Here is a 56,783-nt window from a genome sequence, read left to right on the forward strand (position 1 = left end):
CTGGGGGCGGACCACCGAGGCGCTGAAGTGCAGCAGCTGGGCGTCGCTGGCGATGAAGCAGAGCTCCTCCTCGCCGGTGGTCAGCTCGACCGCGCCGACGACCTGGTCGCCGTCGGCGAGCCGGATGACCTCCCAGGAGTCGCGGTTGCTCAGGTGGTCGGGGACGATCCGCTTGACCACGCCGGTCGCCGTACCGACGGCAAGGCCGACGGACTCGGGGTCCATCGTGGTCAGCGCGAGCGCGCGCTCACCGGGCTCGAGCTCGACGAACTCGGCGATCGGGGCGCCGCCCTGCAGGTTCGGTGCGCTGGCGGTCGTCGGTACGGCGGGGAGGTCGAGCGACTCCATCCGGATCAGCCGGCCGGTGCTGGTGACCAGGCCGTACTGCCCGCGGGCGGTGCTCTTGATCGCGGACACGATCGCGTCGTGCTTGGCCCGGCTGTCACCTTCGCCGAACGGCTCGGCGCCGTTGGTCCGGGCCAGCAGACCGGTCGAGCTCATCAGCACCCAGCACGGGTCGTCGGTGACCTCGAGCGGTACGGCGGCGGTCTTGGCCGCGCCGGACGACTCCAGCAGCACCGTCCGGCGGGGAGTGCCGTAGGTCTTGGCGATGTCGGCGAGCTCGTCGCCGACGATCTTCTTCAGCAGCGGCTCGTTCTCGAGGATCGCGGTCAGCTTCTCGATCGTCGCTTCGAGCTCGGCCTTCTCGGTGTCCAGCTCGAGCTTGGAGAACTTGGTCAGCCGGCGCAGCGGCATGTCGAGGATGTAGTTGGTCTGCACCTCGGACAGGTCGTAGATCTCCATCAGCCGGGCCCGCGCGGCGGCCGCGTCGTCGCTGGTCCGGATGATCTGGATGACCTCGTCGATGTCGAGGATCGCGACCAGCAGACCGTCGACGATGTGCAGGCGGTCCTCCGCCTTCTTCTTGCGGAACTCGCTGCGCCGCCGGGTCACCTCGGCGCGGTGCTTGAGGTAGACCTCGAGCAGCTCCTTCAGGCCGAGCGTGCGCGGCTGGCCGTCGACCAGGCAGACCGCGTTGATCGAGAACGAGTCCTCGAGCGGGGTCAGCTTGTACAGCTGCTCCAGCACCGCCTCGGGGACGAAGCCGTTCTTGATCTCGATCACCAGCTGGGTGCCGTGGGACCGGTCGGTGAGGTCCTTGACGTCGGCGATGCCCTGCAGCTTCTTGGCCTGGACCAGGGTCTTGATCTTCTCGATCACCTTCTCCGGGCCGACCGTGTACGGCAGCTCGGTGACCACGATGCCCTTGCGGCGCGGGGTGACGTTCTCGATCCGGGCGGTGGCGCGCATCTTGAAGCTGCCGCGGCCGGTCGCGTAGGCGTCCTTGATGCCCTCCAGGCCGACGATCTTGCCGCCGGTCGGCAGGTCGGGCCCGGGGATGAACCGCATCAGGTCGTCGAGGTCGGCGCCGGGGGTCTTGATCAGGTGCCGGAGCGCCTGGATGACCTCGATCAGGTTGTGCGGCGCCATGTTGGTCGCCATTCCGACCGCGATCCCGGCCGCGCCGTTGACCAGCAGGTTCGGGAAGGCGGCCGGCAGCACCGACGGCTCTTCCTCGCGGCCGTCGTAGTTCGGCTTGAAGTCGACGACGTTCTCGTCGAGGCCGTCGGTCATCGCCAGCGAGGGCGGTGCCATCCGGCACTCGGTGTACCGCATCGCGGCGGGGCCGTCGTCGAGCGAGCCGAAGTTTCCGTGGCCGTCGATCAGCGGGACCCGCATCGACCAGGGCTGCGCCGTCCGGACCAGGGCGTCGTAGATCGCGCCGTCGCCGTGCGGGTGGTACTTACCCATCACTTCACCGACGACGCGGGCGCTCTTCACGTGGCCGCGGTCGGGGCGGATGTTGTTCTCCGCCATCGAGAACAGGATCCGCCGCTGCACCGGCTTGAGGCCGTCCCGGGCGTCGGGCAGCGCCCGGGAGTAGATCACCGAGTAGGCGTACTCCAGGAAGCTGGTGCGCATCTCGTCGGAGACGTCGACGTCGAGGATGCGCTCCTCGAAGTCCTCGGGTTCGGCGGTGGTGCTGGTACGGCGTGCCATGCGGGTCTGTGTACTCCTCGGTGGTGCCGGCTGTTACGCGCCGCGGCGGTCCGGCGGCAGCGCCATTGTCCCCGGTCACCCCCGCGATCCACGGCAGCGACCCGGCCCAATCGCGCCAACCCTACGACGCCCCACGGACAACCGGCGCCGCCCGCCCGGAACTGCTCCGGACCGTCCGGCTGCGGACAGTTCGGTGACGCCTTGTTTCACGACTGACGCGGTACATCGCGGCAGTCGTCAAACAAGGGATCAGCCGTCGTATTCGGAGCTAGTCGCCGGGGCCGGCCGGGCGGTGGGCTACTCGGTGGCTGCCGAGGGGTGGGAGTGGCGCAGGATGAAGGCGGTCGGAGCGAGGGCCGAGCCCGCGGTGAGGACCAGGCAGATCGTGCCGATGCCGAGCAGGGTTCCCCAGGGAACCGTCGTCGGGACGTCGGTGAGGCCTTCGCTCATCGCGTGGCGGATGAGGGCGCCGACGGTGACGGTGATGACGGTGCCCAGCGTGAGGGCGACCGCGCCGACCAGCGTGGACTCCCACAGCACCATTCGGCGGATCTGCGCGGGAGTGGCCCCGAGCAGGCGCGAGGTGACGAACTCACGGCCGCGCTGGAGGCTGCCCATCAGCAGCGTGTTGACGATCGCGATCGCGCTGTAGAGGGCGGCGGGTCCGAGCAGCAGGATCAGGCCGAGCTGATTGCCGTCGCGGACGCCCTGGCCCTGCTCGGTTTCCCAGGTGGTGGCCGGTACGGCGTGCGCGCCGGGAATCGTGTTGATCGCGTCGACCAGCCGGCCGCTGTCGGCGCCGGGCTCGGGGAGCACGAACCACCGGGTCGGCTGGGCCTTCGGGGCGTGGGTCCGCGCGAACTCCTGCGAGACGAGCATCGAGGCGTTGACCTCGAGCGCCGTACGGACGATGGCGACGACCTTCAGCTGGGTCGAGGTGCCGTCGACGAAGGTCACCGGGACGTCGGAGCCGACCTTGTAGCCCTCGAAGCCCGCGAGCTCCTTGCTGATGGCAACAGTGTTCGGGCCGGAGAGACCGGAGAGACTGCCGGAGAGCGCTTCCAGGCGGCGCGCGTGAGGAGCGACCGCTGTGTCGATGCCCTCGGCGTCCTCGAGGTCGGCGGAGTCTGCGTCGGTGCGGATGACGGTGAGTGGGATCGCTCCGTCGACCGAGGAAACGCCAGGAGTACCGCCGATGTCCTTGCTGAGGTCCTCAGTGCCGGTCACGACGATCGGCGCGAGCAGCGTGTCCCGAATGCTCGCGGTCGACGCGTCGGCGGCGAAACTGAGGGTGAGCACCATGGAGCCGGCGATCGCGGAGATCGCGAGGATCGGAGCCGCGAGCGACGCCGTACGGCGAGGAGCCGCGACGACGTTGCTCCGGGCGAGGCGGCCGGAGACCTTGGTCCAGGCGACGAGCGGGACGGCGAGCAGCCGCCCGACGGTGGGGACGACCAACGGTGCGAGCAGCGTGAGCGCGACGACGAGCAGCATCGGCGTGAACATCGCCAGCGGGATCACACCTTCCCCTGTCCCCGGCCGGATCAGCGCCAGCAGCACGATCGAGCCGGCCAGGACCAGGACGCCGAAGATCACGCGCACCGGGCCGATGCGCGGCGGCTCCAGCGACGCCTCGCGCAGCGCGTCGACCGCGCCGATCCGGCCGGCCCGTCGCGCGGCCGACCGGGCGCCGAGCATCGCGACGACGAGCCCGATCCCCATCGCGATCGCGAGCGCGATCCACGGACTGGCCGGTTCGAGCTTCACCGGGGCGAGCTCGGTGTACGACGCCTTCGCGAGCAGGAGCGGCGTGGCCAGCTGGGCCAGTACGGCGCCGGTGACGCAGGCGGCGAGCGCGACGACGAGGGCCTCGCCGAGGATCATCCGGCGGATCTGTTTCGGCGTCGCGCCGACGAGGCGGAGCAGCCCGATCTCGCGGCGGCGGGAGGCGACGGCGAAGGCGAACGTGCTGGCGATGACGAAGATCGTGATGAACCCGCTGAGCGTGCCGACCATGCTGAGCACGACCTGCAGGCCGGAGGCGTCCTCGCCGGTCGGGTTGACGTGCACGGTCTGCGGGGCCGTGCCGTCGCCGCCGGGGAGGTGGACGGCGATCGTGCTGCCGGGCGGTGCGTCGTACGCGATGGTGGCGGCGGTGGCGGTCGCGGCGAGGCCGAGCAGAAAGACGCCGACGGCGAGCGCGACGAACGAACCGGCGTACAGGGAACGGTGCCGGCTGACGGTCTGGCGGCTGAGGAAGAACATCAGCGCTCCAGGTCGCTCATCGCGGCGGCGATCTGCTGCGGGGTTCCGCGGTCGAGCGAGCCCGCGACGAGACCGTCGGACAGGAACAGCACCCGGTCGGCGTACGCGGCGGCGACCGGGTCGTGGGTGACCATGACGACGGTCTGGCCGCTGCCGTCGGTTGCCGCGCGCAACAGTTCGAGGACCTGGCGGCTGGTGGTGCTGTCGAGGGCGCCGGTCGGTTCGTCGGCGAAGAAGACGGCCGGCTGGGTGATCAGGGCGCGGGCGATCGCGACGCGCTGCTGCTGGCCGCCGGAGAGCTCGGCCGGGCGGCGCTTGGCCTTGTCCTCCAGTCCGACCTGCTGGAGGACGTCGTGGACGTCGGTACGCCGGGGGCGCTTGCCGGTGAGGCGGAGCGGGAGGGCGACGTTGTCGTAGACGGTCAGCGAGGGGAGCAGGTTGTAGGCCTGGAACACGAAGCCCATCTGCTCGCGCCGCAGCTTGGTGAGCGCGACCTCGTTGAGCCCGTGCAGCGGGATGCCGTTGAGCACCACCGCGCCCGTGGTCGGCTTGTCCAGGCCGGCCGCGCACTGCAGCAGCGTCGACTTGCCGGAGCCGGACGGGCCCATCACCGCGGTGTAGGAGCTGCGCTGGAAGTGGTAGGTCACGCCCCGCAGCGCCTCCACCGCGCCGGCCTTGGACTTGTAGGTCTTGGTGATGCCGTCCAGCAGCAGGGCAGGGGGATGGTGGGGGTGGGGGCCGCCCTGGAGCCCTGGCGGCTGCGCCGCCGGGCGGTGGGTGCCCGCAGCGGTGGCATGCTGGGTGATCGCCGGTTGGGGGTGCGGAGGCACGGTCCTGGTCATGGTTCTAGCGAACCGCCGGCCGGCGCTCGGCGCGCTGGCTTGCAGGGGACTTCGGAGGTAGCGCGTGAGCTACCGTGCGACGGCCTCGGTGCCACCTAGGGTTGCTGGTGTGCAGCGACCACGTTCGGCTTGGGCGGCCCTCGCGACGCGCGGGTACCTCGTGTCGTCGTGGCCCTGGCGCAGCTATGCCTACCTGCTGACCTCGGTGCCGGTGGGGCTGCTGACGATCGGTCTGCTGTTCGCCGCCGTGGGACTCGGTGCGTTGCTCAGCCCGATCCTGATCGGCGTACTGCTGCTGACCAGGATCCCGATGATCGGGGTGCTCATCGGGAGCTTCGAGCGGTGGCGGGCCCGGCTGATGATTCCGGAGGGGATCCGCAGCCCGCACGCGGCCATGCCGGCCGGGATCAGCCGGCGGGAGCGGCTCAAGTTCCGCCGGGGTGAGCAGGCCTCGCTGAGGGCTCTCGGGTACGGCGTACTGCTCGGCACGGTCGTCTGGCTGATCAGCGCGGCGATCGGTGGGGTGAGCGCGATGACCATCGTGCTCACACTGGCGGCCCCGGTGATCGCGACGCACGAGAACATGGGGATGGGCCCGTGGAACCTGAACACGACCGGTGAAGGCCTGCTGTTCCTGGTCGCGTTCGGGCCGTGCTTCTACGTCGTGTCGTCGTACCTGGTCGGTGCACTCGCCGCTGCCGAGGCCTCGCTGGCCAAGGCCTTGCTGGGGCCCCGGGAGGAGGAGCTGCGTCGGAACCTCGCAGAGCTGCGACGGTCCCGGCTGGACCTCGTCGACGCGTTCGAGACCGAGCGGGCCCGGATCGAGCGGCACCTGCACGACGGCGTACAGCAGCGCCTGGTCGGACTCACCATGACGCTCGGCCTGGCCGAGCTGGACCTGCCGGAGGGTGAGAGCAAGCGGCTGGTCGTCAAGGCACACGGTGAGGCGGAGGCGGCGCTGGCTGATCTGCGGGAGGCTGTGCGCGGTATTCACCCGCGGGTGCTGGTCGACTTGGGGCTGGAGGCCGCCGTACGGGAGGTGGCGGACCGGATGCCGCTGCCGGTCGCCGTACAGGTGTCGCTGCCGGGCCGCCTGCCGGCGCCGATCGAGGCTGCGGCGTACTTCTTCGTCAGCGAGGCGCTGGGGAACGTTGCCAAGCACGCTGAGGCAACCAACTGTCATGTCCAGGCCTGGGTCAACCGGGACCGGTTGGTGGTGACAGTGACCGACGACGGCCGTGGCGGCGCTGACCCGGCGCAGGGGACCGGCCTGACCGGGCTGGTGACGCGGCTGGACGCTCTGGGCGGCACACTCGACCTGTCCAGCCCACCCGGTGGGCCCACCCGACTGCGGATGGAGTGCCCGTGCCGGCTCGACAACTGAGCATCGTGCTCGCCGAGGACTCGATGCTGCTGCGCGAGGGGCTGGCCAGCATCCTCGACCGCGCCGGGCACGAGGTGCGCGACGCCGTGGGGGACGGGGAGACGCTGCTGGCCGTCGTACGGAAGGATCCGCCGGACGTGGTGATCACGGACGTGCGGATGCCGCCTGGGCACAGCGACGAAGGGCTACGTGCTGCTGCTGCGATCCGGGCCGAGCTGCCGGCGATCGGGATCCTGGTGCTGTCGCAGTACGTCGCTGATGCCTACCTGTCATCGTTGCTGGAGACAACGACTGGTGGGATCGGGTACCTGCTGAAGGATCGGGTCGGGCATGTGACGGAGTTCTTGGCGTCGCTCGATCGGGTCGCCGAGGGTGGGACGGTGGTTGATCCGGAGGTCGTGCGTCAGCTGCTGGCCCGGCGGAGGGACGACGGGCCGCTGGCGGCGCTGACGCCTCGGGAGCTGGAGGTGCTCGCGCTGATGGCCGAGGGGCGGGTCAACGCTTCGATCGCCGCTGAGCTGGTGGTGAGCGAGGCGGCGGTGCGGAAGCACGTGGGGAACATCTTCGCGAAGCTGCGGCTCGAGGACGGGCTGGATCGGCGGGTGTCGGCTGTGCTGACCTACCTGCGTCGGCAGGCGTGAGGTTTGGTGGCTGAGGGAGGATTTGGGTATGGCTGACGAGAGCGATATCCGGAAGATCCTCGCGGACTGCGAGACGTGGGCCGTGGTCGGGCTGTCGAACAACACCGGCCGGGCGGCGTACGGGGTGGCGCGGTTCCTGCAGCTGCACGGGAAGCGGATCGTGCCGGTGCATCCTTCGGCGGAGACCGTGCACGGGGAACAGGGGTACGCGTCGCTGGCGGAGATCCCGTTCCCGGTGGACTGCGTGGACGTGTTCGTGCGGTCGGAGCTCGCCGGGGCGGTCGCGGACGAGGCGGTGGGAATCAACGCCCGCGCGGTGTGGTTCCAGCTGGATGTGGAGGACCCGGACGCCTACACCCGGACGACGGCCGCGGGACTGACGATGGTGATGAACCGCTGCCCGGCGATCGAGTGGGGACGCCTGGGCCCGAACTGACCGGTCCGTTCATCGACGAGGGGTTCACATGTTCACGATCGACACGTCCACGGAGTTCGGCGCGCGGATCGAGAAGCAGCTCGCGGGGGAGCAGGTGATCTGGCTGACCACTGTCGGCAAGTCCGGGACGCCGGCGCCGAACCCGGTGTGGTTCCACTGGAACGGCTCCGAGCTGCTGGTCTTCTCGCAGGCCGCGACGGCGAAGGTGCACAACATCAAGGGGCAGCCGCGGGTGGCACTGCACTTCAACGCGACGTTCAGCGGCGGTGAGGTGGGGGTGATCGCCGGGTCGGCTGTCGTCGATCCGGCGGGGCCTTCGGCCGAGGAGAAGGCGGTGTACGACGCCAAGTACGCCGAGGGGCTCGCGGAGCTGAGCATGACACCGGAGAGCTTCCACCGGGACTACCCGGTGCTGATCCGGGTCACGCCGGACAAGCTGCGGGGCTTCTGAGGCTGGTCATGCGGCCGAGAAGGTCGCTTGTGGCTGAGGCCGCACCGGCCGGAAAGCAGTAGGGCGAGTAGGAAGCCGCCGGGAGGTCGGTCGGTGGGGGAGGCTGCGGCGGGTCGCCAGGCGGCTGCGGCCGGTCGGTGGGGCGGGATGCTGTGACGGTCGCTGGGCGGGGTGGCTGCGGCCGGTCGGTGGGCGCGGGAGGTCGGTCGGTGGGGGAGGCTGCGGCCGGTCGGTGGGGCGGGATGCTGCGACGGTCGCTGGGCGGGGTGGCTGCGGCCGGTCGGTGGGCGCGGGTGGTCGGCGGGCGGGACGCTGCGGCCAGACGTGGGCGGGCTGGGCTCACGCTCTTAGCTGTTTCCGGCCGGGGCGGCCTTGGCCACCGGCTACCTCATCGGCCGCATGGTCGCTTCAGAAGCCCAAGAACGAACCCGGCGGCGCTTCCAGGGGGTGATGAGCACCGGGGAAGCGCCGCTTGCTGTTGCTAGTTGAGGTAGCCCTCGACCGTGTCGGGGGAGCGGGGGGTGGCGTTGTCGGGGTTGTCGCCGTACTCGCGCTTGGCGCGGCGTTGGCGCAGGAGGTCCCAGCACTGGTCCAGCTCGACCTCGAGGGCGCGCAGGCGGGTCTTCTCGTCGGCGTCGTCGACCTGGCCGGCGGCGTGCTTGGTGCGCAGGTCGTGCTCCTCGGCAACCAGGCCGTTGATGCGGTGGAGGATGCTGTTGTCGTCGGTCATGAGGAAACGGTACGCCCGTCCGGCAGCGCGGCGCGGGCAAGGAGCTCCGTGGTGACCAGGATGGCGAGCGCCTCGGCGGCGATCAGGCCGAGCAGGACCACCAGCTGAAGCGCCGCGGCGGCGGTCGGTGACGCTCCGCCGAGGACCATGCCGACGAAGGCGCCGGGCAGCGTGACCAGGCCGACCGTCCGGGTCTGGTCGAGCGCCGGCAGCAGCGCGTCGCCCGCCGTGGGGCCGGCGACGAGCTTGAACGCGTCCGCCGGCATCAGCCCGATCGACAGCCCCGCCTCGTACTCGCCGAAGCGCGCGCCGTACTCGTGCAGCAACCGCCGCCCGGCGAGCGTGGTCGCGTTCATCGAGCCGCCGATGATGATGCCGCCCATCGGCAGGATCGTCTCGGGGTTGCGAGGGACGACGCCGGGGAGGATGAGCAGGAGCAGGACGAAGCACGCGCTGCCGCCGATCGCGAGCGCGCAGTACGCGAGCTGACGGGGGACGACCGCGGTGGAGCGGAGCCGTCTCGTGCTGGTGATGGTCGCGACGGTCAACATCACCGCGACGAAGGCGAGCGCACCCCAGATCGTCTGCAGCGCGAACCCGACGACCGCGCCGACCAGGGCGAGCTGCAGCACGGCGCGGATGGCCGCGGTGACGATGCCTTTGTCGTGCCGCAACTGCGCGAACCGCGAGGCGACGACGGCGATCGCCACGAGCAACGGCAGGACTACGAGGGCGGCAACTCCCAGGCCGGTGTCGGTCGACATCCGGTCATTTCACCACCTTCTGTGGCGAGGTCGGCGGCAAATGCGGCCGATGAGGTCGTCATGGGCTGAGGCCGCACCGGCCGGTAAGAGGAGTGGAAGGGGCCGGCATCAGTCCCGGGTGGTTAGGGCAGTGGGAGGGGCCGGCATCAGCCCCGGGTCAGGGCTGCTTGAAATCTGCTTCGTCGTAGGCGTGTTCGGGAGTGTTGCCCGCGGCGACCTTTTCGGCTTCGTCGGTGCGGAGCTCGACGCGGCGGATCTTGCCGGAGATCGTTTTCGGGAGCTCGGCGAACTCGATCCTCCGGATCCGCTTGTACGGCGCCAGGTGCTCGCGGCAGAACTGCAGGATCTCCGCGGCCAGCTCGCGCGACGGCTCCCGCCCGGCGGCCAGTACGACGTACGCCTTCGGCACCGACAGCCGCACCGGGTCCGGCGACGGCACGACGGCGGCCTCGGCGACGGCCGGGTGCTCGATCAGCACCGACTCGAGCTCGAACGGCGAGATCCGGTAGTCGCTGGCCTTGAACACGTCGTCCGAGCGCCCGACGTACGTGATGTAGCCGTCCTCGTCGCGGCTCGCGACGTCGCCGGTGTGGTAGAAACCGCCGCGCATCACGTCGTCGGTGAGCGCCTTGGCGTCGCGGTAGCCGCGCATCAGCGGCACCGGCGGCGGCGCGAGCTCGATGCAGATCTCGCCGTCGTCGCCGATCGCGTCCGTGGTCGCGTCGATCAGCGCGATCGAGTAGCCGGGCAGCGGCCGGCCCATCGAGCCGAGCTTGACCGGCTGGCCGGGCGGGTTCCCGATCTGCGCGGTCGTCTCGGTCTGGCCGTACCCGTCGCGGATGGTGATGTCCCAGGCGTTGCGGACCTGCTCGATCACCTCCGGGTTGAGCGGTTCACCGGCCGAGATGCACTCGCGGATCGCCACCTCGACCGCCGACAGGTCGGCCTGGATCAGCATCCGCCAGACCGTCGGCGGCGCGCAGAACGTCGTCACGCCGTACGTCTGCAGGACCTGGAGCATCTTCTCGGCGTCGAAGCGCACGTAGTTGTAGAGGAAGACCGTCGCGCCGGCGTTCCAGGGCGCGAAGACGTTGCTCCAGGAGTGCTTGGCCCAGCCGGGTGACGAGACGTTGAGGTGCACGTCGCCGGGCTGCAGACCGATCCAGTACATGGTCGACAGGTGGCCGACCGGGTAGCTGACCTGGGTGTGCTCGACGAGCTTCGGCTCGCTGGTCGTGCCCGAGGTGAAGTAGAGCAGCAGCGAGTCGTCGGCGGCGGTGTCGACCTCCGGCACCGGGCCGTCGTACGAGCGGGTGTCCTCGTAGTCGAGCCAGCCGTCGACCGGCTCGCCGATCGCGACGCGCAGGCAGTGATCGGCGACACCGTCGTACCGGGTCGCGTCGGCGCTGGCGGTCACCACAGCCCGTACGCCGCCGCGCGTGATCCGGTCGGCCAGGTCGGCGTCGGTCAGCAGCGTCGTCGCCGGGATCATCACCGCGCCCGCCCGGATGCAGCCGAGCATGACCTCCCACAGCGGCACGGTGTTGCCGAGCACGATCAGCACCCGGTCACCCGGCTGCAGCCCGTGCTGCGTGAGCCAGCCCGCCACCTGGCGCGACCGCTCGGCCATCTCGGCGTAGGTCAGCGAGTTGACCTCGCCGTCCTCCTCGACGATGGTCAGCGCCGGCACCTCGGGCTGCTCGACCGCGAGCGCGTCGAACCAGTCCCGCGCCCAGTTGAACCGGTCGAAGGCCGGCCAGGTGAAGTCCCGGTACGCCGTGTCGTAGTCGTCGCGGTGCGCGATCAGGAAGTCGCGGGCGGCACGGAAGGTCCGGGTGCTCTCCGCGGTGCTCTGTTCCTCGCTCATGGACCGCACTCTTCCCGACGCCGGTGCTGACGGCAATCCAGCCGCGCGGCGAGCACCACCACCGGTACGACGGTCAGGGCCAGGACACCGCCGCCCACAGCCAGCAGGGGATAGCCGGCCTCGGCGACGACCACGCCGGAGGCCAGGCCGCCGAAGGCGCCGGCGATCGCGATGCAGACGTCGACCAGCCCTTGGGTGCTTGCGCGGGTCGCTGCTCGGGTGGCGCCGGCGACGATCGCCGTGCCGCTGACGAGGCCCAGGTTCCAGCCTAGGCCCAGCAGGGCCAGCGCGACCGCCAGTGGGGCGACGTCGCTGGCACTGGCCGCGACGACACCAGCGGCCAGCAGCGTGAGGCCGGAGGCGACAGCGATCGCGACGGGGTTGTAGCGGTCGACGAGCCAGCCGGTCAGCGGAGAGGGCAGGTACATCGCAGCGAGGTGGATCGCGATGACCACGCCCGAGGCCGCCGTGCCGTGGCCGTGGTGCTGCAGGTGGACGGGCGTCATCGTCATGATCGCGACCATCACCAGCTGGGTGATCACCATGATCAGCGTGCCAACCGTCACACCCGTACGGCGCTGCTCCGGCCGAGCGCTTGGCTCGTCCGGTCCGAGGTCCACAGTGCGGGCCAGCAGCAACGGGTCGGGGCGCAGCCAGACGGCCAGGACCAGTGCGGCGATTGCGTAGGCGGCTCCGGAGAGCAGGAACGGTCCGGCGAGGTAGGGGATACCCAGACCGGCCGAGAGGTCTCCGGTTGGCGCGGCCAGGAGGGGGCCGGCCACGCCGCCCACGGTCGTGGCGACGAGCACAGTGGACACAGCCCGAGCTCGGTGCGCGGGAGAGGCCAGGTCCGCTCCGGCGTAGCGGGCTTGCAGGTTGGTCGACGTGCCGGCGCCGTAGACGAACAGGCCGGTGAAGAAGAGGGCTGGGCTGTCGGCGGCTGCGCCCGCGATGACGCCGACGCTGCCGAGCGCACCGAGCAGGTAACCGGTGGCGAGGCCGGGGCGGCGGCCGCGGGACTGGGAGATGCGCGCGACGATCGCTGCCGCCAGTACTGAGCCCGCAGTACCGAGCGCGCTGGGCAGTCCGGCGAGGCTGGTTGAGCTGAGCAGCTCCTGCGCGAGCAGCGACCCCACCGTCACGCCGGCTGCGAGTCCTGCGCCGCTGAGGATCTGGGCGGTGACCAGGACGATGAGCGTACGGCGCTGGGCCGCGGGCAGGTCCGCTACAGCGCGCGGGGGTCGGGTCCCGGACGTCGCTACCGGACGCGCCGGCCGGGACTCGGCCGCCGGTGTCACTGCGGGAGGCCGAGGTCCAGGCGGTCGGCCAGCCCGGCGGCGGTGAACGCGGCGACGAGCTCGTCGCGGCCCTCGGAGAAGTGGGACCAGCTGTCGTAGTGGACGGGGACCACCCGGCGTGCGTCGAGCAGGCGGGCCGCCTCGGCCGCCTGGGCGCTGTCGAGGACGAGCGGGATGCCGTCGAACAGGGCGGGGATGCGCGGGGCGCCGGCGAACAGGAGCGCCGTGTCGATCGGACCGAACCGGTCGGCGATCTCCTGGACCGCGGCGAGCGAGGCGTTGTCGCCGCTGACGTAGACGGTCGGCAGGTCTTCGCCGGTGAGGACGAAGCCGACTACCTGGCCGGTGATGGGTTCGACGTCCTCGCGAGCGCCCGGGCCGTGCACCGCGGGGACGCCCGTCACGGTGATCGTGCCGCTGCCGCTGCCGCTGCCGCTGCCGCTGCGGCTGTCCGTGCCGGTGTCCGTGCCTGTGCCGCTGGCCGTGCTGCCGGCGGTCGTCGGGCGGGCCAGCTGGATCGGCTCCCAGTCGGCCAGCCCCTTCGCGTTGCCGCCAAGCCGCTGGGCTCCGCCGGGTGTGGTGAGCGTCAGCGGCACCTCAGCGAGCAGGGCCCGCCCGGCGATGTCGAGGTTGTCGGGGTGCTCGTCGTGCGAGAGCAGGACGACGTCGATGCGACCCAGCTCCTCGGGGCGGCCGGACGCCGGCGCCGTCTTGCGCAGGCTCCTCGCCTCACCACGCCCGTACTCGCCCGGGTCGTCGAAGGTCGGGTCGGTGAGGAAGCGCAGTCCGCCGTACTCGAAGACGGCGGTTGGGCCGCCCAGGACGCGGACCGGGAAGTGCTCGGTGACCATGGTTCTTCCTCACGGATCGAAGATTGGTTGTCCGTGAGAACGGTAGGCCTTTCTCATGGATGATGGCAAGCCGTACCATGAGAGCCATGAGCCCGACCGCCGAGTCCGTCCTGTCGCCCGCGCCCGGCGCCGAGCAGTACGTCGCGCTCGATTTCGTGAACAGCGCCTACGCCCTGGCGAACGGCAACTTCGTGGACCTGCTCGGCACTCCCGACGCGACGAACCGCTGGCTGACCGACCACGGCCTGGCGCCGGACGGCGCGAACCTCAGGGAGATGTGCGCGACACAGTTGCGCTCGCTGCGCGAGAACGTCCGAGCGTTGGTCGCGGCCCGAGTGGAGGGAATCCCGGTACTGCCCGCGGCACTGAGCGCCGTGAACGACGCGCTGCGCAGGGTACCCACGGCCCCCTTGCTGCTGTGGGACGAGAAGTCCGGGCCGTACCGCGAGACCGCGTGTCCCCCGAACGAGCTCCTCGACCGCGCGCTGGCGACGATCGCGGCCGATGCCGCCGATCTGCTCGCCGGGCCGGACGCCGAGAACCTGGCCGCCTGCGACTCGCCTCCCTGCAACCGCTACCTGCTGCGCCACGGCCGCCGCCAGTGGTGCTCGACTCGCTGCGGTGATCGCGTGCGAGCGGCGCGGGCCTACGCCCGGCGTACCGCCTAAAGCCGCAGCGCGAGGACGGTCCCGGCGAGGACCAGCGGTGTCAGCACGAGACCGCGCCACAGGAACGACCACCACGAGATGTGGACGCCGGCCGCGACGCAGCGGTCACGCCAGAGCAGCGTCGCCAGCGAGCCCCAGAGCGTCAGCAGGCAGCCGGTGTTCACGCCGATCAGCAGCAGCATCATCCGGTGGCCTTCGGCGGCGGCGACCGGTTCCATCGCCAGGTACGCCGGGAGGTTGTCGAAGAGGTTGGCCCCGGCGGCCGCCGTACCGGTGAGCCGGAGGTCGGAGGCCACACCGCTCGAGACCGTCCCGGCGATGTCACCGAGCAGCTGCTCCAGCCCGTGCGCCGTGAGCGCGCCGACGACCAGGAACAGCCCGACCACGGTCACGACCAGCCGCCAGGGCACCAGCGACCACTTGAGCGCGGCCCGTCGTCGTACGGCGAACAGCACGGCCAGAGCGACCGCACCGATGCTCGCGGGGATCGCCACCTCGACACCGGACACGAAGGCCGGTCCCAGCGCGAGGCAGACCCCGGCGGAGCCCCAGAAGAGCACCTTGTCGTCCACAGCCGGAGTCTCCGGTACGTCGTACGAGCGCCTGAGGTCCCGGTGGAACAGAGCGGCCAGCACGGCGACGGTGATGAGCACCGCGGCCAGCGCCGGCCGCCAGCTCAGTCCGAGGTAGTCCGTGAGCCCCAGACCGAGCTGGTCGAGGCGGTGCAGCGCCAGCAGGTTGGTGAGGTTGGACACGGGCAGCAGCAGCGACGCCGTACCGGCCAGCCAAACGGTGGTGAAGGCAAACAACTTCGGTGGGATGTCCAGCTGCCTGGCCATGGCCAGCACGACCGGAGTCAGCAGGACCGCGCAGGTGTCGAGCGACAGGACGATGGTGAGCGCAGTAGCCAGTACGACGACCAGCAGCCACAGCCGCCAGACCTTGCCGCGGGCCAGGTGGGCCGCCTCGCGGGCCGCGACCTCGAACACCTTGGCGAAGTCCGCCAGCCCTGCGATGACCGTCACAGCGACCAGGAACACCAGAACGTTGGCGATCCGCTCCAGCACCCCTGCCGCGTCGTCCAGCCCGAGCAGACCTGAGACCAGCACGCTCAGTCCGCCGAGCGCGCTCAGCCACCACATGCGGCAAACCCTATGCGGACCCCTTCCGTGGACCGGAATGACGTCGTGCGCGCACCGGTCCGGTGAGTAGGCTGACCGGGTGACACCGCCGGAGGAGCCTGACACCGCCGGGCAGACCCTGGCCGGGCTGCCGCTGGCCGGACGCCCGTTGTCCGGGCGCCCCGACGGGTACCCGGCCGAGCTCGAGGCGGACGTCGTACTGCGGGACGGCGCCACCGCGCACCTGCGGCCGATCACGCCGGACGACGCGGACCTGCTGGTCGAGTTCTACGCCCGGGTGTCGGAGCAGTCCAAGTACTACCGGTTCTTCGCGCCGTACCCGCAGCTCTCGGACCGGGACGTGGCCCGCTTCACCCAGGTCGACTACCACGACCGGCTGGCGCTGATCGTCACCGTCGCCGACGCGATGATCGGGGTCGGCCGCTACGAGCGGACCGGCCGGCGGACCGCCGAGGTCGCCTTCCTGATCGAGGACGCGCACCAGGGCCGCGGGCTCGGACAGCTGTTCCTGGAGCACCTGGCGCAGGCGGCCCGGGAGAACGGGATCGCCCGGTTCGTCGCCGAGGTGCTGCCGGACAACCGCAAGATGATCACCGTCTTCACCGAGGCCGGTTACACGGTCGCCCGGGAGTTCGAGGACGGCGTGATCATGGTCGAGTTCGACATCGCGCCGACCGACACGTCGTTCGGGGTGATGCAGGCGCGCGAGCAGCGGTCCGAGGCGCTGTCGATCGCCCGGCTGCTGACACCGACCAGCGTCGCGGTGATCGGCGCGTCCCGGCGCGAGGGCACGATCGGCAACGCGCTGCTGCGCAACCTGCGCGACGGTGGCTTCCCCGGGCGCCTGTACGCCGTGAACACCGACACCAAGGCCGAGGAGATCGACGGCGTCGCGGCGTACGGGACGATCCGGGACGTCGACGGCACCGTCGACCTGGCCGTGGTCGCGGTACCGGCCGAAGCGGTCGTCGACGTCGTGCTGGACTGTGCCGCGAAGGGCGTGCGTGGTCTGGTCGTGGTCTCCAGCGGTTTCGCCGAGGTGGGCGCCGAAGGGCGCCGGCGGCAACGACGGCTGGTCGGGCTGGCGCGCTCGTACGGGATGCGCGTGATCGGGCCGAACGCGCTGGGCGTGATCAACACGGCGCCCGGGGTCTCGCTCAACGCGACGCTGTCGCCGCTGATGCCGAGCCCTGGGCGGGTGGCGTTCTTCTGCCAGTCGGGCGCTCTGGGAGTCTCGATCCTGGCTGACATGGTCGGACGTGGGCTGGGGCTGTCGAGCTTCGTCTCCGCTGGGAACCGGGCCGATGTCTCGGGCAACGACCTGATGCAGTACTGGTACTCCGACGAGTCCACCGAGGTCGTGCTGCTCTACCTGGAGTCGCTGGGCAATCCCCGGAAGTTCAGCCGGGTCGCGCGGCGGCTCGCGCGGCGTAAGCCGGTGATCGCGCTGAAGTCCGGGCGGGCGACGCAGGGTGTGCCGCTCGGGCACACCGTCCGGCGGAGCCATTTGCCGGCGGCAACGGTCGACTCGCTGTTCCGGCAGAGCGGGCTGATCGGGGTGGACACCACCGGCGAGCTGTTCGACGTCGCGCAGCTGGTCGCGCACCAGCCGTTGCCGAAGGGACGCCGGGTCGCGATCGTCAGCAACTCGGACGCACTGACGCTGCTGGCGCTCGACACGATGGCGGCCTGCGGCCTGGACGTCGCGGGGGAGCCGTACACGTTGAGCGCGGACGCGAGCGCGGCGGACTTCGGCGAGGCGCTGAACTCGGTCTTCACCGACGACGAGGTGCACTCGGTCGTGGTGATCTTCACGCCGCCGGTCCAGTCGAACGTCGCCGAGGTCGCGCAGGTGCTTGCCGCTGCCGCGGCGGGGTCGGACAAGCCGGTGGTGTCGACGTTCCTGGCTTCGCGGAGCGTGCCGGAGCAGCTGCGGGTTCCGGACGAGCACGGCGGTGGCGCGGCGCGTGGGTCGATTCCGTCGTTCCTGTCACCGCAGTACGCGGTGGGGGCGCTGGCGAAGGCGACCCAGTACGCCGAGTGGCGGCGACGGGCGGACGACCAGATTCCGACCGTGCCCGACATCGACTCGGCGGGGGCCGAGGACTTCGTCGCGGAGTTCCTGCAGCGGCACCCGGCGGGGGCGGACCTGGACGACGCGGATCGGCAGCGGCTGCTGAGCTTCTACGACATCAGCGTGCTGCCCGCGTTCCCGGTGCTGTCGGCCGACGAGGCGGTGGCCCGGGCCGCGGATCTAGGCTTCGAGGTGATCCTCAAGGCGACCGCGGAGCAGTGGCGGATGCGGCCGGACCTGGCCGACATCTGGCGGCACATCCACGACGAGGACGACATGCGCGAGGCGTGGGCGGAGATGACGAGCACCTTCGGGGTCGCGTCGGACCCGGCGCGGGCGCAGTTCGTCGTCCAGAAGATGGCGCCGCCGGGCGTGCCGGTGGTGATCTCGGCCCAGGAGGACGTTGCCTTCGGCCCGGTCGTGTCGTTCGGGCTGTCCGGGGTGGCGACCGACCTCCTGGGCGACCGCTCGTACCGGATGCCGCCGCTGACGACCGCTGATGCCGCGGAGATGGTCCGCGAGGTCCGGGCCGCGCCGCTGCTCTACGGCTACCGGGGGTCGGACCCGGTGGACATCGCCGCGATCGAGAACCTGCTGCACCGGGTGTCGCGTCTGACGTTGGAGCTGGAAGAAGTGGTCCGGCTGGATCTGAGGTCCGTGCTGGTCGCCGCGACCGGAGCGACGGTGCTGGACACGTCGATCCGGATCGCTCCGAACGAGAAGCCGCGCCAGGACATGCCGGCCCGCCGCCTGACATGACGGGCGGGGAATCGAGGTCGGCCGAGGCGAGCAGGTTGGCCGGGGCGTTCGGTCTGGGCGAGGCGACGGCGTTCACACGGGTCGCCCGGGGTGCGATGGGAGCGGTGTGGCGGCTCGAGACGCACACCGGTGTGTTCGCCGCGAAGGAAGCCTTCTGGCGGCCGCCTGAGGAAGAGCCGGTACGGATGGAGGTCGCCTTCCGGGCGGCCTGCGGGGTTCGCAGCCCGGACCCGCTGACGACGCCTTCCGGCCTGTACGTCGCCGACGGCTGGCGCCTGTACGAGTGGGTCGACGGCGTCGTACCGCCGCGTGACGACCTCGACGCGATGGCGTGGCTCGCCGAGCAGATGGCGGCGATCCACAATGCCGGGTGGACCGACGGGCCGACGCACGACTTCTACCACCGGGTCGACGTCGACTGGCCGGCGCTGGCCGCGCGCGCACCCGAGGTGACGGCGTCCGTGCCCAGGCTCATCGAGCTCACCGACCTGGTGAACTCGGCGAGCCTGGGCGAGCGGGTCCTGTGCCACCGGGACCTGACGCCGTCGAACATGCTGATCGGTGCCGACGGCCCGTACTTGGTTGACTGGGACAACGTCGGAACGTTGCCTCCGGCCCAGGAGCTCGGGTTCCTGCTGATCAACCAGCTCACCGACGAGCACGCCGTACGACGGATCGTCTCGGCGTACAGCAAGGCTGGAGGTCCTGGCCGGATCACCGGTCCCGACGGCTTCGCGACGGGGCTGGCGATCATGCTGAACTACCTGGACGTCCAGACGAACGACGCGCTCGATCCCGATCTCGCCGACGAGCACCGGGCGTTCGCCGCGAGCCAGATCGCCGGGCAGCTCGCGTCGCTGCCGGCGCCCGGCGTACTGGAGCGTGCGGCTCAGTTCGCCCGCGTGTAGATCCCGTCGGCCCGGTTCAGGTGCCCTTCGTCGACCAGGTGCCGCCGCAGGGTCGCGTGGTCGGCGTTCCAGGCCTGGAGGATCTCGTTGACCTCGCGCTCGGCGTACTGCCTGTCCGGCTCGAACGACCCGGCCAGGTACTCCAGCACGACCTTGAACTTCGCCGGCGCCGTCGGAAAGTGCGTCAGCCTCCCGTCACGGATGAACGCGCGCAGCACGTTGTCCCGCTCCGGATCGGCCGACAACGGCTCCCGCGCCGGCCGCCCCGTGCGTACGGCCTCTTTGAAAACCTCGACGTCGGCCCGCAATTCGTTGCCATCCGCAACAACCAGGTCGCTTTTGCCCAGCCGCTGCAACGCCTTGGCCACCGCCGCGGGCTCCAGCCCGGTCCGCTCCGCGACCTCCCCGGGAGTCCCGGCCCCCAGCACGAGCGCGGAGTACACCCGCAGACGAGACGGTTCGGCCAGGAGTCCACACAGTTGGTCGGCATTCATGCGATCCACGCTAGTGACCGCGGCAACCGAATTTCAGCGCCTCCGGGCGGCAGTGGACAGTGCCGAGGTGAACGACATGTTGTCGTCGGCGTTGAGCGTCACGCCCGGCGGCACGATCTCGTCGATGCGGTCGAGCACCTCGGTGGAGAGCGCGATCTCGGCCGCCGGCAGCTGCGACTCCAGGTGCTCGAGCGTGCGCGGCCCGATGATCGCCGAGGTCACCGCCGGATGCCGTACGACGAACGCGATCGCCAACTCGATCAGTGTCGTCCCCGCCTCCTCGGCGAGCTTCGCGAGCGCGTCCGCGGCCGCGAGCTTGCGCTGGTTGACCTCCAACCCGAGGTCGAACCGCGCCGGGAACCGCCCGGCCCGCCCCGACTCCGGCTTCTCCGCGTCGATCCGGTACCCACCGGTCAGCCAGCCCATCGCGAGCGGGCTGTAGGTGAGCACGCCCATCCCGTACCGCTGGGCGGTCGGCAGGACGTCGTACTCGATCGCCCGAGCGAGGATCGAGTACGGCGGCTGCTCGGTGCGAAAGCGCTCTCGGCCGCGCCGCTCGGCGGTCCACTGCGCCTCGACGATCTCCGACGCCGGGACGGTCGAGGCGCCGAACGCGCGGATCTTGCCCTGCGCCGTCAGGTCGGACAGCGCGCCGAGCGTCTCGTCGATGTCGACGGTCGGGTCGAGGCGGTGGATCTGGTACAGGTCGATCCAGTCGGTCCCGAGCCGCCGCAGCGACCGCTCGACCGACTCGACGATCCAGCGCCGCGACGCGCCCCGGTGGTTGGGGTCGTCGTCGAACGGCAGCCCGACCTTGGTCGCCAGCACGACGTCGTCGCGCCGGCCGGCGAGCGCCTTGCCGACGATCTCCTCCGACTCACCGGCCGAGTAGACGTCGGCGGTGTCGACGAAGTTGATCCCGGCGTCGAGCGCGCGGTGAACGATCCGGACCGACGCGTCGTGATCCGGGTTGCCGGCGCCGCCGAACATCATCGCGCCGAGGCAGAGCTCGCTGACGGTGATGCCGGTGCGTCCGAGTGGGCGGTAGTCCATGAGGTGTCCGTTCCTGGTGAGGTACTCTCCGACCATGACCGGAGAGGCTATCCACTTAGACAGTAACGGACAGGCTATCCACTTACAAGGAGAGTCTGCACCGGAGGCTGCCCAGGCGTCTGGCAAGCGTGCTGATGCACGTCGGAACAGAGACAAGATCCTTGCCGCCGCCCGTCAGGCGTTCAGTGAAGGCGGGGAGACGTCGATGGCCGAGATCTCCCGCCGCGCCGGCGTCGGCATGGCGACGCTCTACCGCAACTTCCCCGGCCGCCGCGAACTGCTCGAAGCCGTGTACGCCGACGAGGTCACCGCTCTGTCCGAGGCCGCTCGGGTCGCCACGGGGGAGACTCCCGGCGCTGCCCTGCGGACCTGGCTCCTGCACTTCTCCCACTTCGTCACCGCCAAGCGCGAGGTCGCCACCGAGCTGCTCACCCAGCTGGGCACCGACAAAGCAGTCTTCGGCGAAGGCCGAGCCGCCGGCCTCGCCGCGGGCCGCCCGCTGCTGGCGGCAGCCCAGCAGTCCGGCGAGGTCCGAGACGACCTGACCCTCGAGCAGGTCTTCGACATGGTCGTCGCCATCGCCAGGATCAACGCCGACACCGACTACGTAGCCCCCATCCTGCACACCGCCCTCGACGGCCTGCTCACGCCGCCCGCCGACTGACGCTGTCGCCCGTTCCCCGCCTTGCGGCTGGGGCCATCGTCTGCCTCCCGGCCACGCCGGCTGCGTGCTATGACAGAGGCATGCAGCCAGGTCCGCACAACGCGATCACCGATGTTCCCGGCGTACTGGTCGGCCAGGTCGAGCGCACCGACGCGCCGTACCTGACCGGCACGACGGTCGTCTACTTCCCCGGTACGGCGGTCGCCGGCGTCGACGTCCGCGGCGGCGCCCCCGGCACCCGCGAGACCGACCTGCTCGACCCGGTCAACGCCAATCCCGGCGTCAACGCGATCGTCCTGTCCGGCGGCAGCGCCTACGGCCTCGACACGGCGGCCGGCGTGATGGCGTGGCTGGAGGAGCGCGGCGAGGGCGTCCGAGTCGGCGCGGGCGAGCACGACGTGGTCCCCATCGTCCCCACCGCCGTCATCTTCGACCTGGCCCGAGGCGGCGACTTCAAAGCCCGCCCCACCGCCGACTGGGGCCGCGACGCCATCACCGCCGCCACCACCGATCCCGTTGCCCAAGGCAACCATGGAGCCGGTGCGGGAGCCCGCGTAGGCGGCCTCAAAGGCGGCACCGGCACAGCCAGCGTCCGCCTCCCCGACGGTACGACGGTCGCTGCCCTGGCCATCGTCAACGCCGCAGGCTCAGCAGTAGCCCCCACCGGCCGTCTCTACGGCGACTCATCCGCACTCGCCGACGAGTTCGGCGTACTCAACACACCCACCGAACCCCCGCCCGCCCCACCCACCGGTCCCATCCCCGGCATGAACACGGTCATCGCCGTCATTGCCACCGACGCCCCGCTCGACAAGGCGGCCGCCAAGCGCCTCGCGATGATCGCCCACGACGGCCTCGCCCGAGCCATCGACCCCGTCCATACCCTCGTCGACGGCGACTCCATCTTCGGCGTCTCCACCGCCCCCAAGGACACCCAGCGCCTGAGCGTCACCGACCCCACCGCCCTGCTCCGACTGGAAACCCTCTTCGCCGCCGGCGCCCGCTGCCTTACCCGCGCCATCACCCACGGCGTACTGGCCGCCGAGTCGGTCAACTCCCCAGCCGGCCGCCTCTCCAGCTACCGCGACACCTACCCGTCAGCCTTCGAGAGCTGACTTGTCAGTCCACCTCGATCCGAATCGCCGCGGGACGCTCCGGCCACTCAAGAGGCTCCATCCGCAGCGCGCTGCCTGCGTCCCACTCGCTGACCACACCACGCGCCGGGTCGTAGGCGGTGCCCTCGGTGGCGACGTGCTGCCTTACCGGTGTCAGTGGTAGGCGAAGTAGCGGTCCCACCAGGTGGGGCCGGGTGGGGTGAAGGGGCCTAGATCGGTGGGTCCGTCGTACGGGTACTGCAGGACCTCCTCCGGCATCGGGACGTAGCCCAGGCTGATCAGCGTCTGCTCGACCTTGTGGACGTCGGTCGGGTCGACCTTGCCCGCAGAACGGGCGTCCTGGATGCCGAAGAAGGCGCCGGGGGCCTCGGCGGCGATCATGGAGAGCGGTGTGAACTTGCTCAGTTGGACGACGATCTGTGTGCCGCACACCGTGGCAGCTGCCGGTACGGCTACTCGGCCGAACTCGGAGGCGTCTTCGAAGTCGCGGTCGGTCTCGCACCGGGTGTTGAAGTGCGAGTTCAGTTGTTCGGCCAGTTGACCGAAGGAGATCGCCGCCTGCTTGCGGTTGAAGCCGGCCGGTGACTCGAGCCGCACAGGATCGTCCAGCCGGCGGAGCAGCTCCATCAGGCCCAGGTCCGCCGGGAGGCTTCCCACGGTCACCGTGCCGGTGAAGGTGGTCTCGATGAGTCTGCGGTCGGCGGGGGAGTAGATCCAGAACTCGGGGAAGGTCTCGACGATCGCTGGGAGGTGAACGGCGGCGGCTGCGAGGGTGAGGCTCACCGACGGTACGGCGAGGCTGCTCCACAGGAAGATCAGCTCGGTCGCGTCCGGCAGGTCCTGGGCCAGGTCGGTGGTTCCGGTGACGGCGGTGCGGAGTACCTGGCTGTCTGGAACCTCTTGCCAGTTGATCGTCGCGTCGGGGTTGCGGGGGAAGCGCGCGATGCTTTGTCCTTCGAGCGCGAGGTGATCGAGGAGCGGCAGGAGCTCGACCCCGGGCCGGCCGGACCACACCCCAGGGCTGGTCAGCGTGATCATGGCGCCGGGGAGGAGGTCGGGCCTCGTGCCGTAGCGGCCTTCGATCGTCACGGGGATCAGGCTAGGCGGTCGAACGGCTACGGCGGCGTACGACCTGGGGACTACGCGCGCGCACTCGTGGACGGCCTAAAGGCGACTGGGGAACAGGTCCTCGGGCCGACGTAACCGGAAGGCAGCGCCGCGAGGGTTGAGGTATGACTCAGCCCAGTCCTCAGATGATGCAGGTGCCCCCTTCGAACCAGCCGGCGTTGGCCGGGTGGGGGTTGGTGAAGTACTACGGAGAAGTAGTGGGACTGGCGGGGGTGGATGTTGCCGTCAGGCCGGGGGAGGCGCTGGCGGTGATGGGGCCCAGCGGGAACGGGAAGACGACGTTGCTGCACGTGCTGGCGGGGATCTTGACGCCGGATCAAGGCGAAGTGTGGCTGGGCGGTGAGCGGGTTGATCAGCTCAACGACTCGCAGCGGACCGTGCTGCGCAGGAGGCGGCTCGGGTTCGTGTTTCAGGACAACCAGTTGCTGGCGGAGTTGCCGGCGGACGAGAACGTCGCGTTGCCGTTGATGGTGGACGGGGTGTCCCGAAGGGAAGCTGTCGGCCGGGCGCGGGCGATGCTGGCTCAGGTGGGACTGGCCAACGAGGCAGGCCGCAGGCCGGGGGAGCTGTCCGGCGGACAGGCTCAGCGGGTCGCGATCGCGCGGGCGTTGGTGGGCGAGCCGCAGGCGGTGTTCGCGGACGAACCCACGGGCGCGCTCGACGCGGCGACCGGTGCGCAGGTGATCGACCTGCTGGTGGGGGCGGCGACTCACAGGGGCGCGGCCGTGGTGGTCGTGACGCACGACGACGCGGTCGCCGCGCGCTGCCACCGCGTCGTACGGATCGTGGACAGCCGGGTGAGTGAGCGATGAGTCCGATGACCGATCTCGGGCTGCGGTTCGTGCGCAGACCCGGGCCGGGCGGACGCGCGGCCAACCTCGCCGCGTTCGGCGCGACCGCGGTGGTCGCGCTCCTGGTCACCTTCCTGATCGCGGGCACCCTCGGACTGAGCCACCGGTCCGACCGGATCGGCTGGCGCGTCACCGACGACGGTGACGCCCGTACGGCGGTCGGCGTGACCAACAGCGTCGAGGACATGGCCGCGGGCAAGCCCGTCACCCGCATCGACCTCGCCGTCACCGACGACCAGCGCAACGCACAACTCCCGGCGCCGCCCGGTCTGCCGCACGCGCCGAAGCCGGGCGAGGTCTTCGTGTCGCCCGCGCTCGCCAAGCTCTGGGGCTCCGGCGATCTCGCCAAGCGCTACAAGGTCGACCAGCCGACCGGCACCATCTCCAGTGCCGGGCTCTCCTCGCCCGACGAACTGGTCGCGATCCGCGGCCTCGCACCGAACACCCCAGGCCTGCAGGCCGACGACCATCCCAACTACCTGACCAGCTGGAACGGTACGGCGATCGACAGCCGGATCGGCATGCTGCTCATCTTCGTTGCCTTCGGCATCGCACTGGTCCTGTTCCCGCTGCTCAGCCTGGTCGGCCAGGCAGCCGGCGTCGCCGCCAAGCGCCGCGAGCACCGGCTCGCCGCCCTCCGGCTCGCCGGAGCGACCCGCGGCCAGGTCCTGCTGCTCAGCGCGGTCGAGCAGGCCGTGCTCGCGTTCTTCGGCGCCGTGACCGGTGTGATCGCCTACACCGCACTCAGCCCGCTGATCGCGCGGATCCCGATCGGCGGCGGCCACTGGTACCTCCAGGACCTGACCGTCAGCTGGTGGATCGTCCTGGTGGTGCTGGCCGCCGTACCGCTGCTGTCGGTGCTCAGCGCAATGATCGGCCTCGGCCGCGTCAGCATCACCCCGCTCGGTGTCGTCCGCGGTCAGACCCGCAAGGGCATCAGCGCCCTGCGCCTCGGCCTGCTCGTCATCGGCCCGGTGATGCTGGCCGTGCTCGGCATGGGCGGCGCCATCCTGGCGCTGCTGATCGCCGTCGGCGTCGCCGCGCTCGCAGTACGCGTTGTCGGTCCGTTCGCCGTCCAGGTGATCGGCCGCATGCTCGCCAACGCGGCGAACGGTCCGGTCGCGCTGCTGGCTGGCCGACGCCTGGCCGACGACCCAAAGGCCGCGTTCCGCCCCGTCGCTGCATTGGTGCTGAGCGGATTCGTGACCGGTTTCCTCGCGCTCTTCATGCCGTACGGCGCAACGCAGGACGGGACTGATGCCGCGTTCGAGCTCCGCACCACCCAAGCCCAGGTCGTCGTCCAGGACGCCAGGGCCCGGCTCGCCGCGGCCGGGCTCAAGGGCGAGGTGACGGCCGCGGACCGGACGGTCGAGATCGTCGTCGCGACCGGGGACCGGGAGACGGCACGGACTGTCCTGTACGACGTCGTCCCGGGATCGGTGCCGCTCACCGCGGCCGAGAAAGACGACCAGGAAGCCGGCACGTACCTCGAAATGCGCCTCGGCGTCGCACTCCTGCTCGGCCTGGTCTTCGTCACGGGAGCGGCGTCGACCGCCGCCGGAGCAGTCGGTACGGCGCTCGACCAGTCCGGCCCGGCCAAGGCGCTGCGCCGATCGGGAGTGCCGCTCAAGGTGATCGAGCGGTCGGCACGAGTGGCGGCCGTCGTACCGGTGATCGGTGTCGGGCTACCGGTGGTCGGCTTCGGAGCCATGTGCGGTCTGCTGCTGAGCGGTGGCCACGTGATGACCGAGGGCAGTTCCGGTGTCCTGCTGCTCGTCGGGCAGGTGGTGGTCGGAGTGGTTCTGGTCGCGGTGGCCGGTGCGGCCGGCGCTCCCGTACTGCGCAAGGCCAGCGCCGGCTAGACCCGGACCGCTGGGCCCGTCCGCGTGCCGCAACACGCGGCGGGCAAGCGGCGTCCCGAGGACTGGGACAGGACCCTGGTCCGGCGCATGCAAGGATGTGGGCATGCGTGACCTGAATGCGCCGGTCCCGGAGCTCACGGACGCCTCTGCCGCTCTGCGCGAGGCGATCGACCGGTGCGGCTACTACCCCGACGTCGTGACGGACTCTCTCGCGATCGCCATCGCGAACGAACCGATCCGGGCGTTCGTCCTCCAGCACGAACCGACCTTCGACCGTGACGAGGTCCGCCGGCACATCACGATCCTGGCGCTCACCCCGACCCGGCTGATCGTCGGGCACACCGACGAGCACGCGGCCGACGACCTGATCCGGGCGCCGTACGCGTCGACCTCGACCGAGGCGATCCCGCTCAACCGGGTGAACGCGGTCGTGGTGAACCGCGTCGTGCCGAACCCGTCGGCGTACGCCTCGACCAAGGCCGACCCGGTCTCGGCCGGCGGTGAGGTCGTGCTGACGATCGGCTGGGGCATGGTGAACCGGATCGACCTCGAGCCCGCCGTCTGCGCCGACCCGAGCTGCGAGGCCGACCACGGCTACACCGGGTCCGTTGCCGCCGACGACATCTCGCTGCGGATCAGCGCGGCCGCCGACGGCCCGGCCGGGATCCAGCAGGTGCTCGACTTCGCTGCCGCACTGTCCTTCGCGACCACGAAGTAGTCACCCGTGCCCGATCCGACGCCGACACTGCCCGCGTACGGCGGTGGGTCGCTCGCCGACGTCCTGCCCTCGGTCGCCGGGGCGCTGGCGGTCCCGGGCGAGCACAACCTGCTCGAGCTTCCCGAGTCCAAGCGGTACGCCGTACTGCTGCTGGACGGCCTCGGCTGGAACCTGCTGCGCCGCAATCCCGAGCAGGCGCCCTATCTGAGCTCGTTGACGGCGAGAGCGCTGACGGCCGGCGTACCGTCGACGACAGCGGTGAGCCTGACCAGCCTCGGCACGGGTCTTCCACCGGGGGCGCACGGGATCGTCGGCTACTCGTCGATCGTGCCGGACACCGGTGCCCTACTGAACGCGCTCGCCTGGGACGCGCCGGTCGATCCGCGGCGCTGGCAGCCGCACCCGACCGTGTTCGAGCGGGTCGCCGCCGCAGGTGTCGCAACGCGGAACGTCAGCAAGGCGCGGTTCGACAAGTCGGGCCTGACTGCCGCGGCGTTCCGGGGGAGTGCGCATCGGGGCGCCGACACGATCGAGGACCGGCTCGACGCGACCAGGTTCGCGAGCCGCGAGGGCAGCTCGTCGCTGGTCTACGTGTACGACTCCCAGCTCGACTACACCGGTCACATGCAGGGCTGCGAGTCCTGGCAGTGGCGCAAGGAGCTGACCGCGGCCGACGCGTTCGCGCAGCGGGTGCGCTCGTCGCTGCCGCGGGACGCCGTACTGGTGGTTGTCGCCGACCACGGGATGGTCGACGTCGCGCCGGAGGACCGGATCGACCTGGACGCCGATCCGACGCTGACCGAGGGGCTGCGGCTGATCGGTGGGGAGTCGCGGTTCCGGCACCTGTACTGCATCCCGGGCGCTGAGCCGTACGTCGCGGAGCGCTACCGCGAACTGCTCGGAGACCGGGCGCTCGTGCTGTCGCGCGCGGAGGCGTCCGAGCGGGGATGGTTCGGTCCGGTCGAGGAGCGGGTCGCGCCCCGGATCGGGGACGTCGTGGTCGCGTCGCTGGGCCCGGTCGCGCTGGTCGCGGGGACGCGCTTCCCGCAGGAGGCCGGGCTGATCGGCGTGCACGGCTCGCTGACCGAGGACGAGATGATGATCCCCCTCCTGGTCGACGCCGGCTAGAAGCTCCAGACGTTCCAGAAGAACGTCGAGGTCGCGTCGCGGCCGCCGCCGTCCTGGGCCCGGACGCTCACCTTGTAGCGGCCCGGGCCCGGCGTCAGGACGCCGGTGATCCAGCCGCGTTCCGGGTTGATCTTCAGGCCCGGCGGCAGGCCGGTCGCGGTGTAGCCGATCTCGCCCTTGCTGCTGAGACCCTTGATCAGCAACGGTACGGCGGGCAGCCCGCCGATCCCGAGCTGCTCACCCGGCCTGGTGATCGTCACGCCGGTCGTCGGCGTCTTCGTCGAGGCGCCGACCGCCTCGGCCGCGTCGACCAAGCCTTCGCCGTAGTACGAGTTGACCGCCTCCGAGCCGGTGCACTCGCCGCCGGACGTGGCCGGGCAGGTGAGGTCGTTGGCCTGGGCCTTGAGCCGTTCGCGGACCTGCTCGGGGTTCAGCTTCGGGTTCGCGCTGCGCAGCAGAGCGGCGACGCCGGCGACGTGCGGCGACGCCATCGACGTACCGTCCATGCCCTGGTAGCCGCCGCCCGGGACGGTCGAGTAGACGTCCTCGCCGGGCGCCGCGACGGTGATCTTGCCGGTGCCGTAGTTGGAGAAGCTCGATTTCACGCTGCCGCCGTCGACGGAGGCGGTCACGATCATGTTCGGCAGCTCGGTCGGCAGGCTGATGCAGTCGTCGGTGATGGTGCGTTCGGCCGGGGTCGAGTCGTTCGGGCTGGTGTCGTCGGTGGACTTGGAGGCCAGGTTGTACTTCTCGTTGCCGGCCGCGGCGACGTTGACGACGCCCTTGCTGTCGGCGTACGCGACCGAACGCCGTACCGCTTCGGCGATCGCGTCCTGGTCGGGGTCGTTCGGGCAGGTGAACAGCCACGGGTCGGTGTAGTAGCTGTTGTTGGTGACCGAGACGCCCTTGTCGGCGGCGAACACGAACGCGCAGACCGTGTTCTCCGGGAAGAACAGGTTCTGCCCGCCGGTCTCGGCGACACGGATCGAGGAGACCCGGACACCGGGTGCGACACCGACCATGCCCTTGCCGTCCTTGGCCGCGGCGATCGTGCCGGCCACGTGCGTGCCGTGCGAGGCGACCGGGCGCCAGGCGCCGGGACGGGCGTCGACCTTGCCGTAGGCGCAGGACGCCGAGCGGGCCGGGTCGAAGTTCGCCTTCAGGTCCGGGTGCTGGTCGTCGACGCCGGTGTCCAGCACGCCGACCGTGATCGACTTCGAGCCCGGGTTGACCGCCCACGCCTTGTCCGCGCCGATCTGCTGCATGTCCGGGCGCGGGATCTCGGGCGACGCGTCCGGCGTCTCGACCGGTGCCGGCGGGAGCGCCGGGTTCGCGGCGTCGGCCGGGACGTCCGACGTACGGGTCGCTCCGACCTTCTGGACGCCGCTGACCCCGCGCAGCTTCGCGGGGAAGTCCGCGGTGGACGAGTGCACGACCAGGACGCCGATCCCGTCGTACGCCGCGAAGACGGTGCCGCCGTTGCCCGTGATCGCCGACGTCACCGCGGCCGTCTGCTTCGGAGCGGTCAGCACGAAGTAGGCACGCAGCCCCGCCTCGGCCCGGCCCGGTACGGCGGCGGCGGCCGGCCCAGGAACGGTGGCCGGCGTCAGGATCAGGGCGAAGGAAAGGGCGAACAGCAGGGCTTTGCGCACGACCCAGTAGAACCTGGCGAGGGTGCAGAACAAAAGCCGACGCCCCCGGCGTTACTGACCCGCAAGCGACTTTGGCAGGGTGCCCGTGGCCGCCGACGAGCGGATACCGGATTCCGTAGAGTGACCCTGTGGAACCACGGATGTTCGCAGCTCGGCGACTTGGGGGCAGGGATGGTCTGGCAGCCGCTGGCTAGGTGGTCGCAACGGCGCAGCCGGAAGAAGGCGGAACGGGGCCGGCTGAAGGAGGAGGCGGAGCGCAACCGTCTGCGCCGCCAAGAGGAACTGCGGGCCTCGGCCAAGGCGGCCGTCGAAGCCCGCGCCCGCGCCGAGGACCCAGACAACGCAACCGTGAACGAGTTGGTGCGGATCGGGCTTGCCGGCGGATTCCTGGACGGAGGTCCCGGTCAGGAACGCACCCGGGAGCTGGGGCGGATGCTGGACAGCGTGGGTGGTATCGAGGAGATGCGTGCCTTCCATCGCGAAGTCGCGAGCCGGCTGCCGGACCCCGCCGGCCCTCGCGAGCTCGAACGTGCCTGGGACCACATCGGAAAATGGTGGGGCTGACCTGACAGCGGTGCAGAACGAAAGCCGACGCCCCCCGGCGTCACTGACCCGCAAGTGACTTTGGCAGGATGGGCGCCCGTGGCTGAGCTGCTCTACTTCACCGGGACCATGGACTGTGGCAAGTCCACGCTCGCGCTGCAGATGGATCACAACCACCGAGCACGCGGCCGGCTGGGCAGGATCTTCACCAGTCACGACCGGGCCGGTGAGTCCGTGCTCTCCTCGCGGCTCGGGCTGGCGGCCGAGGCGATCGAGGTGCGTCCGGACTTCGACTTCTGGGAGTACGTCGTCGGTGAGCTGACCCACGGCGGCCGGATCGACTACGCGGTCTGCGACGAGGCGCAGTTCTACCAGCCCGAGCAGGTCGAGCAGCTGGCCCGGATGGTCGACGAGCTGCAGATCGACGTCTTCTGCTTCGGCATCCTGACCGACTTCCGGGCCCGGATGTTCCCCGGTTCGGCGCGGCTGGTCGAGCTGGCCGACCGGATGGAGCTGCTCCAGGTCGAGGCGCTGTGCTGGTGCGGCGAGCGCGCGACCCACAACGCGCGGACGATCGGCGGTGAGATGGTCACCGAGGGCGAGCAGCTGGTCGTCGGCGACATCGAGCAGGATGACCGCGAGGTCGCGTACGAAGTACTCTGCCGACGGCACCACCGGCGCCGGCTGACCACGGCGCGGGCCCGGGCCACGCTGTCTCCCGAGGTTCTCCCGTTCGGAGGTGCTGCATCATGAGCCCGTTGATCACCGCGGCCGAGCTGCGCGACGCGTCTGCCGTTGTCGTGCTGGACGCGACGTGGAACCTGATGGGCCCACCCGGGCGTGAGGCGTACGACGCCGGGCACGTTCCTGGTGCGCACTTCGTGGACCTGGACACGGAGCTGGCCGGTCCGCCCGGCGAGGGCGGGCGGCATCCGTTGCCTGACGCAAGTGTCGTGACTGAGCTGCTGCGGCGTACTGGCATCGACGCGGGCTCCGAGGTGGTCGTGTACGACGCGGCGAACTCGATGGCGGCCGCGCGGGCGCGATTCGTGCTGCGGTACTACGGGGTGGAGAACGTGCGGGTCCTCGACGGGGGTTTTGCGGCGTGGAAGGCCGCCGGGGGAGAGGCCAGTACGACGGCGCCGGCTGATGTTGAGAGTGCGTTCGAGGCTGTTCCTGGAAGTCTTCGAGTACTTGATGCAGAGGGTGCCGCGGAGATTGCCTCCCAGGGCGTACTGCTTGATGCCCGCGCACCTGAGCGGTTCGCGGGTGAGGTCGAGCCGATGGACAAGGTCGCCGGGCACATCCCGGGTGCGGTGAACGCGCCGACCACCGGGAACGTCTCGGCCGACGGGCGCTTCCTGCCGGCCGAGGAGCTGCGCGAGCGGTTCGCGGCGCTGGGGGCCGACGGGTCGCAGCCCGTTGGTGCGTACTGCGGGTCCGGTGTGACCGCGGCGCACGAGGCGCTGGCGCTGGAGGTCGCCGGGGTGGAGGTTCCGGTGTACGTCGGCTCGTGGTCCGAGTGGATCACCGACCCGAACCGCCCGGTCGCCACCGGCCGCGACTGACTCTCGCGGCCGCCCGCGACGACCGCGGTTCGCCCTTCGACCACGGTGGTAATCCCCGGCCGAGTCCTTGACTTGCCCGGGCCGCACCTTCAGGCTCGGGAGAAATCGATTTCCCATCCGCCCCTGGAGGAGTCGCCATGGACCGCAGGACGTTTCTGAAAGCCGCCGCCGGTGCCGGCGCGCTGGCCGCCGTACCGGGTGTTGCCCACGCCGGGCCCCAGGCTGTCACCACCGGGAAGGTCGCCGATCTGACCGGACCGGGGCTGACCGACCGGTTCCGGATGGCGGCCACCGACCTGGGGATCCCGGCGCGAACGCCGGACGGGCGGATGCTGTTCGTGTTCGGCGACACCTTCGAGGAGGCGCGCGTCGGCGGCGGCTGGTGGCGCTCGCCGGTCGCGTTGTGGTCGACGACGACCGACCTGAGCAGCGGCGTGCGGTGGTCGGGTGCGGTCGGCGGCGCGGCGGCGCAGCAGCTGTGGGACTACCAGCACGACAACCCGACGTTCTCGACCGTGCTGCCGTCGGACGTGATCACGATCGGCGGCTCGATGTACCTGCACGTGATGGTGAACAAGGGTCTCGGCAACGTCGTCTGGACCGAGATCTGGCGCAGCGACAACTCGGGCGCGAGCTGGTACCACACCGGCGCGAAGTTCGACGCGAACCTCGACGGCGGGATGTTCCAGTGCCTGACCTGGGGGCTCGGCAGCGACGGGTACGTGTACGTCTACTCGACCGGCTTCCAGCGCAACAAGCCGATCATCCTGAAGCGCGTCCGCAGCGACCAGGTCGCCAACCCGGCGGCGTACGAGCCCTGGGGGTTCCGCGACGGCGTCTGGGCCTGGGGCAACCCGGCCACCCCGATCCTGACCGGCAGCTTCGGCGAGCTGTGCCTGCGCCCGCTCGGCGGCAAGTGGATCCTGACGTGGTTCAACGCCGGGGACTACCGCATCGACGGCATCATCATGGACACCCCCACGTCTGACCTGTACGCCGCCAACCGCCAGACCCTCGTCTACGGCGGCGCCTGGGGCCAGGAGGACGGCAACCACGTCGCCCAGCTCTACGGCGGCTACATCATCCCCGGCTCGACGCTGACCGACCTCCACCTGTCCGTCAGCCAGTGGAACACCGACGCCGGCTGGCCCTACCGAGCCATGCAGTTCCGCGTCCGCGGCTTCGGCTAGCAGAGGTCGAGCTCCGCTCCTGCCATGTGCAGGAGCGGAGGCCGGTTGGTGGAGAGCTGCTAGTACGGCAGTGCCACGTAGTCCGCGTTCGCGCCGGCGTTCGGGTCGTCGGCTACCTCTCGGGGGACGTCGCGGACGATCAGGCCGGCTTCGGTGGCGGCGGTGAGGGCGGCCTGGTCGTAGCGGGTCTTGCCCCAGATGTCGACCATGTACTTGCGGGTCTTCAGGTAGTCGACGTACCGGGTCATGTGGGCGTCGTCGACGCCGAGCGCGGCGAACAGGGCGATCCGGTCGCCGTCCTTGCTCGCGATGCGCCACTTCGGGTACTTGTCGTGCTCGTTCGGGAGCGGCGCCTTCGACTTCGGGAACCGCAGCAGCGTGCCGTTGCCGCTGTGGGTGGTGCGCAGGCTCCAGACCGCGACGTCGCCGACCCGCGTCCGCACGTAGACGTTGTCGCCGACGTTCAGGTCGGGGGTGTTGTGCGACTGGTGGCGCAGGTTCAGGCCGCCGGTGTGGCGGTAGTGGTCCTGCAGGTAGACACCGAACCGCAGGATCGTGTAGCGCCCGTTCCAGTCCGGGGCGTTCGGGTCGACCCGGTCGGCGTTGTCCTTGTGGAAGCCGCGCTGCACGCCGTTGACCGTGAACGCGCTGTCGCCGGTGTAGACGATCTTGTCCTCACCGAGGATCTGCCGGGCGATCTTCACGAAGTTGCCGTCGGTCAGCACCTCGCGCAGCCGCGGGTTGGCGAGCAGGTCGCCACCGAAGCTCTTCCGGGACCAGTGCGCGGCCTCGCGGAGCCGCTTGACGTCGCTGGGGGAGTAGACCCCGCGCACGATCGTCCAGCCGTTCTCCCAGAATCCGTTCACGTCGACGTCGTTCACCGCTGACATGTCCTACCCTTCGGTTCGCCGGGCCCCATCGCCCGGTCTACCTACTAAGTTGCCGACAAGGCCGAAAAGGTTGCGAACCTTTCCCCATCAATTGTCAGTATGCCGCCGCAGCGTCCCGTACGGCGTCGACGAAGGCCGCGATCGCCGGGTGCCCGGCCGCTCCGCCGCGGTAGGCCACGCTGGTCCGGCGCCGGATCGCGAGCGGAACGAGCGTCACCCCCTCAGGTGGTGATCCGGCCGCGAGCTGCGGGACGAGCGACACACCCTGCCCGGCCGCGACCAAGGCCAGTACGGCGTCGAAGTCGTCGGCGGTGTGCCGGATGCGCGGTGTGTACCCGGCGGATCGGCAGACGTGCAGCGTGACCGCGTGGCACGCCGTACCGGGTGTACCCGCGATCCACGGTGCCTTCTCCGCGTCGGCCACCGAGCGTTCGGCACCATGCACTGCCAGGAAGACCGTCTCGTCGAGCAGCGGCTGGGTCTCACCGGCCTCGACCGCGGGCATCACGTCGTAGTCGTTGACGAGGGCGACATCCAGGCGGCGCTCGCGCAGCTCGCGGGGAGCGGCGGCCGGGTCGAGCTCGGTGACGGTGAGCTCGAGGCGGGGATGCTCGCGGGCGAGGCGCACGAGCGTCGACGGAAGCAGTGCCCGTACGGCGGTGGGAAAGGCACCGATACGGAGCGGCCCGGTGAGGTCGGCGCTGGCCAGGTCGGCCTGAGCCTCTTCCAGGGCCGCAAGGATCTTCTCGGCGTGCTCGGCAAGCCTCGATCCGGCGGCGGTGAGCGTGACCCGGCGGCCGGTGCGTTCGAGCAGCCGGGTGCCGGCCTCGCGCTCCAGAGCGCTCAGCTGCTGGGAGACCGCGGACGGCGTGTAGGTGTGCGCGTGGGCGACGGCGGTGATCGTGCCGAGCTGGGCGAGATCGCGGAGCAGCCGCAGGCGGCGGACGTCGAGCATAAGGTCAGCTTAAGCGTCAGGTGAGAAAACCGAACTGGACCTTAGGGTCACTCCCGGACGAGGCTGGTCGGCATGAACCTCGCCGGCGTCCTCGTCCCGCTGATCACCCCGTTCGACCGCGAAGGAGCCGTCGCGGTCGACGCGCTGGAAGGACTGGCGCAACGGCTGCTGCGGGACGGCGCGAGCGGGCTGGTCGCGCTGGGGACCACCGGCGAGCCGGGGAGTCTGAGTGCGGCCGAGCAGCAGCAGGTCGTCGAGGTCGCGACGCGGGTGTGCCGCGCGCACGGCGCGACGTTGGTTGTCGGAGGCAACGGTGGTGACGCCCGGCTGAGTCTGGTGCCGCCGTTCGTCCGGCCGGGGGAGGCGGGGGTGCTGGAGTACTTCCGGCAGCTGGAGAGCCCGGTTCCGCTGGTGATCTACCACGTCCCGTACCGGACCGGTCAGGCGTTGAGCGCCGAGACGCTGCGCCGGATCGCCGAGCTGCCGAACGTTGCCGGGATCAAGTACGCCGCCGGCGGGATCGACGACGAGACGATGCTGTTCCTGAGCGGTGAGCTGCCGGACGACTTCGCCGTACTGGGTGGGGACGACCCGTTCATCGCGCCGATGCTCGCGCTGGGCGCGCACGGCGGGATCCTCGCCTCGGCGCACGTCGAGACCGGCAAGTTCGTCGCGATGGTCGACGCCTGGCGCGCCGGCGACGTGGCGACCGGCCGCAGGCTGGGGCGTGAGCTGGTGGGCCTGTCGAAGGCGTTGTTCGCCGAGCCCAACCCGACGGTGATCAAGGCCGTCCTGCACGCGCGCGGTGAGATTCCGACGGCCGGTGTACGGCTCCCGCTGCTTGCGGCGAAGATGGTGGAGCAGATGCCGGTGAGCTGAGAGGTGGTTGCGGTGGGCCAGTACGTCGAGGCCGGGGGAGTGCTGACCTACTTCGAGGTCGAGGGGGAAGGCGAACCCGTCATCCTCCTGCACGGCGGCGGTGTCAACGGCGAGACCTGGGTCGCCCAGCTCGACGCGCTGGCGCGGCAGTACACCGTGATCGTCCCCGAGCGACGCGGCCACGGCCGGACGCCGGACGTCGACGGCCCGGTCACGATGGAGCTGATGGCCGCCGATCTCGCCGCGTTCATCGAGCGGCTGGAGATCGGGCCGGCGCACGTGATCGGCTGGAGCGACGGCGGCAAGGTCGGCGCCTGGCTCGCGCTGGCCCGGCCGGAGCTCGTCCGCAAGCTCGTGCTGATCGGCGCCGAGCTCACGAGGGCCGGCCAGACGCCCGCGGCCGAGCAGCTGATGACCGACGAGGGCCTCGAGCAACTGGCGACGGCGTTCCGTGCGCAGTACGAGCCGCTGGCGCCGGACGGGCCGGGGCACTTCGACGTCGTGTTCGCGAAGCGGGCCGAGATGTGGCGCACGATGCCCGACCTCGACCTGGACGAGCTGGCCGGGCGGCTGACCATGCCGGTCCTGGTGATGCAGGGCGACGACGACGGCGTACGGATCGAGCACAGCCTGGAGATCGCGAAGGCGCTCCCCGACGCGCAGCTGGCCGTCGTACCGGGGGCTTCGCACGGGCTGCCGCTGGAGAAGCCGGGCATCGTGAACCAGCTGCTGCTCGAGTTCCTCGCCGAGGAGCAGGCGCGCAAGTTCATGCCGATGGGCGCCCTCGACCACTGATCTTCGCGATGTCGAACCGTGACCGAGCCAGCCGTTGATAAAGTAACACGCATGGTTTAACTTACTCGGAATTGGACCGATTGTGGCCCAGCCCACACCCCTGAACCGCCCGGTCGCGGGGTGCTCCGGAGACCTGAGGAGTTCCGATGACGAGAACGGCAAGGTGTGTCGCGACCCTGGCGTCCGCGGCCCTGCTGCTGACGGCGGCTGCCTGCGCGGACGGTACGACGCCCGCCGCCGACAGCAGCAGTGCTGTCGACCAGAACGCGCCGGTGACGATCACGGTGGGGAACAAGCCGAAGCCGGACAAGCCGGCCGACGTCGCGACGTTCGAGAAGAAGGTGAAGGAGTTCACCACCGCGAACCCCAACATCACCGTCAAGACGACCGAGACCGAGTGGGACGCGCAGACCTTCCAGGCCCAGGTGGCCGGTGGCTCGCTGCCGACCGTGATGAGCATCAGCTTCACCGAGCCGCTGAACATGATCCCGAACAAGCAGTTGCCCGACATCACCGACGAGCTGAAGCTGGTCGACCTGACCAAGGTGCTGAACCCCGAGACGCTGAAGATGGTCCAGGACGACCAGGGCCGGATCTACGGCGTGCCGATCGATGCTTTCTCGGTCGGGATCGCGTACAACCGCGCGCTGTTCAAGCAGGCCGGGCTGGATCCGGACAAGCCGCCGACCACCTGGGACGAGGTCCGGCAGTACGCGCAGCAGATCACCGAGAAGACCGGTAAGGCCGGCTACTCGCAGCTCACCAAGGACAACACGGGTGGCTGGATGCTCACCACGATGACCTACAGCATGGGTGGCACTGTCCAGAGCGACGACGGCAAGAAGAGCACCTTCAACGACGCACCGACCAAGAAGGCGCTCCAGGTGCTGAAGGACATGCGCTGGACGGACAACACCATGGGCACCAACTTCCTCTACAACCAGGAGGAGGTCCGGCAGGACTTCGCCGCGGGCAAGATCGGCATGGTGCTGCAGGCGCCCGACGCCTACGACATGAGCGTGAAGAACTTCGGGATGAAGCCGGCCGACTTCGGTGAGGGCGCGTTGCCGCAGGACGGTGGCCCGCACGGCACGCTGACCGGTGGTTCCATCAAGATGATCAACCCGAAGTCGACCTCGAACGAGATCGTCGCGGCGCTGAAGTGGATCAAGTTCTACGAGTTCGACAAGTACACCAACCAGGACGTGGCGGTCCAGAACGCCAAGGACTCGATCGCGGACAAGGGCTTCGTCGGGCGGCCGGGCATCACGCCGCTGAGCCAGGAGACCTACGACCAGTACAACGAGTGGCGCAAGCCGTACAACAACGTGCCGATCGACCAGTTCAAGGGCTACGTCGAGTCGACGAAGTCGCTCAAGCTGCTGGCGGAGCCGTCGAACAAGGCGCAGGAGGTCTACGCGCTGCTCGACCCGGTGGTCCAGCAGGTGCTGACCAAGAAGGACGCCGACATCGACAAGTTACTGGCCGACGCCGCTTCGAAGATCGACGCCCGCCTGGCGCGGTAGCCGACCATGGCCCTCCTCACTCGACCCGCTGACCAGTCCCGCCGGGGTGTCACCACCTGGTTCCGCTCCGGCGGACTGAGCAGCATCCTCTTCGCGCTGCCCCTGGTGCTGACGTTCCTGTACTTCTCCTGGGGCCCCATCGTGCGCGGGCTGGTGCTCAGCTTTCAGAAGAACAACCTCGTCACGGCCCCCGAATGGGTCGGATGGTCGAACTTCAGCTACGTGCTGACCGATCCGCAGCTCCCGCAGGCGACCCTCAACACCCTGTACTTCGCGGTGCTGGCGCTGATCTTCGGGTTCCCGGTGCCGTTGTTCCTGGCGGTGTTCATCAGCGAGCTGCGCAAGACCGGCTGGCTCTACAACGTGCTGTCGTACCTGCCGGCGGTGGTACCGCCGGTGGTCGCGATCCTGCTCTGGAAGATCTTCTACGACCCGGGCGCTTCCGGGCTCTTCAACACCTTCCTGGGCTGGTTCGGGCTCGGCCCGTACGCCTGGCTCAACTCGTCGAACCTGGCGATGCCGGCGATCGTGCTCGAGGCGACCTGGGCCGGCGCGGGCGCGACCGCGATCATCTACCTGGCGGCGCTGACCGGCGTACGGACCGAGCTGTACGAATCGGCCGAGCTGGACGGTGCCGGGATCTGGCGGCGGGTCTGGCACGTCACCATCCCGCAGATCCGCGGCATCATCTTGATCATGCTGCTGCTGCAGCTGATCGGCACCTTCCAGGTGTTCACCGAGCCGTTCCTGTTCACCGGCGGCGGTCCGGACAACGCGACCACCACGATCCTGCTGCTGATCTACCGCTACGCGTTCATCAACGGCGACTTCGGGGCCGCGACAGCCCTGAGCGTGCTGCTCGCGCTCGTCCTGTGCGTGCTCTCGGTCGTGTACCACTTCCTCACCCGGCGTTGGAGTACGACATGACGAGTCTCCCGATCACCGAACAGGTCGCCGCCGCAGGTGACGAGGCAACCCCGGTCAAGCGGCGCCGGCGCGGCCAGGTCGAGGCGCAGGAGCGCGGCATCATCTCGACCGCGGACCGCCAGCGGACACTGGTCCGGTTCGGGCTGCCGACGATCCAGGTGCTGCTGTTCGTCGGCGTGGTCGTCGCCGGCGTCGGGCCGTTGCTGTGGCTGCTCAAGTCCGGGTTGTCGACCAGCCAGGACATCTTGCAGGGTCCGCTGTCGTTGTGGCCGAGCGGCATCCAGTGGCACAACATTCCGAAGGCCTGGACCCAGGTGCAGATCGGCTCCTACCTGGGCAACACGGCGATCATCGCGATCGGGTCGCTGGTGACGACCCTGTTCGTCTGTACGACGGGCGCGTTCGTGCTGAGCGTGCTCCGCCCCAAGTGGGGACCGGTCATCACCGGACTGGTGCTGGCCACGCTGTTCCTGCCCGGCGTGATCTCGCTGGTCCCGCTGTACCTGACCATCCTGAAGATGCCCGTGTTCGGCTGGAACCTGCAGAACACGTTCTGGGCGGTGTGGCTGCCGCAGGCCGCGGGCGCGTTCAACATCCTGGTGATGAAGCGGTACTTCGACTCGATCCCGCGCGAGCTGATCGAGGCGGCGCGGATCGACGGCGCGAGCAACCTGCGGTTGTTCACGGCGCTGATCCTGCCGATGTCGAAGCCGATCCTCGGAGTGGTCTCGCTGCTCACGGTGATCGGTTCCTGGAAGGACTACCTGTGGCCACTGCTGGTGCTGCCGGATCCGAAGCTGCAACCGATCTCCGTGGCGCTGCCGCGGGTGGCCACCACCACGGAGCTCTCGCTGCAGATGAGCGCGATGTTCCTGGCGGTCCTGGTCCCGGTGGTGCTGTTCTTGATCTTCCAGAAGCAGTTCCTGAGAGGGGTCGGGATGTCCGGAGGGATCAAGGAGTGACTTCACCACTGAACGGGCGCCGGGTGCTGGTGACGGGCGCGGCCGGAAGAATCGGGTCCGTCACCACCCGGCACCTGAGCGAGCTGGGTGCGCTGGTCACGGCGCTCACGATCGTCGACGACCCGGAGCTCAAGGCCGACCGGGTCGTCATCGGCGACACGCGGTCGGAGGACGACGTTGCCGACGCGTTGACCGGCGTGGACCTGGTCGTGCACCTGGCCGCGCTGGCGCACCGCGACTCCGGTACGCCGTACGACGTCTACACCGGCAACGTGGTCTCGACCTTCAACGTGCTCGCCCAGGCGGGCGCGCTGGGGGTCAGGCGGGCTGTCGTTGCCAGCAGCATCAACGCGTACGGCGTACCGATGAACCATCACGACGTGCTGCCGGCGTACTACCCGCTGGACGAGAAGATCCCGTCCGACGTGGACGACTGGTACTCGCTGTCCAAGCAGAACGACGAGAACACCGCCCGGATGGCCTGGCGGCACTGGGGGACCGACATCGTGTCGCTGCGGTTCCCGCACGTGAACAACGCCGAGGTGCTGCGCCGGCAGTCCGACGGGTTCCGGACGAACCCGGCGGCCGGCGTCCGGGAGGCCTGGAGCTACCTGGACACCCGCGACGCGGCGTACGCGATCGAGCTCGGGCTGACCGTGCCGCTGTCCGGGCAGCACACGCTGTTCGTCGCGGCCGGTACGACGAACGCGCCGTTCGCGACCGACGACCTGCTGGACGCGTTCGCGCCCGGCGTCCCGAGGCTGCGGCGGTTCCCGGGCCGTGAGGTGCCGATGGACCTGACCGCCGCCCGGACCGTGCTCGGCTTCCAGGCCCAGTACGAGCTGGACCTGCCGATCGACCGACTGGAGACCTGAATGCCGCAGGAGACGCCCGCCACCTTCGCCCAGCCCTGGCCGGTCCGGGACGACATCCGGATCCGCGCGGTCCGGGCGATCGTGACGGCACCGCAGGGGATCCCCCTGGTGGTGGTCCGGATCGACACCACCGAGCCGGGCCTGTACGGGCTGGGCTGCGCGACCTTCACCCAGCGCTGGAAGGCGGTGCAGACCTTCGTCGACGAGCACCTGGCCCGGCTGCTGGTCGGCCGCTACCCCGGTGACATCGGGGACCTGACCCGCCTGGCCGGCTTCTCCGGCTACTGGCGGGGCGGCCCGGTGACCAACAACGCGATCTCCGGGATCGACCAGGCGCTGTGGGACATCGCCGGCAAACGCGCCGGGATGCCGGTGTACGAACTGCTCGGCGGCAAGGTCCGGGCCGCCGCCGACACCTACATCCATGCCAGCGGCATCACCATCGACCAGTGCCTCGAGCACGCCAAGGAACTGGTCGCGCAGGGCTGGCGACACATCCGGCTCCAGGTCTCCACGCCCGGTGGCGGCGGGTACGGCGCGCCGCGGCTGGCCACGCTGTACCCGGACTCGCCGTACCACAACGGCTGGTCGGCCCGGGACTACCTGCGGACCACGCCGGACCTCTTCGCCGCGGCCCGGCAGTCGTTGCCGGACAACATCGAGCTCCTGCACGACACCCACTCGCGGCTCACGCCGAAGGAAGCCGTGCTGCTGGCCCGCGCGCTGGAACCGTACCGGCTGTTCTTCCTCGAGGACGTGCTGGCGCCGGAGCACTGGGACCGGCTGCCCGAGGTCCGGGCCGCGTCGCCGGTGCCGCTGGCCGTCGGCGAGCTGACCACCTCGATGGGCGACGCCGTACGGCTGGTGCGTGACGGCGGTGTCGACTTCATCCGGTCGCACGTGTCCGACATCGGCGGTCTGACACCGGCGCGGAAGCTGGCCGACCTGGCCGAGCTGTGCGGGGTCAAGACCGCGTGGCACGGGCCGGGTGACACCTCGCCGATCGGTGCCGCGGCCAACGTTGCCCTCGACGTCAGCTCGGTGGCCTTCGGCATCCAGGAAGGACACCTCTACAACGACGCGACGCACGAGGTCTTCCCCGGCACGCTGCGGATCAAGGACGGCTGGCTGACGCCGAACGAGGCGCCCGGCTGGGGCATCGAGATCGACGAGGCCGCGGCCGCGCGCTACCCGGCGCAGCTGTCCGGGCACGACGAGTGGGCGGCCGGCGTACGGCGGATCGACGGGGCCCTGGAGGCTCCGTGAAGTTCTCCGTCTTCACCGCGTCGACACCCGACTGGACCCCGGCCGAGGCGGCCAAGACCCTGGCCGAGCAGGGCTGGCACGGGATCGAGTGGCGGATCACCGACCAGGACGCCGGCGGGTCCGGTTTCTGGTCGGGGAACCGGGCGACCTGGCCGCTGACCGGGCTGGAGGCCAGCCTGGACGAGATCGCGGCGGTCACCACCGGCGCCGGCCTGGAGTTCTCGGCGCTCGGCGGCTACGTGCCGCCGACGCGCCGGGCCGACGCCGAACGGATGCTCGCGGCAACGGCCACGCTCGGCGCCGGCCGGGTCCGGATCGCCGGGCTGAAGGTCGAGCCGGGCCAGACGTACCGGGAGGCGTTCGCGGCCTGCCGGGAGCACTGGGAGTGGGTCGAGGACAAGGCCCGCCAGTACGGCGTACAAGCGCTGGTCGAGCTGCACCACGAGACGCTGACGCCGAGCGCGTCGGCGGCCCGGCGGCTGCTCGAAGGGCTCGACCCGGCGTACGTCGGCGTGATCCACGACGTCGGGAACCTGGTGATCGAAGGCTGGGAGGATCACGGTCTGGACCTGCTGGGCGAGTACCTGGCCCACGTGCACGTGAAGAACTGCGCGTGGCACCTGGCCGCGGTGGAAAGCGACGGGACGCTGCGCTGGGAACCGAAATGGGTCCCGCTGCGCGAAGGCCGGGCGGCGCTGCCGGAATTGTTCGCCGGCCTGGCCGCGGCCGGTTACGACGGGTGGGTCGCGGTGGAGGATTTCTCCACCGTGCTGCCTTTGCCGGAAAGGACGCGGAACAATCTGGAATACCTCACCGGCCTCGCACGGGCGGCGGGGTACGATCTGCGCTGATCGTTGGGCCGGGTGCGGAAAGAAATCGACACCGACGGGGAAGACTGTGACAAGGGAGGTGGGCGATGGTCACGCCTGACAGTGACGCGGCGGTGCTGGACGAACCGACTCGTTCCGGCGCGAACCAGATCGACCTGGGCTCCTTCAACGAGGCCGTGATCATCGAGACGATCCGGGTGGCCGGCATCATCAGCCGGACCGAGATCTCCCGGCGGACCGGCCTGACCCAGCAGTCGGTGTCGCGGATCCTGCGCGTGCTGCTGCAGCAGGGCCTGCTGGTCGAGGAGGCGCAGGAACGCGCCGAACGCCTCGGCAAACCCCGTACGCCGGTGCGCCTGCGGTCGAACGCGGCGCACGCGGTCGGCATCCACATCGACCCCGAGCTGCTGACCGTCGCCGTGGTCGACCTCGACGGCGCGATCGTACGGCGCGAGACCGTCGACCTGGCCGCCGACCTGGATGCGCACCGGCTGGTCGACCTGGTCGCCGCCACCGTCACGGCCGCGATCAGCATCAGTCAGATCGACACCGCGTCGCTGCTCGGCGTCGGCGTCGCCGTACCGGGCCCGATCAACGCCGACGGCACGCTGCTCGACCTGCCGCTGCAGCCGGCCTGGCGCGGGCTCGAGATCCGGCAGCTGCTGCAGCAGAAGCTCAACCACCCGGTCCTGGTCGAGAAGGACGGTTCCGCGGCCGCGATCGGCGAACGCTGGATCGGCCGCTCGGCGCGGGCCCGCGACTTCGCCTACCTCTACCTCGGCACCGGCGTCGGCTCCGGGCTGATCCTGAACGGCTCGATCTACCGCGGCCTGACCGCGAACGCCGGCGAGTTCGGGCAGCTGGCCGCGCTGCGGATGGGGGAGTGGGACGGCCAGGGGGGCCCACGGATGATGGCCGAGTGCAACCCGACCGCCTCGCTGCCGGTGATCGCGGCCGGGTTCGGATATGTCGAGACCGACAAGTCCGCGAACGACGAGGCGAAACGCTACAAAGCGGTCTGCAAAGCCGCCGCCGAGGGCGACGAAGCGGCCCGCAAAGCGGTCACCCAGGTGGCCGAGGTGATTGCGCAGGGTGCGGTCGGGCTGGTCGATCTGCTGGATATCGACCTGATCGTTCTGGGCGGCCCGGCGTACGAAAAGGAAATCGCGGCGACGCTGATTTCCGAAATCGACCGGGCGGTGAATTCGTTCCCGATCGCGAAAGGCACCCGGACGGTCGCGGTGGAGGAGTCGATGCTGCAGACCGACGCGGCCGCGGTCGGCGCCGCGTCGACGATCTTCCACGACGCGTTCACGCCGCGGGTGGGCGGTTCGAGCCAGGCCCGGCGGCTGCCGAAGTAGAGCGGGGGCCGATCTAGGATGCCGGGGTGGATTCCTCTGCCCTCACCGTGTCCCTGACCGATACCGTTCAGCTTCGGCTGGTCCGTCCTGAGGACGGTGCTTCGTTCGTCGAGGCGCAGGAGCGCAGCCGCGAGCAGCTCGTGCCGTACGAGCCTCGGCGGCCGGCGGAGTGGTACGACGCGGGCTTTCACGCGGAGCGTTTTGCCGGGCTGCTGGAGAAGGACAACCTCGTGCCGTGGGTGCTGGCCGAGGAGGACCGGGTGATCGGTACGGCGACGCTGTCGAACATCGTGCACGGCGCTTGGCGCAACGGGGACATCGGGTACTGGGTGGATGTCGCCGAGACCGGGCGGGGACTGGCGACGGCGGCGCTCGAGGCGGTGTGCCGGCTGGCCGACGAGGTGCTGCTGCTGCACCGGATCGCGGCGAGCACGAACCACGACAACCTGCGGTCGCAGCGGGTGCTGGAGAAGTGCGGCTTCGAGCAGTACGGGTTCGCGCGGAACTACCTGCACATCAACGGTCAGTGGAGAGACAGCAACCTCTATCACCGCATCCTGAACGAACGAGAGCCGGGCGAGCCGCCGGCCTGAGGCCGGCGGCTCACCTTCCAATTACTGAGGAGGCAGGCCGACGCCGCGGGAGACCTCTACGTCGTCGTACTTGCCTTCCAGGACGTCGTTGAACTTGACCGGGCGCTGCAGGGTCGACGCGATGTAGACGGCCCGGACCGCGGCCAGGGCCTCGATGCCGTCCTGAACACCGATGCCCGGGGCCGTGCCGTTGCTGACGGCATCCAGGATGTCGGCGTACTGGCGGCTGTGGCCGTTCGTCGAGAGCTGCTGACTGCCGGCCTCGCTGGTCGTGTCCTGCTCGACCGGCAGGTCCTCCTTGTTGCCGTCGGCATTGAAGCGCCGCAGCACGTCGTCCTCGAGCTCGGCGCCACCTTCGGCACCGTGCACCGCGATCCGGGTCCGGCCGCCGGGGAACGCCGCCGTGGTCGCGTGCAGTGTGGCGACCGCGCCGTTCTCGAAGCTGAACGTGGCGACCAGGGTGTCCTCCACCTCGATCGCGTGGTGCGCCGCCCGGATCGCCTGGGCCTGGATGGTGACCGGCCGGCCCATGAACCACAGCAGCAGGTCGAGGGTGTGCACGCCCTGGTTCATCAGCGCGCCACCACCGTCCTGCGCCCAGGTCCCGCGCCAGCCGGCCGACGCGTAGTACTCGTCGCTGCGCCACCAGGCGACAGTGGCGACCGCCGACGTCAGCTGCCCGAAGCGCCCGGCGCGGATGGCCTCCGCGACGAACGCGCTGCCCGGGTCGAACCGGTGCTGGCTGATCACCGAGCAGACCACTCCGTGACCGGCCGCCCGCGCGGCCGCCGCACCGAGGCGCCGGCCCTTCGCGAGGTCGACGTCGAGCGGCTTCTCGATGACGACATGTTTTTTGTGCTCCAGTGCCTGCTCCGCGATCGTGACGTGCGTACCGCTCGGCACGCACACCGCGACCAGCGAGACGTCCGACCCGGCGATCGCCGCCTCCAGGTCGCCGTACACCTTCGGCTCCGGGTGCCCGGCCTCGGTCAGCCGGGCCGCCAGCGCCTGCGCCGCGGCCGGGTCCACGTCCACCAAGGCGGTGACCGTGGCGTCGGGCCGGGCACTGACGGTGTCGGCGTGGGTGCGTCCGATGATGCCGCAGCCCACGATCGCGACCTGGTGCGGCGTCGTCGAGTCAGCCATCTCGCTCCTTGCTGCTATTCGGTGGTGAAGTGCGCGGTCAGTACCTGGTCCGCGGTCACGGTGAAGGTGTACGACGCGTCGGTCGAGACCACCTCGCCGTTCACGGTCCAGTTCTGGAAAACGTTATCCGATGCGGGCGCCGCCGTCACGGTCACCTGCGCACCAACTTCGTACGTACCCGGTTCGGACTCGTTACCCAGGATCTTCACGGTGCCGTCACCGTTGGCCTCGACCGACACCGCGTGCTGGACGACGTTGATCACCATCACGTTGTGCAACGTGACCGGGCCGATGCTGGTGGCACCGTTGTAGCGGGCCAGGTTGGTCGCCTCGACGTCGCCCTTGACCACCTTGACCGTGTACCCGTCGGTGCCGAGGTTGTCGGTGCCCAGGTTGAAGGCGTCGACCTGGCCGCTGTTGACGACCAGCCCGTCGTGGAAGCCGTACGCGAAGACGTTGAACAACGTCAGCCCGGTGGCGCCGTCGACGGTGACGATCTTGGCCTGCTTGCGCATGTACTTGTCGATCACCAGCTCGAAGATGCTGCCCTCGTTCATCCAGTACGGCTGCTGGTAGCCGATCCGGGTGACCGCGTTGCCGTTGGACAGCACGCCCTCGATCCGGCCACCGGTGCCGCGGCCGACCGAGATCGCGTGGTCGAAGAACGCTCCGGCGACCTTGCGGACGACGAAGTGGTCGTTGCGGTAGGTGGTGAGGTCGATGCCGTTCCAGGCGTTCGGGAAGCCGGCGTTGATCACGTACGTGTGGCTGCCCTTGCCGCGGACGGCGTACGGGTAGGCGACGATGCCCTCGGTGACGCCCGGGTTCTGCTCGGGGTAGAAGACCCGGAGCCCGCGGACGCCGGCCTTGCTGCCGTTGAGCGTGACGAGGGCGGTCGCCGTGTTCGGTGCGGTGGTGCCGCGGCCCTCGAAGGCGTGCAGGACCGTGCCGCCGCTCGCGCCGCCTTGATCGCGGTTCGGTACGGCGGACGCGCCGCGCAGCTCGACGTTGGCGGGCACGGTCAGGTGGGTGCTGATCCGGTACCAGCCCGCGGGCAGGTACACGATGCCGCCGTGGCGACCGGCCTTGTCGAGCGCCTTCTGGACCGCCTTGGTCGCGTCGGCCGCCGGGAGGTAGCCGACGCCGTGCGGCGCGTCGACGACCGTGAGGCTCTTGCGCGTCGGTGCGGGCAGCGGCTTCTGCGGGTACGTCGGAGCGGCGCCCGCCATCTGGTGGATGATGCCGGCCTGCGTGCCCTGGAGCTGCGTGCCGGTGACCTTCACGTAGCCGCGGGCGTTGTTCTGGATCGCCTGCGTGCCGTCGACGTGACCGCCGGCCAGCGTCATGCCCCAGCGTTCGTCGATCACGTCGACGAGCACGCCGGTGCCGGTACGCCGGATGTCGGGCTCCAGGAAGCTGCCGGTGAACTGCGCGCGCTGACCGGCGACGACGTGCACGCCGACCTTGTAGTCCGACAGCGTGATCTTGTGGAACTGGTCCCACTCGAGGTCACCGAGCACGAGCCCGGTGCCGTTCGCGCGGGTCCACGTGTCGAGCGTCGCGCGGACCGGCGGCTTGAAGGCGGCCGGGGCCTGCGACCAGTACGCGTTGCTGAAGGTCACGTTCTCCCAGGTGCCGACGTCGGCGCCGTTGTAGGCGCGAGCGCCTTCGAAGAGCGCGGTGCCGCGGATGTTCCGGATCGTGCTGGACTCGTGCACCTGGCCGGAGCTCGGCGCGTTGCCGCGGTCGTTCGGCATCGTGCTGATGCCGATGCCGCGGTACGAGTTGACCATGGTGACGTCCTGGACGGTCGCCATCATGTAGTTCTCGTTGCCGATCCAGGCACCGCCCGGGATCTCGAAGGTGTAGTTGTACGGGACCGGCTGGGTCGCGCTCTGCCGCGGGTACCAGGTGGTCACGCCGATCACGCCGGCCGAACCGCCGACCCGGAACAGGCTCGGGCCGTCGTCGCCCGACGCAAGGTCGGCGATCACGACTGTGCCGTAGTCGAAGTCCCGGCCGCCGTGCTTGCTCTTGTTCTGGTCGGGGTCGCGGCGGTCGCCGCGCAGCGTGCAGAACGCGTGCACCTCGAGCGTGTCCTTGACCAGGTACTTCCCGCTCGGCAGCCAGACCGTGCCGCCGCCGGCGTCCTGGCACGCGTAGAGCGCGTTCTGGATGCTCTTCGTCGAGTCCTTGCGCCCGCTGCGGTCGGCGCCGTACCGGGTGGCGTCGAAGTCGGCGACCACACCGTCCTCGGTCGGGTTCTCCGTCTGCACCAGCTTCGGCCGCGGGACGACGACCGGCGACTCACGGACCTGGAGCTCTTCCACCACGTACGCCGGGGAGCCGGTCATCACGACCCGGACGTACCGGGCCTTGGTGGTCGCGAAGCGCGTCTTGCTGAACTGGTTCGCGCCCGGCGATCCGGTCCGGCCGACGGTGGTGAACCGCCGCCCGTCGTTGGAGACCTGGACGGTGTAGTCGGGGGAGAAGGCCTGGGCCCACTCGACCCGCACGTCGTTGACGTTGCGCGGCTTGCGCAGGTCGAGCTGCAGCCAGGCTTCGCCGTCGCCGCTGGTCCACGCGGTCTGGTGGTCGCCGTCGTTGACGTTCGCCGCGCCGGTGCCGTCGCTGGCGGTCGCCGTACCGGACTCCGCGAAGTTCGTGTCGACGATCGACGCGGTGAACGCGTCGAGCTTGCTCTGCAGGCTCTCCAGCGCGGCCTTCACCTGGACGTCGGTGACGTCGGGCGTGGCCGCGACCTCGCGGGCGTCCTCGATCGCGGCGAGCAGCGTCGCGCGGCTGCCGGCCGGGAACTGACCGTCGCGGCTGCCTTCCCGCGCCGCCTTGTGCGCGCGAGCGGCCTCGTCGATCAGGTCGTTCAGGCCCTCGGTCACGTCGAGCGCGCCGGCGACCTTCGCGACCCGGACGGCTGCCAGCTTGAGGTCGACCGCGCCTTCGCCGAGGTGGATCCGGAAGTCGCCACCGTTCGAGCGGTTCGTCATCACCGCGTCCGGCAGCGCGAAGGTGTGGGTCTTCCAGGTCAGCGTGTTGCCGTACGTGACGACCTCGGAGTTCTTGAAGCGCTCCGGGATCGTCTCACCAGGGGAGTCGTAGTGCAGTCCGAACTGACCGTTGCCCTCGTCGAAGTAGTCGAGGCTCACCAGCACCAGGCCCCGGTTGTCGTACAGGTAGGTGTCGGAGACGTTCATGTAGAAGAAGTTCGTGCCCGGCGCGGGCGCGGTCCGGTCGGTCTGCCAGTACGGGCGGCCGTCCTGGACGCCGGTCTTCAGGTTCTCCGGGCGGTCGCCGGCGCGTGGCGCGATGCCGCTCTCGACCGGAGTCGCACCGAGCGAGACCGAGGCTCCCGCCGTACTGATCCGCAGGCCGGCGACGGTGATGTCGGCGCTGCCGGACAGCCGCAGGTCCGCGCCGCCGAGGCGGTCGGCGAACTCGATGCCGGCCAGCGCGAACGTGCCGGTCTGCCACTGGCCGGTGTCCTTCAGGGTGACGTCGTCGGCGCTGGTCTCGGGACCGGCGGCGGCGTCGTACTCGAGCTGGAGGGCTCCCGTGCCGGAGTCGAGGTAGGTGACGGTGACGACCACGTCGTCGGTGGGCAGCTCGTCGACGTAGTCGCGGTCGACGTCGAAGGAGAACCAGTCGGTGCCGGCGGCCTGGTTGGTACGCCAGTACGCGCGGCCCTGCTCGGTCCCGGTCTGCAGACCGGCCGGGTCGGCGCCGGCGGCGGGAGCGACCCCGAGGGTGGTCGGGGTGGCGCCGAGGTCGGCGCCGACGCCGCTCGGGTACATCGTGGCCGCCGCGGCCGGTGCTGTGCTCAGCACTCCGGCCAGCAGCGTCGCGGGTAACAGACCCGCGAGCAGACGTGATCGTACGGACATGGGGGAGTCCTCCAGGTGGCGGGCCGGAAGCGAGGCCTGAAAGTTAAACCATGCGTGTTACTAATTCAAGAGGTGGTGCTCGCCCTGGTCCTGACGCTGGTTCCGGGCCCGCCTGGATAGGCTCTCGGGGTGAGTGAGCCTGGGGTGTCGCAGTGGTTGAAGCAGACGGCCTGGACGCTGTCCGGCGTCGAGGCCGGTACGCCGTACGACGACCTCGAACCGCTGAAGAAGCTGCTGGCCGACGTGCGGGTGGTCGGGCTCGGCGAGGCGACGCACGGGACGCGCGAGTTCTTCCAGCTCAAGCACCGGCTGCTGGAGTTCCTGGTCACCGAGCTCGGCTGCCGGGTGCTGCTGATGGAGGCGAGCGAGTCGGCCGCGGTGGCGGTCGACGCCTACGTCCGTGGCGGGCCGGGGGACGCGCCGACGGTGGTGAGCGATCTGGGCTTCTGGGTCTGGTCGACCGAAGAGGTCGTCGCGATGGTCCAGTGGATGCGGAAGTACAACTCCGGCCGGCCGGCCGGCGAGCAGGTCGGGTTCGTCGGGATCGATCCGCAGAACTGCTCGGCGGCTTTGGGTGTGATCCGCGAGTACCTGGCCGCGAGTGCGCCGGAGCGGCTCGAGCTGTTCGACGACGGGATCGCGGCGGAGGTCGACGCGGCTCCGGGGGCGAAGCCTGATCCGAAGCGGGCGCTGGTTCGGGAGGCTGAGGCGCTGGTCGGATTTCTGGAGAAGCAATCGGCGCCTGCGGAGGTTCTGGTCGCTGGGCGGCAGCTGGTGCGGGCCGCCGACGTCGTGTGTGCGGCGAAGGAGCACAAGGAGGCGGCGCGGACGGTGTTCGCCGTGCGGGATCGGCTGATGGCCGAGGCGGTCGACGCGGCGCTGGGCGATGACCTGAAGGGCGCGGTCTGGGCGCACAACGGGCACCTCGCGGCGAGCCGGCCGAGTGCCGCCGTACGGCCGATGGGGCGGGAGCTGCGGGAGCGGTACGGGCCGGCGTACTACGCGATCGCACTGCTGGGTGGGTCGGGAGCGTTCCGTGCGCGGCGGACGTGGCCCGGACCCTGGGCGGGTTCGCGGAGCGGGCCGGTCGAGGTGAACAAGCTGGACCGCGGTGGGTTCAGCTCGCTGGAGGGTCTGCTCGAGGCGGCCAATCCCGGCGACCACTTCCTGGATCTGCGGACGGTCGCGGAGGCGCCGGCCGAGATCAAGAACTGGCTGGAGGAGCCGCAGATGTTCCGCAGCTTCGGGGCGTTCGTGGCGCGGTGGACGTACCGGTTCCAGTTCGCGCCGACGATGCTGGCCGAGGAGTTCGACGGGCTGGCGTACGTCGTGTCGACCAGCCCGTCGCGGCCGCTCTAGGCGACGCCGACCAGCGTGCGCTGCTCCTGGGGCAGGGCGGCGAGCAGGTCGAAGAAGTACGGCGTCGCGTCGGCGAGGCGGAGCAGGCCGGCCTCGTGGCCGGTCCAGCCGAAGACGAGCTCGCCGTCGATCAGGCGTTCGGCGAGCGGTACGGCGTACGCGCTGAGCGTGACGCGGTCCGGGCCGGCCTGCGGGTGGTGGTCGCCGCAGCCGCACTCGGTGGGGATCGTGATCGTGGTCAGCGCCTCGGCGGCGTACTGACGCAGGCGCAGGGTGCGGCCGCGGGCGGTGAACCGGACGATCGTTGCGTCAGGCAACTGAACGAGCAGGTCGACCGGGACGGCCTGCGCGCCGGGCAGCAGCCGCAGTCCACGGGACGCGAGCAGGTCGGCGAAAGCGCTGAGGTTCATCGGGAGGTATCCGGAATCCTGTGAGTGCTGGTGTCGGCGGGCGGGCCTGGGATGGACAGGGCCTCGCGCGCCTCAGACGGCGCGCGTCAGCGACAACAACAGCAACAACACAGCGAGATACGCATGCGGAAGATCATGGCAGAGCTTCTGGCCGAGGCCAAACACCGACCGCAGTTTGAGACGACTGTCGGTGACGGAACGGCAGAACGCTCTGTAGTCCTCACCGGACCACAGAGCGTTCTTTTGGTTTTGCTGTCAGTCGGCTTTCTTGCCGAACATGATCTCGTCCCAGCTGGGGACGCTCGCGCGCTTGGAGCCTCGGCGGGCCGGCTTCTTCTTCGGCTCCGGCGCTGGTTCGGCCGGGGCTTCGGGCTCGGCGGCGCTGGCTGTGGGGGCCTTCGGCTCGGCTGCCGGGGGTGCTTCGGTCGGCGTGGGGGTCGGGAGAGTGGGCTGGGTGACCCGGTTCTCCTGGGCGCCCCGACGCGGGTCGAAGGGCTTCGGGATCGAGGGGCGTGCCGGCTGCTGAAGCTCCGGGTGGCGCGGATCGGCCTTGGGCTCGGCCTTCAGCTCGGGGTGCCTCGGGTCGGCCGGCTCGGGGCGTCGTGCTTCCTCGACCGGACGCTCAGGCTGACGCGTCTGCTCGTGCGGCGCCAGATCGCTCTGGTGCTCGGGCCGGCGTGCTTGCTCGTGCCGAGCGAGGTCGGCCTCGCGTGCTTCCGCCTGGCGCTCAGGCTGACGGGTCTCGGTCTCCCGCGGCTCAGGACGGCGTTCGGGCGCACGGCTCTCGGCTTGACGCTCCGGCTGACGTTCCTCCGACCGGCGTGCGTCGGCCTCGCGTGCGTCGGCCTGACGCAACTCGGCCTGTCGTGCATCAGCCTGGCGAGCTTCGGCCTGCCGTGTTTCAGCCTGGTGCTCGGACTCGCGTGCTTTGGCGGGGCGCTCGGGCTGACGGGACTCGGGCGGCTGCGTGCGCCGTTCGGTGAAGCGGTTCTCCGGTGCGGCGGCGCGTTCCTCCGGCGGAGCGGTCTCCGCTGCCGGGGGAGCCGGGCGCTCGACCGCGCGCACGGTCGGCCGCAGTGCGGGCGGCGGCTCGAGCGGGACGTTGATCAGGGTCGGCTCTTCGTCCGGGCTCGGCACCGAGTGCACCCGGCGCGGGCCGCGGTCGGCGTCGCGCCCGGTGAAGCTCTCCCGCGCGTACGGACGGACAGGCTGCTGCGGCTCGCGCACCGGCGGCTGCGGCTCGCGCACCGGCGGCTGCGACTCCCTGACCGGCGGCTGCGCGTCACGCCCGAAGTTCGGCTGGGAGTCGCGCCCGGAGTTCGGTTGCGAGTCACGTCCGAAGTTCGGGCGCGCATCGCGCCCGGAGTTGGGCTGCGCGTCACGTCCGAAGTTCGGCTGGGAATCCCGCCCGAAGTCGCGGTCGATGTCCTGGCCGAAGTCCCGCGGGTTGTTGTCCCGCGCGTACTGCTGGCGAGCCCGTGTCAGGTTCACCGTGTCCTCGAACCCAGCGGCCTCGTAGCTGTCCGAACCGTGATCGGGCGCCAGCGACAGATCGATGTCGGCGACGGCGGTCAGTCGCCGCTCCGGCTGCTGCGGCGGGAGCACTTGCGCCTGCTCGCCGACCAGCCAGCGCGCCTCGTCATCATCCGGTACGGCGTACCGCCCGGGAGCGTCGTAGGCGAACATGGCGACCTTCTCGTCGTCCTCGGCCACCGGGTACGACACGCGAACGGCCCAGCGGCCGTCCTCGCGCCGCCAGGCGTCCCACTCGGCGGCACCGGGGTCCACGCCACGGGTCCGCAGGCGCTCGGTCACCCACGCCTCGAGGTTGCGCGTCGGAGCGTCGCCCCCACCGCGGCGGCGGACCGAGGCCCGCTGCGCGAGGTTGGCCACGTGGTCGCGCTCGGCCAGGACCGGGCCGGCGAAGGCCATCACCCGTTCCATCGGCATCTGGGCGACCGCCGCGACCGCTTCAACACTTTCGCCCGCGCGGATACGAGCCTGGATGTCTCGTGGGCGCAGCGCGCTCTCCATTTGAATCTCCAGCTGGCCGAGTCGGGCACGGTCGCCGCGCAGGGCCGCACGCAACCGGTCGTCGACCGGGACGGCGAACTCCTCACCCGTCTCGGCCACGGCCAGGACCAGCTTGGTGCCGTCCTGGCTCAGACCGACGAGCCTCGCCTCGCGCATTGCCTATGTTCTCCTGTGCGGTTCTCGACAGTCTCTCCCGGGACGTGCTGCCTGACCAAGACCGGCGCGCCGGTCCGGGCGGTCATTGTGGAGGTTACGTCACGAAATCACATCTTGCCTGCTCAGCGGGGTCCTTCTGGTCACACCAGTCACACTAGTCACAACGCGTAGTGATCAACCGACCGGGTACGCCGTACGGACTGCCAGGGCCCGGTTCAGATCGTCGGCGCGGTCGCCGACGGAGCGCCGGATCCCCGCCGAAACGGCCTCGTCGCCGACCAGTCCGGCGGCCAGTCGCGCGGTGTGACCGTCGACCGCGTAGGCCGGGAACGCGAGGATCGCCGACCGGGCCACGACCCAGCCCGAGCGCAGCTTCTCGGTGCCGGCGATCTCGGCGAAGAACCGTTCGACGTACGGCGCGGTCAGCTCGGACTGCGCCGGGTGCCAGAACCCCTCGCAGGCGGCGTACAGCTCGTAGTTGGAGACGTCGGCGTCGGTGGTGATCTGCGCCCAGGCGCGGTCCTTCGCCTCGGCCGTCGGCAGCGCCGCACGGCACCGGGTCGCGTGCACGACACCCTCCGAGGAGGTGTCGCGGGCCAGCTCGGCATCGATGCCGGCGTCGTCGATCGCGCCGAGCCGCGCGAGCTGCAGCGTGATCAGCCAGCGCAGGTCCGCGTCGACGGTGATCCCGTCCGGGACGTCGATCCCGGCGAGCCATCCGCGCAGCAGCTCGGCGTCGGCCGTCGTACGGACGACTGTGCGTAGCACCATCAGCTGCACGCTGCTCCGGGCCTCGACCGTACCCAGCCGCTCAGTCAGTACGGCGGACAGCTGCGCCCGGTACTCCTCGTACGGCAGGACGACCCCGATCAGGTGCGACTGCAGCCAGGCGACCATCGACCCGACCGCGATGTCGCTGGTCTCGGCCGGCAGCGCGGCCAGCACGGCCGCGAACCCGGTCCGCGGATCCAGCTCGCCGTCGTTGGTCGCGTCACGCAGGCTGTTCAGTACGACGGCCCGGGTGACCCCGTCCGAGATCTTCGGCAGTACGTCGGTCAGCTGCGCCAGCGTGTCCGCGTCGAGCCGGATCTTCGCCCAGGTGTCGTCGGCGCAGTCCGGGACGATCACGACTGCGTCGGCCAGGTCCAGCTCGACCGCTACCTCGTCCGCGTCGAGCAGCACCGGCGCGGAGGCGACGAGTTGCCCGGCGGCGTCGTACGCGCCGATCGTGAACTTGTGCGGCCGGTCGGCCGGGAACTGTGCGGGCGCGGTCCGCCGCAGCACGACGCCGGTGGCGGTGCGCTCGGCGCTGATCGTGTCCAGCCCCGGCGTCCGCAGCCAGCCCTGCGCCCACTCCTCGAGTCCGGCGGCGCCGGCGTCGGTCCACTTCGCGACCAGGTCGGCGAAGGTCGCGTTGCCGAACTCCGCCGCCTCGATGTGCGCGCGGACGCCGGCCAGGAACACGTCGTCACCGAGGTAGGCGGCCAGCTGCTTCAGCACGGCGGCGCCCTTGGCGTACGAGATGCCGTCGAAGTCGTCGAGCGACGCGGCGGCGTCCTTGCCCGGGTCGGAAGCGACCGGGTGGGTCGACGTGCGCTGGTCGGCCTGCAGTCCCCACCAGCGGCGGATGAAGGCGAAGTCGATCCAGTTGTCGGTGTACTTGGTGGCCTTGGTCGAGACCCGGTGCGCCATGTACTCGGCGAACGACTCGTTCAGCCACAGGTCGTTCCACCACTTCATCGTGACGGTGTCACCGAACCACTGGTGGGCCATCTCGTGCACGATCGTGCGGGCCCGGTTGGACCGCTCGGAGTCGGTCGCGGCGGAGCGGAACACCATCGAGTCGCGGAACGTCACGCAGCCCGGGTTCTCCATCGCGCCGGCGTTGAACTCCGGTACGAACGCCTGGTGGTACTCGCCGAACGGGTAGCGGTAGCCGAACAGCTGGTGGAACTCGTCGAAGGCCTGCTTGGTCACCTCGAAGATGTCCTCGGCCTCGCGGTCGAGCGCGTCCTTCAGCGACTGCCGCGCGACGACGCCGAGCGGGATGCCGTCGTGCTCGTCCAGCAGCTGGTGGTACGGACCGGCGACCAGCGTGACGAAGTACGTCGACAGCGGCTTGGTCTCGGCCAGCTCCCAGCGGCCGGGGGAGACCTGCCGGGCCGCGCCGTTGCCGAGGACGACCCATTCCCCGGGAGCGGTGACCTTCAGCCGGTACGGCGCCTTGAGGTCGGGCTGGTCGAAGCAGGCGAAGATCCGCGGCGCGGCCTCGAGGAACGACATCGCGTACAGGTAGACCAGGCCGTCGGCCGCGTCGACGCTGCGGTGCAGGCCCTCGCCGTCGTGGGAGTAGAGCATCGTGGCGTCCACGACGAGCTCGTTGTCCGCGGCCAGGCCGGTCAGCTCGAGCCGTCCGTCACTCAGTCCGGCGACGTCGACCGGAGCGCCGTTCAGCGTCACCTTCAGCAGCTCGTCGGGCCGCACGTCCAGCCACGTGCTGCCGCCGGTCGCACCGAAGGCGATCCGGGTGAGCGACCCGAACACGCGGTCGCCGCGGGTCAGGTCGAGGTCGACGTCGTAGCTGTGGACGGTGAGGGCGGCGGCCCGGGTGAGGGCGCCGTCGACTGTGAGACTCGGCATGGTCGGCACTCTATGCCGACGACCCCAGCGGCATCGAGAGGGTTTGGCCATGACAATGTTTTGTCCATGACCGACCAAGGGATCGACATGGAGTACCGCCAGCTGGGTGACTCCGGCCTGACCGTCAGTGTTGTCGGGCTGGGGTGCAACAACTTCGGTGGGCGGATCGACGC

49 protein-coding genes (2 of these 49 only partly in view) are annotated in these 56,783 nt (G+C 70.4%); 29 read left to right on the forward strand and 20 right to left on the reverse strand.

From position 1 onward, the window contains the following. From ACLQ2O_RS13245 to ACLQ2O_RS13255, 3 genes are all read right to left on the reverse strand, one after another. Positions 1–2,061, reverse strand: the 5' portion of a protein-coding gene (locus tag ACLQ2O_RS13245; RefSeq protein WP_425830833.1) for a DNA gyrase/topoisomerase IV subunit A. 390 nt of this gene lie to the left of the window's left edge; the window shows 2,061 of its 2,451 coding nt (coding positions 1–2,061); the start codon lies at positions 2,059–2,061; its stop codon lies beyond the left edge, outside the window. 297 nt (positions 2,062–2,358) lie between these two features. Next, on the reverse strand, positions 2,359–4,326 hold the full coding sequence (locus ACLQ2O_RS13250) for an FtsX-like permease family protein (RefSeq protein ID WP_425830835.1): 1,968 nt from the start codon (positions 4,324–4,326) through the stop codon (positions 2,359–2,361). Further along, positions 4,326–5,168, reverse strand: coding sequence for an ABC transporter ATP-binding protein (locus ACLQ2O_RS13255; RefSeq protein WP_425830837.1), 843 nt, complete (start codon positions 5,166–5,168; stop codon positions 4,326–4,328). Before ACLQ2O_RS13255 ends, ACLQ2O_RS13250 begins: the two co-directional genes overlap by 1 nt. Positions 5,169–5,277: 109 nt before the next feature. Between ACLQ2O_RS13255 and ACLQ2O_RS13260 the strand changes: the two genes are divergently transcribed. The 4 genes from ACLQ2O_RS13260 to ACLQ2O_RS13275 are packed head-to-tail and all read left to right on the forward strand — an operon-like array spanning position 5,278 to position 8,080. Then, positions 5,278–6,552 (forward strand): sensor histidine kinase, encoded by a 1,275-nt coding sequence (locus ACLQ2O_RS13260; RefSeq protein ID WP_425830839.1) that lies wholly within the window; start codon positions 5,278–5,280, stop codon positions 6,550–6,552. Further along, positions 6,534–7,193 carry a response regulator gene (locus ACLQ2O_RS13265; RefSeq protein ID WP_425830841.1) on the forward strand — a complete coding sequence of 220 codons (660 nt, stop codon included), beginning with the start codon at positions 6,534–6,536 and terminating at the stop codon, positions 7,191–7,193. The genes ACLQ2O_RS13260 and ACLQ2O_RS13265 overlap by 19 nt, the downstream gene beginning before the upstream one ends. Before the next feature lie 28 nt (positions 7,194–7,221). Continuing rightward, positions 7,222–7,629, forward strand: coding sequence for a CoA-binding protein (locus ACLQ2O_RS13270; RefSeq protein ID WP_425830843.1), 408 nt, complete (start codon positions 7,222–7,224; stop codon positions 7,627–7,629). 28 nt (positions 7,630–7,657) lie between these two features. After that, positions 7,658–8,080, forward strand: a complete 423-nt coding sequence (locus ACLQ2O_RS13275) for a TIGR03667 family PPOX class F420-dependent oxidoreductase (protein ID WP_425830845.1) — start codon at positions 7,658–7,660, stop codon at positions 8,078–8,080. A 481-nt stretch (positions 8,081–8,561) separates the two neighbouring features. On the opposite strand, the gene ACLQ2O_RS13280 is transcribed toward ACLQ2O_RS13275, so the two are convergent. The 5 genes from ACLQ2O_RS13280 to ACLQ2O_RS13300 all read right to left on the reverse strand — a co-directional run bounded on the left by ACLQ2O_RS13280 (position 8,562) and on the right by ACLQ2O_RS13300 (position 13,590). Further along, complete coding sequence (locus tag ACLQ2O_RS13280; RefSeq protein WP_425830847.1) at positions 8,562–8,810, reverse strand: DUF2630 family protein; 249 nt, start codon at positions 8,808–8,810, stop codon at positions 8,562–8,564. Next, positions 8,807–9,574 carry an ABC transporter permease gene (locus ACLQ2O_RS13285; RefSeq protein WP_425830849.1) on the reverse strand — a complete coding sequence of 256 codons (768 nt, stop codon included), beginning with the start codon at positions 9,572–9,574 and terminating at the stop codon, positions 8,807–8,809. Before ACLQ2O_RS13285 ends, ACLQ2O_RS13280 begins: the two co-directional genes overlap by 4 nt. A gap of 157 nt (positions 9,575–9,731) precedes the next feature. Beyond that, positions 9,732–11,441, reverse strand: coding sequence for an AMP-binding protein (locus tag ACLQ2O_RS13290; RefSeq protein ID WP_425830851.1), 1,710 nt, complete (start codon positions 11,439–11,441; stop codon positions 9,732–9,734). Further along, entirely contained in the window at positions 11,438–12,739 is a 1,302-nt protein-coding gene (locus ACLQ2O_RS13295; protein ID WP_425830853.1) for an MFS transporter, read from the reverse strand. The genes ACLQ2O_RS13290 and ACLQ2O_RS13295 overlap by 4 nt, the downstream gene beginning before the upstream one ends. Then, on the reverse strand, positions 12,736–13,590 hold the full coding sequence (locus ACLQ2O_RS13300; protein ID WP_425830855.1) for an MBL fold metallo-hydrolase: 855 nt from the start codon (positions 13,588–13,590) through the stop codon (positions 12,736–12,738). The genes ACLQ2O_RS13295 and ACLQ2O_RS13300 overlap by 4 nt, the downstream gene beginning before the upstream one ends. Before the next feature lie 86 nt (positions 13,591–13,676). On the opposite strand from ACLQ2O_RS13300, the gene ACLQ2O_RS13305 reads away from it, so the two are divergent. Then, positions 13,677–14,258, forward strand: a complete 582-nt coding sequence (locus tag ACLQ2O_RS13305; RefSeq protein WP_425830857.1) for a CGNR zinc finger domain-containing protein — start codon at positions 13,677–13,679, stop codon at positions 14,256–14,258. Here ACLQ2O_RS13305 and ACLQ2O_RS13310 read toward each other — a convergent pair. After that, entirely contained in the window at positions 14,255–15,400 is a 1,146-nt protein-coding gene (locus tag ACLQ2O_RS13310) for an SLC13 family permease (RefSeq protein WP_425830859.1), read from the reverse strand. The genes ACLQ2O_RS13305 and ACLQ2O_RS13310 overlap by 4 nt on opposite strands. 79 nt (positions 15,401–15,479) lie before the next feature. On the opposite strand from ACLQ2O_RS13310, the gene ACLQ2O_RS13315 reads away from it, so the two are divergent. Further along, on the forward strand, positions 15,480–18,233 hold the full coding sequence (locus tag ACLQ2O_RS13315; protein WP_425830861.1) for a GNAT family N-acetyltransferase: 2,754 nt from the start codon (positions 15,480–15,482) through the stop codon (positions 18,231–18,233). A gap of 35 nt (positions 18,234–18,268) precedes the next feature. Next, complete coding sequence (locus ACLQ2O_RS13320) at positions 18,269–19,141, forward strand: phosphotransferase enzyme family protein (RefSeq protein ID WP_425830863.1); 873 nt, start codon at positions 18,269–18,271, stop codon at positions 19,139–19,141. Here ACLQ2O_RS13320 and ACLQ2O_RS13325 read toward each other — a convergent pair. Together ACLQ2O_RS13325 and ACLQ2O_RS13330 are read right to left on the reverse strand one after the other, a co-directional pair. Continuing rightward, complete coding sequence (locus ACLQ2O_RS13325; RefSeq protein ID WP_425830865.1) at positions 19,123–19,635, reverse strand: DUF2087 domain-containing protein; 513 nt, start codon at positions 19,633–19,635, stop codon at positions 19,123–19,125. The genes ACLQ2O_RS13320 and ACLQ2O_RS13325 overlap by 19 nt on opposite strands. A 33-nt stretch (positions 19,636–19,668) precedes the next feature. Then, on the reverse strand, positions 19,669–20,688 hold the full coding sequence (locus ACLQ2O_RS13330) for an aldo/keto reductase (protein ID WP_425830867.1): 1,020 nt from the start codon (positions 20,686–20,688) through the stop codon (positions 19,669–19,671). Positions 20,689–20,722: 34 nt separating this feature from the next. On the opposite strand from ACLQ2O_RS13330, the gene ACLQ2O_RS13335 reads away from it, so the two are divergent. Both ACLQ2O_RS13335 and ACLQ2O_RS13340 read left to right on the forward strand, forming a co-directional pair. Beyond that, positions 20,723–21,352, forward strand: coding sequence for a TetR/AcrR family transcriptional regulator (locus ACLQ2O_RS13335; RefSeq protein ID WP_425830869.1), 630 nt, complete (start codon positions 20,723–20,725; stop codon positions 21,350–21,352). 80 nt (positions 21,353–21,432) lie between these two features. Further along, positions 21,433–22,467 carry a P1 family peptidase gene (locus tag ACLQ2O_RS13340; protein WP_425830871.1) on the forward strand — a complete coding sequence of 345 codons (1,035 nt, stop codon included), beginning with the start codon at positions 21,433–21,435 and terminating at the stop codon, positions 22,465–22,467. 153 nt (positions 22,468–22,620) lie between these two features. Here ACLQ2O_RS13340 and ACLQ2O_RS13345 read toward each other — a convergent pair whose 3' ends face one another. Further along, positions 22,621–23,556 carry a hypothetical protein gene (locus ACLQ2O_RS13345; protein ID WP_425830873.1) on the reverse strand — a complete coding sequence of 312 codons (936 nt, stop codon included), beginning with the start codon at positions 23,554–23,556 and terminating at the stop codon, positions 22,621–22,623. Positions 23,557–23,699: 143 nt separating this feature from the next. Here ACLQ2O_RS13345 and ACLQ2O_RS13350 point away from each other — a divergent pair, with 143 nt between their 5' ends. From ACLQ2O_RS13350 to ACLQ2O_RS13365, 4 genes are all read left to right on the forward strand, one after another. Then, complete coding sequence (locus ACLQ2O_RS13350) at positions 23,700–24,407, forward strand: ABC transporter ATP-binding protein (RefSeq protein ID WP_425830875.1); 708 nt, start codon at positions 23,700–23,702, stop codon at positions 24,405–24,407. Next, the gene (locus ACLQ2O_RS13355) at positions 24,404–26,308 is read left to right on the forward strand and encodes an FtsX-like permease family protein (protein ID WP_425830877.1); all 1,905 of its coding nucleotides are present in this window, start codon (positions 24,404–24,406) and stop codon (positions 26,306–26,308) included. The genes ACLQ2O_RS13350 and ACLQ2O_RS13355 overlap by 4 nt, the downstream gene beginning before the upstream one ends. Before the next feature lie 103 nt (positions 26,309–26,411). Further along, positions 26,412–27,026, forward strand: a complete 615-nt coding sequence (locus tag ACLQ2O_RS13360; protein WP_425830879.1) for a DUF5998 family protein — start codon at positions 26,412–26,414, stop codon at positions 27,024–27,026. Positions 27,027–27,032: 6 nt separating this feature from the next. Further along, the gene (locus ACLQ2O_RS13365) at positions 27,033–28,154 is read left to right on the forward strand and encodes an alkaline phosphatase family protein (protein WP_425830881.1); all 1,122 of its coding nucleotides are present in this window, start codon (positions 27,033–27,035) and stop codon (positions 28,152–28,154) included. Here ACLQ2O_RS13365 and ACLQ2O_RS13370 read toward each other — a convergent pair. Next, entirely contained in the window at positions 28,151–29,806 is a 1,656-nt protein-coding gene (locus tag ACLQ2O_RS13370; protein WP_425830883.1) for a S8 family peptidase, read from the reverse strand. The genes ACLQ2O_RS13365 and ACLQ2O_RS13370 overlap by 4 nt on opposite strands. Before the next feature lie 171 nt (positions 29,807–29,977). Here ACLQ2O_RS13370 and ACLQ2O_RS13375 point away from each other — a divergent pair, with 171 nt between their 5' ends. The 4 genes from ACLQ2O_RS13375 to ACLQ2O_RS13390 all read left to right on the forward strand — a co-directional run bounded on the left by ACLQ2O_RS13375 (position 29,978) and on the right by ACLQ2O_RS13390 (position 33,107). Beyond that, entirely contained in the window at positions 29,978–30,370 is a 393-nt protein-coding gene (locus tag ACLQ2O_RS13375; protein ID WP_425830885.1) for a hypothetical protein, read from the forward strand. A gap of 78 nt (positions 30,371–30,448) precedes the next feature. Further along, on the forward strand, positions 30,449–31,102 hold the full coding sequence (locus tag ACLQ2O_RS13380) for a thymidine kinase (protein WP_425830887.1): 654 nt from the start codon (positions 30,449–30,451) through the stop codon (positions 31,100–31,102). After that, positions 31,099–31,917, forward strand: coding sequence for a sulfurtransferase (locus ACLQ2O_RS13385; protein ID WP_425830889.1), 819 nt, complete (start codon positions 31,099–31,101; stop codon positions 31,915–31,917). The genes ACLQ2O_RS13380 and ACLQ2O_RS13385 overlap by 4 nt, the downstream gene beginning before the upstream one ends. 137 nt (positions 31,918–32,054) lie before the next feature. Further along, complete coding sequence (locus tag ACLQ2O_RS13390) at positions 32,055–33,107, forward strand: DUF4185 domain-containing protein (protein WP_425830891.1); 1,053 nt, start codon at positions 32,055–32,057, stop codon at positions 33,105–33,107. 59 nt (positions 33,108–33,166) lie between these two features. On the opposite strand, the gene ACLQ2O_RS13395 is transcribed toward ACLQ2O_RS13390, so the two are convergent. Together ACLQ2O_RS13395 and ACLQ2O_RS13400 are read right to left on the reverse strand one after the other, a co-directional pair. After that, positions 33,167–33,997 carry a hypothetical protein gene (locus tag ACLQ2O_RS13395; protein ID WP_425830893.1) on the reverse strand — a complete coding sequence of 277 codons (831 nt, stop codon included), beginning with the start codon at positions 33,995–33,997 and terminating at the stop codon, positions 33,167–33,169. A 94-nt stretch (positions 33,998–34,091) separates the two neighbouring features. Next, a complete protein-coding gene (locus ACLQ2O_RS13400) occupies positions 34,092–34,952 on the reverse strand; it encodes a LysR family transcriptional regulator (RefSeq protein WP_425830895.1) in 861 nt (286 codons plus the stop codon). A gap of 72 nt (positions 34,953–35,024) precedes the next feature. Here ACLQ2O_RS13400 and ACLQ2O_RS13405 point away from each other — a divergent pair, with 72 nt between their 5' ends. The 10 genes from ACLQ2O_RS13405 (at position 35,025) to ACLQ2O_RS13450 (ending at position 44,966) form a co-directional block, all read left to right on the forward strand. Then, a complete protein-coding gene (locus ACLQ2O_RS13405) occupies positions 35,025–35,831 on the forward strand; it encodes a dihydrodipicolinate synthase family protein (RefSeq protein WP_425830897.1) in 807 nt (268 codons plus the stop codon). A gap of 12 nt (positions 35,832–35,843) precedes the next feature. Beyond that, entirely contained in the window at positions 35,844–36,626 is a 783-nt protein-coding gene (locus ACLQ2O_RS13410; RefSeq protein ID WP_425830899.1) for an alpha/beta fold hydrolase, read from the forward strand. A 146-nt stretch (positions 36,627–36,772) separates the two neighbouring features. Further along, positions 36,773–38,152, forward strand: a complete 1,380-nt coding sequence (locus tag ACLQ2O_RS13415; RefSeq protein ID WP_425830901.1) for an ABC transporter substrate-binding protein — start codon at positions 36,773–36,775, stop codon at positions 38,150–38,152. Positions 38,153–38,158: 6 nt separating this feature from the next. Further along, on the forward strand, positions 38,159–39,079 hold the full coding sequence (locus ACLQ2O_RS13420; protein ID WP_425830903.1) for a carbohydrate ABC transporter permease: 921 nt from the start codon (positions 38,159–38,161) through the stop codon (positions 39,077–39,079). Then, positions 39,076–40,041 (forward strand): carbohydrate ABC transporter permease, encoded by a 966-nt coding sequence (locus tag ACLQ2O_RS13425; RefSeq protein ID WP_425830905.1) that lies wholly within the window; start codon positions 39,076–39,078, stop codon positions 40,039–40,041. The genes ACLQ2O_RS13420 and ACLQ2O_RS13425 overlap by 4 nt, the downstream gene beginning before the upstream one ends. Continuing rightward, positions 40,038–40,916 carry an NAD-dependent epimerase/dehydratase family protein gene (locus ACLQ2O_RS13430; protein WP_425830907.1) on the forward strand — a complete coding sequence of 293 codons (879 nt, stop codon included), beginning with the start codon at positions 40,038–40,040 and terminating at the stop codon, positions 40,914–40,916. Before ACLQ2O_RS13425 ends, ACLQ2O_RS13430 begins: the two co-directional genes overlap by 4 nt. Further along, positions 40,917–42,182, forward strand: a complete 1,266-nt coding sequence (locus ACLQ2O_RS13435; protein WP_425830909.1) for an enolase C-terminal domain-like protein — start codon at positions 40,917–40,919, stop codon at positions 42,180–42,182. It abuts the gene before it with no gap. Next, positions 42,179–43,033, forward strand: a complete 855-nt coding sequence (locus ACLQ2O_RS13440) for a sugar phosphate isomerase/epimerase family protein (protein ID WP_425830911.1) — start codon at positions 42,179–42,181, stop codon at positions 43,031–43,033. Before ACLQ2O_RS13435 ends, ACLQ2O_RS13440 begins: the two co-directional genes overlap by 4 nt. 65 nt (positions 43,034–43,098) lie before the next feature. After that, on the forward strand, positions 43,099–44,373 hold the full coding sequence (locus ACLQ2O_RS13445; RefSeq protein ID WP_425830913.1) for an ROK family transcriptional regulator: 1,275 nt from the start codon (positions 43,099–43,101) through the stop codon (positions 44,371–44,373). 26 nt (positions 44,374–44,399) lie between these two features. Beyond that, complete coding sequence (locus ACLQ2O_RS13450; RefSeq protein WP_425830915.1) at positions 44,400–44,966, forward strand: GNAT family N-acetyltransferase; 567 nt, start codon at positions 44,400–44,402, stop codon at positions 44,964–44,966. A 21-nt stretch (positions 44,967–44,987) separates the two neighbouring features. Here the strand turns inward: ACLQ2O_RS13450 and ACLQ2O_RS13455 are convergent, their stop codons facing one another. Next, positions 44,988–46,112, reverse strand: a complete 1,125-nt coding sequence (locus ACLQ2O_RS13455) for a Gfo/Idh/MocA family protein (RefSeq protein WP_425830917.1) — start codon at positions 46,110–46,112, stop codon at positions 44,988–44,990. Between the two features lie 14 nt (positions 46,113–46,126). After that, positions 46,127–50,011, reverse strand: a complete 3,885-nt coding sequence (locus ACLQ2O_RS13460; protein ID WP_425830919.1) for a discoidin domain-containing protein — start codon at positions 50,009–50,011, stop codon at positions 46,127–46,129. Between the two features lie 129 nt (positions 50,012–50,140). Here ACLQ2O_RS13460 and ACLQ2O_RS13465 point away from each other — a divergent pair, with 129 nt between their 5' ends. Continuing rightward, positions 50,141–51,370: an erythromycin esterase family protein gene (locus tag ACLQ2O_RS13465; RefSeq protein ID WP_425830921.1), complete on the forward strand. Its 1,230-nt coding sequence runs from the start codon at positions 50,141–50,143 to the stop codon at positions 51,368–51,370. On the opposite strand, the gene ACLQ2O_RS13470 is transcribed toward ACLQ2O_RS13465, so the two are convergent. From ACLQ2O_RS13470 to pepN, 3 genes are all read right to left on the reverse strand, one after another. Then, complete coding sequence (locus ACLQ2O_RS13470; RefSeq protein ID WP_425830923.1) at positions 51,367–51,780, reverse strand: hypothetical protein; 414 nt, start codon at positions 51,778–51,780, stop codon at positions 51,367–51,369. The genes ACLQ2O_RS13465 and ACLQ2O_RS13470 overlap by 4 nt on opposite strands. 255 nt (positions 51,781–52,035) lie before the next feature. After that, complete coding sequence (sepH, locus tag ACLQ2O_RS13475; protein ID WP_425830925.1) at positions 52,036–53,970, reverse strand: septation protein SepH; 1,935 nt, start codon at positions 53,968–53,970, stop codon at positions 52,036–52,038. Positions 53,971–54,144: 174 nt separating this feature from the next. Beyond that, on the reverse strand, positions 54,145–56,610 hold the full coding sequence (gene pepN, locus ACLQ2O_RS13480) for an aminopeptidase N (protein WP_425830927.1): 2,466 nt from the start codon (positions 56,608–56,610) through the stop codon (positions 54,145–54,147). A 66-nt stretch (positions 56,611–56,676) separates the two neighbouring features. On the opposite strand from pepN, the gene ACLQ2O_RS13485 reads away from it, so the two are divergent. Next, positions 56,677–56,783: the 5' end (the start) of an aldo/keto reductase gene (locus tag ACLQ2O_RS13485; protein WP_425830929.1), read on the forward strand. The gene runs 850 nt beyond the window's last position; 107 of the gene's 957 nt are visible here — the first part of the coding sequence; it begins with the start codon at positions 56,677–56,679; its stop codon lies off the right edge, out of view.

The organism is Kribbella sp. DT2 (assembly GCF_049844575.1).
Classification (GTDB): Bacteria; Actinomycetota; Actinomycetes; order Propionibacteriales; family Kribbellaceae; genus Kribbella.

What these genes read in the sequence shown, in the direction of transcription:
- ACLQ2O_RS13250 (WP_425830835.1), bottom strand. Translation starts at nt 4,326, where the DNA reads ATGTTCTTCCTCAGCCGCCAGACCGTCAGCCGGCACCGTTCCCTGTAC.
- ACLQ2O_RS13340 (WP_425830871.1), top strand. Translation starts at nt 21,433, where the DNA reads ATGCAGCCAGGTCCGCACAACGCGATCACCGATGTTCCCGGCGTACTG.
- ACLQ2O_RS13415 (WP_425830901.1), top strand. Translation starts at nt 36,773, where the DNA reads ATGACGAGAACGGCAAGGTGTGTCGCGACCCTGGCGTCCGCGGCCCTG.
- ACLQ2O_RS13435 (WP_425830909.1), top strand. Translation starts at nt 40,917, where the DNA reads ATGCCGCAGGAGACGCCCGCCACCTTCGCCCAGCCCTGGCCGGTCCGG.
- pepN (WP_425830927.1), bottom strand. Translation starts at nt 56,610, where the DNA reads ATGCCGAGTCTCACAGTCGACGGCGCCCTCACCCGGGCCGCCGCCCTC.
- ACLQ2O_RS13400 (WP_425830895.1), bottom strand. Translation starts at nt 34,952, where the DNA reads ATGCTCGACGTCCGCCGCCTGCGGCTGCTCCGCGATCTCGCCCAGCTC.
- ACLQ2O_RS13455 (WP_425830917.1), bottom strand. Translation starts at nt 46,112, where the DNA reads ATGGCTGACTCGACGACGCCGCACCAGGTCGCGATCGTGGGCTGCGGC.
- ACLQ2O_RS13360 (WP_425830879.1), top strand. Translation starts at nt 26,412, where the DNA reads ATGCGTGACCTGAATGCGCCGGTCCCGGAGCTCACGGACGCCTCTGCC.
- ACLQ2O_RS13335 (WP_425830869.1), top strand. Translation starts at nt 20,723, where the DNA reads ATGACCGGAGAGGCTATCCACTTAGACAGTAACGGACAGGCTATCCAC.
- ACLQ2O_RS13290 (WP_425830851.1), bottom strand. Translation starts at nt 11,441, where the DNA reads ATGAGCGAGGAACAGAGCACCGCGGAGAGCACCCGGACCTTCCGTGCC.
- ACLQ2O_RS13330 (WP_425830867.1), bottom strand. Translation starts at nt 20,688, where the DNA reads ATGGACTACCGCCCACTCGGACGCACCGGCATCACCGTCAGCGAGCTC.
- ACLQ2O_RS13395 (WP_425830893.1), bottom strand. Translation starts at nt 33,997, where the DNA reads ATGTCAGCGGTGAACGACGTCGACGTGAACGGATTCTGGGAGAACGGC.
- ACLQ2O_RS13425 (WP_425830905.1), top strand. Translation starts at nt 39,076, where the DNA reads ATGACGAGTCTCCCGATCACCGAACAGGTCGCCGCCGCAGGTGACGAG.
- ACLQ2O_RS13420 (WP_425830903.1), top strand. Translation starts at nt 38,159, where the DNA reads ATGGCCCTCCTCACTCGACCCGCTGACCAGTCCCGCCGGGGTGTCACC.
- ACLQ2O_RS13305 (WP_425830857.1), top strand. Translation starts at nt 13,677, where the DNA reads ATGAGCCCGACCGCCGAGTCCGTCCTGTCGCCCGCGCCCGGCGCCGAG.
- ACLQ2O_RS13470 (WP_425830923.1), bottom strand. Translation starts at nt 51,780, where the DNA reads ATGAACCTCAGCGCTTTCGCCGACCTGCTCGCGTCCCGTGGACTGCGG.
- ACLQ2O_RS13350 (WP_425830875.1), top strand. Translation starts at nt 23,700, where the DNA reads ATGACTCAGCCCAGTCCTCAGATGATGCAGGTGCCCCCTTCGAACCAG.
- ACLQ2O_RS13310 (WP_425830859.1), bottom strand. Translation starts at nt 15,400, where the DNA reads ATGTGGTGGCTGAGCGCGCTCGGCGGACTGAGCGTGCTGGTCTCAGGT.
- ACLQ2O_RS13355 (WP_425830877.1), top strand. Translation starts at nt 24,404, where the DNA reads ATGAGTCCGATGACCGATCTCGGGCTGCGGTTCGTGCGCAGACCCGGG.
- ACLQ2O_RS13375 (WP_425830885.1), top strand. Translation starts at nt 29,978, where the DNA reads ATGGTCTGGCAGCCGCTGGCTAGGTGGTCGCAACGGCGCAGCCGGAAG.
- sepH (WP_425830925.1), bottom strand. Translation starts at nt 53,970, where the DNA reads ATGCGCGAGGCGAGGCTCGTCGGTCTGAGCCAGGACGGCACCAAGCTG.
- ACLQ2O_RS13405 (WP_425830897.1), top strand. Translation starts at nt 35,025, where the DNA reads ATGAACCTCGCCGGCGTCCTCGTCCCGCTGATCACCCCGTTCGACCGC.
- ACLQ2O_RS13285 (WP_425830849.1), bottom strand. Translation starts at nt 9,574, where the DNA reads ATGTCGACCGACACCGGCCTGGGAGTTGCCGCCCTCGTAGTCCTGCCG.
- ACLQ2O_RS13255 (WP_425830837.1), bottom strand. Translation starts at nt 5,168, where the DNA reads ATGACCAGGACCGTGCCTCCGCACCCCCAACCGGCGATCACCCAGCAT.
- ACLQ2O_RS13460 (WP_425830919.1), bottom strand. Translation starts at nt 50,011, where the DNA reads ATGTCCGTACGATCACGTCTGCTCGCGGGTCTGTTACCCGCGACGCTG.
- ACLQ2O_RS13390 (WP_425830891.1), top strand. Translation starts at nt 32,055, where the DNA reads ATGGACCGCAGGACGTTTCTGAAAGCCGCCGCCGGTGCCGGCGCGCTG.
- ACLQ2O_RS13280 (WP_425830847.1), bottom strand. Translation starts at nt 8,810, where the DNA reads ATGACCGACGACAACAGCATCCTCCACCGCATCAACGGCCTGGTTGCC.
- ACLQ2O_RS13445 (WP_425830913.1), top strand. Translation starts at nt 43,099, where the DNA reads ATGGTCACGCCTGACAGTGACGCGGCGGTGCTGGACGAACCGACTCGT.
- ACLQ2O_RS13270 (WP_425830843.1), top strand. Translation starts at nt 7,222, where the DNA reads ATGGCTGACGAGAGCGATATCCGGAAGATCCTCGCGGACTGCGAGACG.
- ACLQ2O_RS13385 (WP_425830889.1), top strand. Translation starts at nt 31,099, where the DNA reads ATGAGCCCGTTGATCACCGCGGCCGAGCTGCGCGACGCGTCTGCCGTT.
- ACLQ2O_RS13300 (WP_425830855.1), bottom strand. Translation starts at nt 13,590, where the DNA reads ATGGTCACCGAGCACTTCCCGGTCCGCGTCCTGGGCGGCCCAACCGCC.
- ACLQ2O_RS13275 (WP_425830845.1), top strand. Translation starts at nt 7,658, where the DNA reads ATGTTCACGATCGACACGTCCACGGAGTTCGGCGCGCGGATCGAGAAG.
- ACLQ2O_RS13325 (WP_425830865.1), bottom strand. Translation starts at nt 19,635, where the DNA reads ATGAATGCCGACCAACTGTGTGGACTCCTGGCCGAACCGTCTCGTCTG.